This is a genomic window from Planomonospora algeriensis (assembly GCF_977012225.1).
Genome location: NZ_CDRNDK010000003.1, coordinates 1 through 54437 on the forward strand (window position 1 = coordinate 1; position 54437 = coordinate 54437).

50 protein-coding genes, 2 tRNA genes and 3 pseudogenes are annotated in these 54437 nt (G+C 70.7%); 32 read left to right on the plus strand and 23 right to left on the minus strand.

Annotated elements, in window-relative coordinates:
- The 3 genes from ACWJ6R_RS00610 to ACWJ6R_RS00620 form a co-directional block, all read left to right on the plus strand.
- A partial coding sequence (locus ACWJ6R_RS00610) for an aminotransferase class V-fold PLP-dependent enzyme (RefSeq protein WP_449060315.1) occupies positions 1 to 407 on the plus strand: 407 nt, incomplete at its 5' end.
- 34 nt (positions 408 to 441) lie between these two features.
- Positions 442 to 711 carry a sulfurtransferase TusA family protein gene (locus ACWJ6R_RS00615; protein ID WP_449060316.1) on the plus strand — a complete coding sequence of 90 codons (270 nt, stop codon included), beginning with the start codon at positions 442 to 444 and terminating at the stop codon, positions 709 to 711.
- A gap of 65 nt (positions 712 to 776) precedes the next feature.
- Complete coding sequence (locus ACWJ6R_RS00620; protein WP_068894268.1) at positions 777 to 1199, plus strand: CBS domain-containing protein; 423 nt, start codon at positions 777 to 779, stop codon at positions 1197 to 1199.
- A 55-nt stretch (positions 1200 to 1254) separates the two neighbouring features.
- Here ACWJ6R_RS00620 and ACWJ6R_RS00625 read toward each other — a convergent pair whose 3' ends face one another.
- Both ACWJ6R_RS00625 and erpA read right to left on the minus strand, forming a co-directional pair.
- A complete protein-coding gene (locus tag ACWJ6R_RS00625) occupies positions 1255 to 2241 on the minus strand; it encodes a carbohydrate kinase family protein (protein WP_449060317.1) in 987 nt (328 codons plus the stop codon).
- A gap of 140 nt (positions 2242 to 2381) precedes the next feature.
- Complete coding sequence (gene erpA, locus ACWJ6R_RS00630; protein ID WP_196452653.1) at positions 2382 to 2735, minus strand: iron-sulfur cluster insertion protein ErpA; 354 nt, start codon at positions 2733 to 2735, stop codon at positions 2382 to 2384.
- A 180-nt stretch (positions 2736 to 2915) separates the two neighbouring features.
- On the opposite strand from erpA, the gene nadA reads away from it, so the two are divergent.
- Positions 2916 to 4070 (plus strand): quinolinate synthase NadA, encoded by a 1155-nt coding sequence (gene nadA / locus ACWJ6R_RS00635; protein WP_449060318.1) that lies wholly within the window; start codon positions 2916 to 2918, stop codon positions 4068 to 4070.
- 60 nt (positions 4071 to 4130) lie between these two features.
- Here the strand turns inward: nadA and ACWJ6R_RS00640 are convergent, their stop codons facing one another.
- Complete coding sequence (locus ACWJ6R_RS00640; RefSeq protein WP_449060319.1) at positions 4131 to 5045, minus strand: hypothetical protein; 915 nt, start codon at positions 5043 to 5045, stop codon at positions 4131 to 4133.
- Between ACWJ6R_RS00640 and ACWJ6R_RS00645 the strand changes: the two genes are divergently transcribed.
- The 5 genes from ACWJ6R_RS00645 (at position 5020) to trxA (ending at position 8923) form a co-directional block, all read left to right on the plus strand.
- Entirely contained in the window at positions 5020 to 5805 is a 786-nt protein-coding gene (locus tag ACWJ6R_RS00645; RefSeq protein WP_449060320.1) for a hypothetical protein, read from the plus strand. The two genes, ACWJ6R_RS00640 and ACWJ6R_RS00645, sit on opposite strands and share 26 nt — an antisense overlap.
- Before the next feature lie 134 nt (positions 5806 to 5939).
- Positions 5940 to 6587, plus strand: a complete 648-nt coding sequence (gene sigM / locus ACWJ6R_RS00650) for an RNA polymerase sigma factor SigM (RefSeq protein ID WP_449060321.1) — start codon at positions 5940 to 5942, stop codon at positions 6585 to 6587.
- Entirely contained in the window at positions 6577 to 7488 is a 912-nt protein-coding gene (locus ACWJ6R_RS00655; protein ID WP_449060322.1) for a zf-HC2 domain-containing protein, read from the plus strand. Before sigM ends, ACWJ6R_RS00655 begins: the two co-directional genes overlap by 11 nt.
- 125 nt (positions 7489 to 7613) lie before the next feature.
- Entirely contained in the window at positions 7614 to 8549 is a 936-nt protein-coding gene (gene trxB, locus ACWJ6R_RS00660; protein WP_449060323.1) for a thioredoxin-disulfide reductase, read from the plus strand.
- A 50-nt stretch (positions 8550 to 8599) separates the two neighbouring features.
- A complete protein-coding gene (trxA, locus tag ACWJ6R_RS00665) occupies positions 8600 to 8923 on the plus strand; it encodes a thioredoxin (protein WP_068900295.1) in 324 nt (107 codons plus the stop codon).
- A 187-nt stretch (positions 8924 to 9110) separates the two neighbouring features.
- Here the strand turns inward: trxA and ACWJ6R_RS00670 are convergent, their stop codons facing one another.
- Complete coding sequence (locus ACWJ6R_RS00670) at positions 9111 to 9716, minus strand: GNAT family N-acetyltransferase (protein WP_449060324.1); 606 nt, start codon at positions 9714 to 9716, stop codon at positions 9111 to 9113.
- A gap of 322 nt (positions 9717 to 10038) precedes the next feature.
- Between ACWJ6R_RS00670 and ACWJ6R_RS00675 the strand changes: the two genes are divergently transcribed.
- The 3 genes and pseudogenes from ACWJ6R_RS00675 to ACWJ6R_RS00685 all read left to right on the plus strand — a co-directional run bounded on the left by ACWJ6R_RS00675 (position 10039) and on the right by ACWJ6R_RS00685 (position 13589).
- Positions 10039 to 11271 (plus strand): aminotransferase-like domain-containing protein, encoded by a 1233-nt coding sequence (locus tag ACWJ6R_RS00675; RefSeq protein WP_449060358.1) that lies wholly within the window; start codon positions 10039 to 10041, stop codon positions 11269 to 11271.
- A 207-nt stretch (positions 11272 to 11478) separates the two neighbouring features.
- Positions 11479 to 12434: pseudogene (locus tag ACWJ6R_RS00680) on the plus strand (D-alanine--D-alanine ligase family protein).
- A gap of 99 nt (positions 12435 to 12533) precedes the next feature.
- On the plus strand, positions 12534 to 13589 hold the full coding sequence (locus ACWJ6R_RS00685) for a threonine aldolase family protein (protein ID WP_449060325.1): 1056 nt from the start codon (positions 12534 to 12536) through the stop codon (positions 13587 to 13589).
- 737 nt (positions 13590 to 14326) lie between these two features.
- Here ACWJ6R_RS00685 and ACWJ6R_RS00690 read toward each other — a convergent pair.
- Positions 14327 to 14743, minus strand: coding sequence for a MarR family transcriptional regulator (locus tag ACWJ6R_RS00690; protein WP_449060326.1), 417 nt, complete (start codon positions 14741 to 14743; stop codon positions 14327 to 14329).
- A gap of 68 nt (positions 14744 to 14811) precedes the next feature.
- On the opposite strand from ACWJ6R_RS00690, the gene ACWJ6R_RS00695 reads away from it, so the two are divergent.
- On the plus strand, positions 14812 to 15075 hold the full coding sequence (locus ACWJ6R_RS00695; RefSeq protein ID WP_449060327.1) for a hypothetical protein: 264 nt from the start codon (positions 14812 to 14814) through the stop codon (positions 15073 to 15075).
- Positions 15076 to 15155: 80 nt separating this feature from the next.
- Here the strand turns inward: ACWJ6R_RS00695 and ACWJ6R_RS00700 are convergent, their stop codons facing one another.
- Complete coding sequence (locus ACWJ6R_RS00700) at positions 15156 to 15926, minus strand: TetR/AcrR family transcriptional regulator (RefSeq protein ID WP_449060328.1); 771 nt, start codon at positions 15924 to 15926, stop codon at positions 15156 to 15158.
- Positions 15927 to 16041: 115 nt separating this feature from the next.
- Here ACWJ6R_RS00700 and ACWJ6R_RS00705 point away from each other — a divergent pair, with 115 nt between their 5' ends.
- The gene (locus ACWJ6R_RS00705) at positions 16042 to 16596 is read left to right on the plus strand and encodes a dihydrofolate reductase family protein (RefSeq protein ID WP_449060329.1); all 555 of its coding nucleotides are present in this window, start codon (positions 16042 to 16044) and stop codon (positions 16594 to 16596) included.
- Positions 16597 to 17609: 1013 nt separating this feature from the next.
- Here ACWJ6R_RS00705 and ACWJ6R_RS00710 read toward each other — a convergent pair.
- From ACWJ6R_RS00710 to rpmH, 8 genes are all read right to left on the minus strand, one after another.
- Entirely contained in the window at positions 17610 to 18602 is a 993-nt protein-coding gene (locus tag ACWJ6R_RS00710) for a ParB/RepB/Spo0J family partition protein (protein ID WP_449060330.1), read from the minus strand.
- Between the two features lie 73 nt (positions 18603 to 18675).
- On the minus strand, positions 18676 to 19443 hold the full coding sequence (locus ACWJ6R_RS00715) for a ParA family protein (RefSeq protein WP_068900548.1): 768 nt from the start codon (positions 19441 to 19443) through the stop codon (positions 18676 to 18678).
- A 391-nt stretch (positions 19444 to 19834) separates the two neighbouring features.
- The gene (gene rsmG, locus ACWJ6R_RS00720) at positions 19835 to 20545 is read right to left on the minus strand and encodes a 16S rRNA (guanine(527)-N(7))-methyltransferase RsmG (RefSeq protein ID WP_449060331.1); all 711 of its coding nucleotides are present in this window, start codon (positions 20543 to 20545) and stop codon (positions 19835 to 19837) included.
- A 187-nt stretch (positions 20546 to 20732) separates the two neighbouring features.
- Positions 20733 to 21233 carry a Jag family protein gene (locus ACWJ6R_RS00725; RefSeq protein ID WP_449060332.1) on the minus strand — a complete coding sequence of 167 codons (501 nt, stop codon included), beginning with the start codon at positions 21231 to 21233 and terminating at the stop codon, positions 20733 to 20735.
- An 82-nt stretch (positions 21234 to 21315) separates the two neighbouring features.
- Positions 21316 to 22263, minus strand: coding sequence for a membrane protein insertase YidC (gene yidC / locus ACWJ6R_RS00730; protein WP_449060333.1), 948 nt, complete (start codon positions 22261 to 22263; stop codon positions 21316 to 21318).
- A 4-nt stretch (positions 22264 to 22267) separates the two neighbouring features.
- A complete protein-coding gene (gene yidD, locus ACWJ6R_RS00735) occupies positions 22268 to 22552 on the minus strand; it encodes a membrane protein insertion efficiency factor YidD (protein WP_444980670.1) in 285 nt (94 codons plus the stop codon).
- Entirely contained in the window at positions 22549 to 22929 is a 381-nt protein-coding gene (gene rnpA, locus ACWJ6R_RS00740; RefSeq protein ID WP_449060334.1) for a ribonuclease P protein component, read from the minus strand. The genes yidD and rnpA overlap by 4 nt, the downstream gene beginning before the upstream one ends.
- 114 nt (positions 22930 to 23043) lie before the next feature.
- Complete coding sequence (gene rpmH / locus ACWJ6R_RS00745; RefSeq protein ID WP_010849920.1) at positions 23044 to 23181, minus strand: 50S ribosomal protein L34; 138 nt, start codon at positions 23179 to 23181, stop codon at positions 23044 to 23046.
- Between the two features lie 544 nt (positions 23182 to 23725).
- Between rpmH and dnaA the strand changes: the two genes are divergently transcribed.
- The 10 genes from dnaA (at position 23726) to ACWJ6R_RS00795 (ending at position 37342) form a co-directional block, all read left to right on the plus strand.
- On the plus strand, positions 23726 to 25540 hold the full coding sequence (gene dnaA / locus ACWJ6R_RS00750) for a chromosomal replication initiator protein DnaA (protein WP_449060335.1): 1815 nt from the start codon (positions 23726 to 23728) through the stop codon (positions 25538 to 25540).
- A 585-nt stretch (positions 25541 to 26125) separates the two neighbouring features.
- A complete protein-coding gene (dnaN, locus tag ACWJ6R_RS00755; RefSeq protein WP_449060336.1) occupies positions 26126 to 27265 on the plus strand; it encodes a DNA polymerase III subunit beta in 1140 nt (379 codons plus the stop codon).
- 331 nt (positions 27266 to 27596) lie between these two features.
- Positions 27597 to 28541, plus strand: coding sequence for a phosphogluconate dehydrogenase (NAD(+)-dependent, decarboxylating) (gene gnd / locus ACWJ6R_RS00760; RefSeq protein ID WP_449060337.1), 945 nt, complete (start codon positions 27597 to 27599; stop codon positions 28539 to 28541).
- Positions 28542 to 28741: 200 nt separating this feature from the next.
- On the plus strand, positions 28742 to 30088 hold the full coding sequence (locus tag ACWJ6R_RS00765; protein ID WP_449060338.1) for a DNA replication/repair protein RecF: 1347 nt from the start codon (positions 28742 to 28744) through the stop codon (positions 30086 to 30088).
- Complete coding sequence (locus ACWJ6R_RS00770) at positions 30078 to 30680, plus strand: DciA family protein (RefSeq protein ID WP_449060339.1); 603 nt, start codon at positions 30078 to 30080, stop codon at positions 30678 to 30680. Before ACWJ6R_RS00765 ends, ACWJ6R_RS00770 begins: the two co-directional genes overlap by 11 nt.
- A 544-nt stretch (positions 30681 to 31224) precedes the next feature.
- Complete coding sequence (gyrB, locus tag ACWJ6R_RS00775) at positions 31225 to 33171, plus strand: DNA topoisomerase (ATP-hydrolyzing) subunit B (RefSeq protein ID WP_449060340.1); 1947 nt, start codon at positions 31225 to 31227, stop codon at positions 33169 to 33171.
- Positions 33172 to 33219: 48 nt separating this feature from the next.
- On the plus strand, positions 33220 to 35730 hold the full coding sequence (gyrA, locus tag ACWJ6R_RS00780) for a DNA gyrase subunit A (protein WP_449060341.1): 2511 nt from the start codon (positions 33220 to 33222) through the stop codon (positions 35728 to 35730).
- Between the two features lie 78 nt (positions 35731 to 35808).
- The gene (locus tag ACWJ6R_RS00785; protein ID WP_449060342.1) at positions 35809 to 36645 is read left to right on the plus strand and encodes a DUF3566 domain-containing protein; all 837 of its coding nucleotides are present in this window, start codon (positions 35809 to 35811) and stop codon (positions 36643 to 36645) included.
- A 134-nt stretch (positions 36646 to 36779) separates the two neighbouring features.
- A tRNA-Ile gene (locus ACWJ6R_RS00790) sits at positions 36780 to 36853 on the plus strand.
- A 159-nt stretch (positions 36854 to 37012) separates the two neighbouring features.
- Positions 37013 to 37342, plus strand: coding sequence for a hypothetical protein (locus ACWJ6R_RS00795; RefSeq protein ID WP_449060343.1), 330 nt, complete (start codon positions 37013 to 37015; stop codon positions 37340 to 37342).
- Positions 37343 to 37365: 23 nt separating this feature from the next.
- On the opposite strand, the gene ACWJ6R_RS00800 is transcribed toward ACWJ6R_RS00795, so the two are convergent.
- A tRNA-Leu gene (locus tag ACWJ6R_RS00800) sits at positions 37366 to 37439 on the minus strand.
- Positions 37440 to 37791: 352 nt separating this feature from the next.
- Between ACWJ6R_RS00800 and ACWJ6R_RS00805 the strand changes: the two genes are divergently transcribed.
- The 6 genes and pseudogenes from ACWJ6R_RS00805 to ACWJ6R_RS00830 all read left to right on the plus strand — a co-directional run bounded on the left by ACWJ6R_RS00805 (position 37792) and on the right by ACWJ6R_RS00830 (position 42170).
- Positions 37792 to 39015 (plus strand): IS110 family transposase, encoded by a 1224-nt coding sequence (locus ACWJ6R_RS00805; protein WP_449060344.1) that lies wholly within the window; start codon positions 37792 to 37794, stop codon positions 39013 to 39015.
- A 242-nt stretch (positions 39016 to 39257) separates the two neighbouring features.
- A complete protein-coding gene (locus ACWJ6R_RS00810) occupies positions 39258 to 40019 on the plus strand; it encodes a hypothetical protein (RefSeq protein ID WP_449060345.1) in 762 nt (253 codons plus the stop codon).
- Positions 40020 to 40132: 113 nt separating this feature from the next.
- Positions 40133 to 40381 (plus strand): annotated as a pseudogene (locus ACWJ6R_RS00815) (DUF4158 domain-containing protein); the annotation flags it as partial.
- A 96-nt stretch (positions 40382 to 40477) separates the two neighbouring features.
- The gene (locus ACWJ6R_RS00820; RefSeq protein ID WP_449060346.1) at positions 40478 to 41311 is read left to right on the plus strand and encodes an IS5 family transposase; all 834 of its coding nucleotides are present in this window, start codon (positions 40478 to 40480) and stop codon (positions 41309 to 41311) included.
- Positions 41296 to 41754 carry a hypothetical protein gene (locus ACWJ6R_RS00825; RefSeq protein ID WP_449060347.1) on the plus strand — a complete coding sequence of 153 codons (459 nt, stop codon included), beginning with the start codon at positions 41296 to 41298 and terminating at the stop codon, positions 41752 to 41754. The genes ACWJ6R_RS00820 and ACWJ6R_RS00825 overlap by 16 nt, the downstream gene beginning before the upstream one ends.
- Before the next feature lie 200 nt (positions 41755 to 41954).
- Positions 41955 to 42170 (plus strand): hypothetical protein, encoded by a 216-nt coding sequence (locus ACWJ6R_RS00830; RefSeq protein ID WP_449060348.1) that lies wholly within the window; start codon positions 41955 to 41957, stop codon positions 42168 to 42170.
- Between the two features lie 151 nt (positions 42171 to 42321).
- On the opposite strand, the gene narI is transcribed toward ACWJ6R_RS00830, so the two are convergent.
- From narI to ACWJ6R_RS00870, 8 genes and pseudogenes are all read right to left on the minus strand, one after another.
- Entirely contained in the window at positions 42322 to 43053 is a 732-nt protein-coding gene (gene narI, locus ACWJ6R_RS00835; RefSeq protein ID WP_449060349.1) for a respiratory nitrate reductase subunit gamma, read from the minus strand.
- A complete protein-coding gene (narJ, locus tag ACWJ6R_RS00840; RefSeq protein WP_449060350.1) occupies positions 43050 to 43676 on the minus strand; it encodes a nitrate reductase molybdenum cofactor assembly chaperone in 627 nt (208 codons plus the stop codon). The genes narI and narJ overlap by 4 nt, the downstream gene beginning before the upstream one ends.
- Entirely contained in the window at positions 43673 to 45337 is a 1665-nt protein-coding gene (narH, locus tag ACWJ6R_RS00845) for a nitrate reductase subunit beta (protein WP_449060351.1), read from the minus strand. Before narH ends, narJ begins: the two co-directional genes overlap by 4 nt.
- A pseudogene (locus tag ACWJ6R_RS00850) lies at positions 45337 to 49054 on the minus strand (nitrate reductase subunit alpha). The gene narH and the pseudogene ACWJ6R_RS00850 overlap by 1 nt, the downstream one beginning before the upstream one ends.
- A 366-nt stretch (positions 49055 to 49420) precedes the next feature.
- Positions 49421 to 49858, minus strand: coding sequence for a hypothetical protein (locus ACWJ6R_RS00855; protein ID WP_449060352.1), 438 nt, complete (start codon positions 49856 to 49858; stop codon positions 49421 to 49423).
- Positions 49855 to 51132, minus strand: a complete 1278-nt coding sequence (locus ACWJ6R_RS00860) for a multicopper oxidase domain-containing protein (protein WP_449060353.1) — start codon at positions 51130 to 51132, stop codon at positions 49855 to 49857. The genes ACWJ6R_RS00855 and ACWJ6R_RS00860 overlap by 4 nt, the downstream gene beginning before the upstream one ends.
- Complete coding sequence (locus tag ACWJ6R_RS00865) at positions 51081 to 52142, minus strand: hypothetical protein (protein WP_449060354.1); 1062 nt, start codon at positions 52140 to 52142, stop codon at positions 51081 to 51083. The genes ACWJ6R_RS00860 and ACWJ6R_RS00865 overlap by 52 nt, the downstream gene beginning before the upstream one ends.
- A gap of 389 nt (positions 52143 to 52531) precedes the next feature.
- Positions 52532 to 53674, minus strand: coding sequence for a hypothetical protein (locus tag ACWJ6R_RS00870; RefSeq protein ID WP_449060355.1), 1143 nt, complete (start codon positions 53672 to 53674; stop codon positions 52532 to 52534).
- Between the two features lie 236 nt (positions 53675 to 53910).
- Here ACWJ6R_RS00870 and ACWJ6R_RS00875 point away from each other — a divergent pair, with 236 nt between their 5' ends.
- Both ACWJ6R_RS00875 and ACWJ6R_RS00880 read left to right on the plus strand, forming a co-directional pair.
- On the plus strand, positions 53911 to 54285 hold the full coding sequence (locus tag ACWJ6R_RS00875) for a hypothetical protein (RefSeq protein WP_449060356.1): 375 nt from the start codon (positions 53911 to 53913) through the stop codon (positions 54283 to 54285).
- Positions 54258 to 54428, plus strand: coding sequence for a hypothetical protein (locus ACWJ6R_RS00880; RefSeq protein WP_449060357.1), 171 nt, complete (start codon positions 54258 to 54260; stop codon positions 54426 to 54428). Before ACWJ6R_RS00875 ends, ACWJ6R_RS00880 begins: the two co-directional genes overlap by 28 nt.
- Positions 54429 to 54437: the final 9 nt, after the last annotated feature.

The window sequence follows — 54437 nt, forward strand, 5'->3', positions numbered from 1 at the left end:
GCCGCGCTGCGGCCGTGGCGGCCGAGTCGGCCCGCGAGGGCGAGCGCCTGTCGGCGCTGGTCGACCGGATCAGGTCCGAGGTGCCCCGGCTCGTCCCCGACGTCGAGGTGATCGGCGACCCCGTCGCGCGGGTGCCGCACCTCGTCACCTTCTCCTGCCTCTACGTGGAGGGCGAGGCGCTGCTGACCGAACTGGACCGGTCCGGTTTCGCCGTATCCTCCGGAAGCTCCTGCACGGCGAGTACGCTTCGTCCATCGCACGTCCTGGAAGCCATGGGCGTGCTTACGCATGGGAATGTCCGGGTATCGCTGCCCCGGGGCGCGTCCGCCGCGGACGTCGACCGCTTCCTCGCCCTGCTGCCGGAGACGGTGCGCAGGATCCGCGAGGAGGCCGGGGTCAGGTCGTGAGGCAGCTGAGAAGAAGTCGGGGAGTGAGAGCGTGATGTCGTCCAGGCAGGCCGCCGCGGAGGAGGCCGTCCAGCAACCGGCGCTGACCATCGACGCGCTGGGCAAGAAGTGCCCCATCCCGATCATCATGCTCGCCGAGCGGATCAACGAGGTGCCGCTGAACGCGATCGTCTCCGTCCTCGCCGACGATCCCGCGGCCTTCACCGACGTGCCCGCCTGGTGCCGGCTGAAGTCCCACCGCCACGTGGCCAGCCACGAGCTCCCCGAGGGCGGCTGGGCGATCCACGTGCGACGCAATTACTGATTCGCCGGGAAAGTGGGTACAGCTCCCCCTGAAGTGCCATTCACACGTTTTCGGGGGGAGACACCATGAGCGGGGAGACCGCCAAGGATCTGATGAGCGCCGGCTGCCAGTGCATCCAGGCCGAGGAGACGCTCGACCGCGCCGCGCAGCTCATGCGGGAGATGAACGTCGGGGCGCTGCCCATCTGCGGCAGCGACGACCGGCTCAAGGGGATCATCACCGACCGCGACATCATCGTGAAGTGCATCGCCGAGGGCAAGGACCCGGCGCGGACCACCGCCGGAGAGCTCGCCACCGGACTGGTCTGGGTACCGGCCGAGGCCAGCGTCGAGGAGGCCCTCACCAAGATGGAGCAGAACCAGATCAAGCGGCTCCCGGTGATCGAGAACGGCCGGATCGTCGGCATGATCAGCGAGGCCGACCTGGCCAAGAACCTGCCGGACGACAAGCTCGCGGACTTCGTCCACCGTGTCTACGCCAGGGCCTGACGCCCTGGCGAGGTCCGGGGCCGGTCCGCGCGGACCGGTCCCGGACCCGGCGGGGTCAGGCGTGGTGGCAGCGCACGAACCCGGCCACCTCGGCGGCGGCCTCGGCGCCGTAGGCGTCGGTGAAGCGCTCCAGGAAGACCTTCTGGCCGAGCTCGTACTCCTGGCAGCCGACGCGCTCCAGGACGTGCGTGGCGGTGAGGTTGCCGATCTGGCCGCAGCGCTCCAGGGACAGGCCCCAGGCCAGGCCCGCCAGGAAGCCCGCGCGGAAGGCGTCGCCGACGCCGGTGGGGTCGGCCTTGCCGAGTTCGGGGGCCGGGGAGATGTGCAGCGACGGCTCGCCCTTGCGGTCGATCACGGCGCCCTTGGGGCCGAGCGTGGTGACGCGGACGCCGACCCGGTCGAGGATCTCCTCGTCGGACCAGCCCGTCTTCTGCTCGATCAGGCCCTTCTCGTAGTCGTTGCTGAACAGGTAGGCGGCGCCGTCGATCAGCAGGCGGATGTCCTCGCCGGACATCCGGGCGAGCTGCTGGGAGGGGTCGGCGGCGAACGGGATCGCGCGCTGGCGGGCCTCGTCGGTGTGCCGGAGCATCGCGTCGGGGTCGTTGGGGCTGATCAGCACCAGGTCGAGCCCGCCCACCCGGTCGGCGATCGGCTGCAGCTCGATCAGCCGGGCGTCGGCCATCGCGCCGGTGTAGAACGACGCGATCTGGTTGTGCTCCTCATCGGTGGTGCACAGGAAGCGGGCCGTGTGGTACGTCTCGGAGATGTGCACCGAGCCGCAGTCGACGCCGTGGCGCTCCAGCCAGGAGCGGTAGTCGGCGAAGTCGGCGCCGACCGCGCCGACCAGGATCGGCGACAGGCCCAGGCAGCCCATGCCGAAGGCGATGTTGGCCGCGCAGCCGCCACGGCGGACTTGCAGGTCGTCCACGAGGAACGACAGGGAGACCCGGTCGAGCTGGTCGGCGATCAGCTGATCACCGAACCTGCCCGGGAAGGTCATCAGATGGTCGGTCGCGATTGAGCCGGTGACGGCGATGCGCACGGGATCCTTCTCCTCGTTGTCAGCATCTTCGGGCGGTGAGCCACGCAAGAATACGCCAAGTCATGGCACGTGAAAGCCCTGCCGGGTGAGGGACGCCTCACCTGGCAGGGCTTTTCAGGCGTGCCGGTCGTACGACCGGCTCAGTTGAACGAGTCGCCGCAGGCGCAGGAGCCCGTGGCGTTCGGGTTGTCGATCGTGAAGCCCTGCTTCTCGATCGTGTCGACGAAGTCGACCGTGGCGCCGATGAGGTACGGCGCGCTCATCCGGTCGGTGACCACGCTGACACCGTTGAAGTCCGTGACGACGTCGCCGTCCATCGAACGGTCGTCGAAGAAGAGCTGGTAGCGCAGGCCGGAGCAGCCGCCGGGCTGCACGGCCACACGCAGCTGGAGGCCCTCCTCGCCCTGCTGCTCCAGCAGGCTCTTGACCTTGGCCGCGGCCGCGTCGCTCAGGATCAGGCCCTGCGCCGTGGTCTCGCTGCTCTCAACCGACATGTGGTGACTCCCGCGTCTACGTCAACCGCCCGTCTGAACGGCTGTGTGTTCCTGACGTCCTTCTCAGACGCTACCAACACCCGCGGGATGCCATGCATTCCGATCCCCCGCCCCCCGGAATAAATCCCCCGGACCGTGTGTCATCATTAGTCGTCACTTAGACGATAAGGGGGTGTGGTCGTGACGACCACCGAGACCGGGCTTCCGCTCTTCGTCCTCGGCCGCCAGGCCGATCCGCACAGTGAGCGCGGGGTGGACTGCCCGGGTGAGCTGCCGCCGGCCTCCGATCCGGCGCTCGTGGAGCGCGCGGAGCGGGCCAAGGCGGCGCTCGGCGACCGGGTCTTCGTGCTCGGCCACCACTACCAGCGCGACGAGGTCATCCGGTTCGCCGACGTGACCGGCGACTCGTTCAAGCTCGCCCAGCAGGCCGCGGCCCGTCCCGAGGCCGAGTACATCGTCTTCTGCGGCGTGCACTTCATGGCCGAGTCGGCCGACATCCTGACCGGCGACTCCCAGAAGGTCGTGCTCCCGGACCTGGCCGCCGGGTGCTCCATGGCGGACATGGCCACCTTCGACCAGGTCGAGGAGTGCTGGGACGCGCTCGCCGACGCCGGGATCGCCGACGTCACGGTGCCGGTCACCTACATGAACTCCAGCGCCGACATCAAGGCGTTCTGCGGGCGCAACGGCGGCACCGTGTGCACCTCCTCCAACGCGCGCCGGGCCCTGGACTGGGCCTTCTCCCGCGGCGAGAAGGTGCTGTTCCTGCCCGACCAGCACCTGGGCCGCAACACCGCCGTGCTGGAGATGGGCCTGTCCCTGGACGACTGCGTCGTCTACAACCCGCACCGGCCGAACGGCGGCCTGACCGAGCAGCAGCTCCGCGACGCCAAGATGATCCTGTGGCGGGGGCACTGCTCGGTGCACGGCCGGTTCACCGCCGAGAGCGTGGACGACGTCCGGGAGCGCGTCCCCGGCGTCAACGTGCTGGTGCACCCCGAGTGCCGGCACGAGGTGGTGGTCAAGGCCGACCACGTCGGCTCGACCGAGTACATCATCAAGAAGCTCACCGAGGCCCCGGCCGGCTCCTCCTGGGCCATCGGCACCGAGCTCAACCTGGTCAAGCGGCTCGGGGCCATGTTCCCCGACAAGAACGTGTCGTTCCTGGACCGGACCGTCTGCTACTGCTCGACGATGAACCGGATCGACCTGCCGCACCTGGTGTGGGCGCTGGAGTCCCTGGCCGCCGGCCAGGTCGTCAACCGGATCACCGTGGACCCCGACACCACCCACTGGGCCAAGGTCGCCCTGGACCGGATGCTCGCCCTGCCGTGACCCCCGCGGTCCCGCCGTGGAGGACCACGGCGGGACCGGAGGCGCGGCGGGCCGGCGGGGTCAGCGCACCCGGGTGTAGCGCATGAACTGCTTCTCGTACTCCTTGGCGTCCGCGGTCTCCGCGAGCACCCGCTTGACCTCGCCCTCCAGGTCGATCACGACCGCCTCGAAGCCGGAGCCCTTGGCCCGCCAGGCCGCGATGTGCCGGTCGTCGTACCAGCCGACGACCCGCTCCGTCACGAACGGGACCCGGGCCTGCGGCTCCCCGTCGGCGGCGGTGGACCAGACGCAGATCTCCTGCGTGGTCCCCTTGCAGTACGTCATGATCAGCGATCCGGACGGGTTGACGTCCTCCCCCTCGACGGTGAGCGGCTTGCCCACGTCGAGCAGGGTCTGCAGGATCGTGCCCTGCAGGTCGTAGAAGCGGATGCGGTGGGTGTCGCCGTCGATCGCCCAGGTGCCGACCGCGCGGCCGTCACCCCGCCAGAAGTAGCTCCACGTCCCGGCGTCCTTCTCCTTCACCTTGACGATCTTCGCCTTCCGGGTGGCGATGTCGATGATCGCGTAGCCGTACGGGTGGCTGGGCTTGGTCGCGTCGGCGTCCGCCTCGTACAGCGTGACCAGGCCCTTCTTCCCGTCCGGCGACCACTGCGGCAGCGACGGGTAGACCGGGGCCTTGGTGAGCCTGACCTTGTTCACCGCGCCGCCGGCCCGGTCGATGATCGAGACCAGGGCGTAGTGCTCCTTGTCGTACTGCAGGTCGGTGGCCAGTGCCCCGGTCCCCTCGGGGTTCACCGTGTAGTCGATGTACTGGTCGGCGGCGGCGAAGTCGTTCGCGCCGTGCTCGCGGGCGTAGACGTGGAACTTCCCGGCCGTCTCCAGGCTGTAGGAGGTCAGCCGGACCGGGTCCTCGTCGCTCTCGTGGATCGTGGTCGAGGTGCCCGGGAGCTTGATCTCCCGGGTGGCCTCCGGCACCCGGGCGGCGACCGGGCTGGGCGTGGCGTGCTGCGTCGCGGGCGCGCTGGCGGCCGGCGAGGAGGACGGGGTCACCTCGGACCCGCCGCTCCGCAGCGCCACCGCCCCGCCCCGCCGTACCGGCCGGTCCAGCAGCCCGCACCCTTCGGGCGGCGGCGGAGCGCTCGGCAAGGTGGCCGTGGGGCTGGTCGTCCTGCTGGTCATGGCCGCGGTCGGCCTGGGCGCCTGGACGCTCGGCCGCAGCATCGGCAACGCCGGCGACGCCCCGGAGGCCGGTGGCAGCCCGTCGCCCACGCCCACGGCGGGGAGCACGGCGACCCGCGAGGTGAAGCCCGGCTCCGCCCAGGGCTTCGACCCGCTGGGCGACGGCGACGAGCGGAGCGAGCTCGCGTCCCTGGCCCTGGACGGCAAGCCCTCCACGGACTGGCACTCGGAGTCGTACCCCTCCGCCGACTTCGGCCGGTTGAAGGACGGCGTCGGCCTGCTGATCGACCTCAAGGACAGCGTGGCCGTCAAGGAGGTGACGGCCGACTTCGGGCCGGTCTCCGGCGGCGCCGTGGAGCTCCGGGTGGGCGACTCCAAGAGCCTCGGCGACCTGGACGCGGTGGCGAAGGCCTCCGGGCTGGGCGGCAAGGAGACCCTCACCGTCAAGTCCCCGAAGAAGGGGCGCTACGTCCTGATCTGGTTCACCGAGGGCCCCTCCTACCAGGGCAAGTACCGTGCCCAGGTGAACGAGGTGAAGATCCGCGCGGTCAAGTGACCGGTGGGTGCGGCGAGGCGAAAGCGGTGCGATTTGATCTGGTTTACCGCTCTTCTTGCCGATCATGAGAGATTTCGTGGCACCATCTATTCCGTAGAGGTGTTCTCCCGGATCGGCATAGCAGGACTTTCCTTGTGAATTCCCCACCCGATACCCCGCCGACGGCGGATCAGCAGGAGGCGCGGACGGCCATGTCCGACGCCGATCTGCTGACCCGGCACATCGCCGGGGATCCGCACGCTTTCAGTGAGCTGGTCAAGCGCCACCGAGACCGCATGTGGGCGGTCGCCCTGCGCACGCTGGGCGATCCCGACGAGGCGGCCGACGCCGTGCAGGACGCGTTCGTCTCGGCCTACCGCAAGGCGGGCAGCTTCCGCGGTGAGGCGGCAGTCACCACGTGGCTGCACCGCATCGTGGTGAACGCCTGCCTGGACCGCATGCGCCGCAAGTCCGTACGGCCCGTCGCCGACGACGAGCTGATCGAGGCCGCCGAGCGCGAGACCCCGGTGCCCGACCAGACGGCCGAGCGCGAGGTCTCCATGGAGGTCTCGTCCGCGCTCAAGCTGCTCCCCGCCGACCAGCGGGCGGCCCTGGTGCTCGTCGACATGATGGGCTACTCGGTCGAGGACGCGGCCCAGGTCCTGCAGGTGCCCAGCGGCACCGTGAAGAGCCGATGCGCACGTGGCCGCGCGAAACTTGTCCCCATTCTTTCGCATCTGCGGAACCGATCCGACCTGTCTCGCGTCTCATCGGCGAAGGGAGCAGAACTTCGTGACGGGTGATACGCACTACGACCTGGAGGTCCTGGCCGAACTGGCCGAGGGCCTCCTCGACGCCGCCACGGCCATGCGGGTTCGCGAGCATCTCGCGATCTGCGATCCCTGTGGTGAGAGCCTCGCCGACCTCGCAGCGGTCCGTGAGCTTCTGGCGGCGACGCCCACCCCGGCGATGCCGATGGGGGTCGCGCTCCGCATCGACCGGGCGCTGGCCGCCGAGGCCGAGAACTTCCGTGGAGGTGGAATCGGGCTGGTGGAAGCACCGGCCTGGGACGACATAATGCGCGACGCGCCCTGGGAGGCCACGCCTCTCCCGGTGCCGGAGCCCGAGCTCACCGCACCTGAGCCGGAGCCCGAGCGCGAGATCCGGCCCGAGCCGGTGCCGGTGCTGGGGGTCGTCGGCGACGACGGCACCGTCGTCCCGGTGACGCCGTCGAGGCGGCGCAGGGCCGCGGGACGGCGCCGCTGGGCACCGGTCGCCGCGGCGGCGGGAGTGGCGGCGGCGATCGTCGGCGCGACCGTGATGGCGACCGGCATGCTCTCGGCGGCCGGTCCGGAGCAGAAGCCGCTGATCGCACAGCCCCTGCCGAGTGCGGCGACGAAGTACCAGTTGACCGACAGCAACTGGAACTACACCGACAAGGAGCTCCGCGGCTCGCTGATGGAGTACATCAGCCCGGCGCCCGTACTGGGCACGGCGGACACCTCCGAGCTGACCCGCTGCGTGCAGCAGGTCTCGGCGAAGGTCGGCAAGCAGCCGTTCGCCGTCGACCGGGGCTTCTACAACGGGCAGGAGGCCAACATCGTGCTCTTCTGGCACGACCAGCCCAAGAACCGCGTGCGCGTGCACGTGGTCGGCCCGTCCTGCGAGAACGTGCGCAAGCCCGCGCTCGCCAGCTGGCGCTGACCCCGCCCGGACCGCTCAGGAGCCCGGCACGGAACCGTCCGTGCCGGGCTTCGGCGTCACCGGGAATCACCGACGCCTAGGATCTGTTGACGCGACTGGCAACGGCAGAGGGAAAGGCGCAACGCGTGATGGACGTCCGCAATGTGATCATCATCGGATCGGGTCCCGCCGGTTACACATCGGCTGTGTACTCCGCACGCGCCGACCTGAACCCCCTGGTGTTCGAGGGATCGGTCACCGCCGGCGGTGCGCTGATGAACACCACCGAGGTGGAGAACTTCCCCGGTTTCCCCGACGGCATCATGGGCCCCGACCTGATGGACGGCCTGCGCAAGCAGGCCGAGCGGTTCGGCGCCGAGCTCGTCGCGGACGACGTGGTCGAGGTCGACCTGACCGTCACCCCCAAGGTCGTCAAGACCGCCACCGGAACCTTCCACGCCAAGGCCGTCATCCTGGCCACCGGCTCGGGCTACCGCGAGCTGGGCGTGCCCAACGAGAAGCGGCTGTCCGGCCGCGGCGTCTCCTGGTGCGCCACCTGTGACGGCTTCTTCTTCCGCGGACAGGACATCGTGGTCGTCGGCGGCGGCGACACCGCCATGGAGGAGGCCACCTTCCTCACCCGGTTCGCCGCCTCGGTGACCGTCGTGCACCGCCGGGGCGAGCTGCGCGCCAGCAAGATCATGCAGGACCGCGCGTTCGCCAACGACAAGATCCGTTTCATCTGGGACAGCGAGGTCGTCGACGTCCTGGGCGAGGAGAAGGTCTCCGGCGTACGGCTGCGCAACCTCAAGACCGGCGAGGAGAGCGAGCTCGCCGTCACCGGCCTGTTCATCGCGATCGGCCACGACCCGCGCACCGAGCTGGTCAAGGGCCAGGTGGAGCTCGACGACGAGGGCTACGTCAAGGTCGCCTCCCCCTCGACCCGCACCAACCTGGACGGCGTCTTCGCCGCGGGCGACGTGGTCGACCACACCTACCGCCAGGCGATCACCGCCGCGGGCACCGGCTGCGCCGCGTCGCTGGACGCCGAGCGCTGGCTGGCCGAGCACGGCGAGCAGTGACCCCCAGAACCGACAGCAGTCGCAGGAACCCGGATACAAGGGAGCAAGCAGTGGGCGCCATCAAGAACGTGACCGAGGCCAGCTTCGAGGCCGACGTGCTCAAGAGCGACAAGCCCGTCCTCGTCGACTTCTGGGCCGAGTGGTGCGGCCCGTGCCGCCAGGTCGCGCCGATCCTGGAGGAGATCGCCGGGGAGCAGGCCGAGAAGCTGACCATCGTCAAGCTCAACGTCGACGAGAATCAGGCCATCGCCCAGCAGTACGGCGTACTCCAGATCCCCACGATGAACGTCTATAAGAACGGAGAGGTCGTGAAGCAGATCATCGGCGCCAAGCCGAAGGCCATGCTGCTCCGCGAGCTCGAGGGCATCATCTAGGCGGTCCCCGCGCGGGACCCCTGGAGGGCCCCCTGCGGCCGGTCGCTCCCCACGGCGACGCCGGGCCGTACCACCCGCTTCCGAGCGGCACACCCACCCAGTGAGAGCCCCCTCCCCCCGAGGGGGCTCTCGCGCGTCCGCGGGCCTCCGCCGGCCCTCAGGGCGTCCAGCGGGGGCTCAGATCATCTCAGACGGGCCGCAGCGCCCTCTCCGGGCTCATCGATCCCAGGAGCCTCTCCAGCGCCACCTCGACGTCCTCGCGCCACGAGACCGCGGTCTTGAGCTCCAGGCGGAGCCGGGGGAAGCGCAGGTGCGGCCGGACCGTCTTGAAGCCGACCGCCAGCAGGTAGTCGGCGGGCATCACGCACGCCCCCGGCTGCTCCCACTTCAGGTCCCCGAACGCCTCGATCGCCCGCACCCCGCGCCGGGTCAGATCCTTGGCCACGCCCTGGACGAGCATCCGGCCCAGACCGCCGCCGGAGAACTCCGGGACGATGTGCGCGGTCATCAGCAGCACGGCGTCGGCGCTGACCGGTGAGGTCGGGAAGGCCGCCGAACGGGGCACGTAGAGCGGGGGCGCGTAGAGCACGAAGCCGACCGCGGCGCCGTCCACATAGGCGATCTTGCCGCAGCTGCCCCACTCCAGCAGGGTGGAGGAGATCCACGCCTCCTTCTCCAGCCCCGGGTCGCCGGCCTCCAGGGCCCGGTCCCCGCTGACCGGATCGAGCTCCCAGAAGACGCACCGGCGGCAGCGGCGCGGCAGGTCGTCGAGGTTGTCGAGAGTGACGTTCACCAGCCGACGCGACACCTGTTGGCCCCAATCGCGTGCGAGACGAGTGCCCAGGCCTTCCTGGCCACGGTGGGAAAACCCGCGAAAACCGCTTCCCCAGCTGGCATCGTAGCCCAGCGGAGGTCATCGTTTCAGGGCTCCGATCCCCCACGGGGAGTAGAGGTACCACTGACGTACCCTGGTTTATCTAGCTTGAGCACGTTGTGCTCCTACGACGAGGAGGTGGACCGTGGCATCCCAGAACTCGGATCACGGTCGGACCGTCGCGGCCCAGGGGTCGCGCATCGACGCCTACGTCGATCGGTACGCCGCACGGGCTACCGGGATGGTCGCCTCCGAGGTTCGAGCTCTCTTCGCCGTCGCGTCCAGGCCCGAGGTGGTCTCGCTGGCCGGCGGCATGCCGTACGTCACGGCCCTGCCCCTGGACGTCGTGGGAGAGCTCGTCGCCGACCTCGTGGCCCGCCGCGGCCCGGTCGCGCTCCAGTACGGCTCCGGCCAGGGCGACCCGCACCTGCGCGAGCAGATCTGCGACGTGATGCGCCTGGAGGGGATCGAGGGGCACGCCGACGACGTCGTGGTGACCGTCGGCTCGCAGCAGGCCCTCGACCTCATCACCCGCATCTTCATCGACCCCGGCGACGTCATCCTGGCCGAGGGCCCCTCCTACGTGGGCGCCCTGGGCACCTTCGCCGCCTACCAGGCGAAGGTCGTGCACATCGCGATGGACGACGAGGGCATCATCCCCGAGTCGCTGGCGCAGACCGTCTACGCGCTGCAGACCGCGGGCAGCCGCATCAAGTTCCTCTACACGATCCCCACCTTCCAGAACCCGGCGGGGGTGACGCTCAACGCCGCGCGCAGGGAGCAGGTGCTGGACATCTGCCAGCGCGCGGGCGTGCTCATCGTCGAGGACAATCCGTACGGCCTGCTCGGCTTCGACGGCGAGCCCATGCGGGCGCTGCGCGCCGACAACCCCGACGGCGTGGTCTACCTGGGCTCGTTCTCCAAGACGCTCGCCCCCGGCTTCCGGGTGGGCTGGGCGCTCGCCCCGCACGCCATCCGCGACAAGCTGGTGCTGGCGATGGAGTCGGCCGTGCTGTCGCACTCCGCCTTCACCCAGCTCGCCGTGGGAGAGTACCTCGCCACGCAGCCCTGGCGCGAGCAGATCAAGACCTTCCGGGAGCTCTACCGCGAGCGCCGGGACACCATGCTCTCCTCGCTGGAGTCCCTGATGCCCGCCGAGTGCTCCTGGACCCGGCCGAGCGGCGGGTTCTTCGTCTGGGCCACCCTCCCCGAGGGGCTGGACTCCAAGGCGCTCCTGCCCCGGGCGGTCGCCGAGCGGGTGGCGTTCGTCCCGGGCACCGGTTTCTTCGCCGACGGGAGCGGCGCCCGGCACATGCGGCTGTCCTACTGTTACCCGGAGCCCGAGCGCATCCGCGAGGGCGTGCGCCGGCTGGCCGGGGTGATCGAGCAGGAGCTGCAGCTGCGCGACACGTTCGGCGCCGGCACCTTCCCCGACCACGTCGGGGTGGACACCCCGGGACCCGACCTCGCGTAGCGGTTCCCCGCGCTCCTCCGCCCGGCTCGTGCGGAGGAGCGCCTCCGGCCCTTTCCGGCGCCGGTTTCCCCCGTGGCGGACCGCCGCGTGGGTCATCTCCGGGGCGGTGCCGTACGGTGACTTCCGACGCTGTCGTCCGGCCTCCGGCCCGACGGCGGGAAGCGCGGTTCGACGGGCTCGATGCGGCTTGAAGGAGAAGGTGTTCGGATGAGTGATCTCGGCCACGTGCTCGTCCTGGCAGGCGGACTGTCCTACGAACGGGAGGTCTCGCTGCGCTCGGGGCGCCGGGTGAGCGAGGTGCTGCGTGCGGCGGGCGTCTCCGTCGAGACGCGCGACATCGACGCCTCCCTCGTCCCCCGGGTGCTGGCCGACCCGCCCAGCGCCGTCTTCGTGACGCTGCACGGCGGGGCCGGTGAGGACGGCGCCATCCGCTCGGTGCTGGAGCTCCTGTCCGTCCCCTACGTGGGCGCCAGGTCCGAGGCGTGCCGGGTCGCCTTCGACAAGCCCACCGCGAAGACGGTCGTCCGTTCCGCCGGCGTGCGCACCCCCGAGTCGGTGACGCTTCCCAAGGAGACGTTCCACGACCTCGGCGCCTCCGCCGTGCTGGCCCGGATCGTCGAGCGGCTGGGACTCCCGCTGTTCGTCAAGCCGTCCCGGGGCGGATCCGCCCTCGGCGCTCGGTCGTGCGCACGGCCGAGGAACTGCCCTCCGCCATGGTGGGCTGCTTCGCCTACGGGGACACCGCTCTGATCGAGCGGTGCGTCGAGGGCGTCGAGGTGGCCGTCTCCGTGGTGGACCTCGGCGAGGGCCCTGTCGCCCTGCCTCCGGTGGAGATCGTCCCCGATGACGGCGTCTACGACTACGCGGCCCGTTACACCGCGGGCCGTACGGAGTTCTTCGCCCCGGCCCGCCTGTCCCCCGAGGCGGCGGCCGCCTGCGCCGAGATGGCCGTGACCGCGCACGCCGCCCTGGGCCTGCGCGACGTCTCCCGGACCGACCTGATCGTCGACGGGAACGGCCTGCCGCACTTCCTCGAGGTCAACGTCGCTCCCGGCATGACCGAGACCTCCCTCTTCCCCATGGCCGTCGAGGCCGCCGACCACGATCTCGGCTCCCTCTGCCGCTCGCTGCTGGAGCAGGCCGCCGCCCGCGGCGCGGCCTGAAGCCCGCGCCTCCCCGCCCACAGGTGAAGCCTCCCCGTCTCCGGACGGACCGGAGCACCGCCTGATCGGCGGGGAGGCGGGCTCCCATACGCTGGCACTGTGCTGACCTCGACCACTCTCTTTCCCAAGAGCTTCGCCAGCGACAACCACTCGGGCGTGCATCCCAAGGTGCTCGCGGCCATCGCGGACGCCAACACCGGAGACGCTCCCGCCTACGGCGCCGATCCCTGGACCCAGGCGATGGAAGCCGCCTTCCGGAGCCAGTTCGGCGCGCACACGAGGGCGTACGCGATGTTCAACGGCACCGGAGCCAACGTCACCGGGCTCGGTCTGGCGCTGCGCCCCTACGAGTCCGTGCTCTGCCCGGCCACTGCGCACATCAACACCCACGAGTGCGGCGCCGCCGAGCGGGTCCTCGGCGCCAAGCTCATCCCCCTCCCGACGGACGACGGCAAGATCACTGTCGACGACGTCCGCGAGCACCTCTCCGTCGTGGGGAACACCCAGTACGCCCAGCCGCGCGTCATCTCCATCTCCCAGGTCACCGAGTGCGGCACGGTCTACACGGCCGACGAGATCGCGGAGCTCGCGGAGTTCGCCCATTCCAACGGGCTCTTCCTGCACATGGACGGCGCCCGCCTGGCCAACGCCGCGGCCGAGCTCGGTTGCCCGATGCGCGCTCTCACCACCGACGCGGGCGTGGACCTGCTCAGCTTCGGCGGCACCAAGAACGGCGCCATGGGCGCCGAGGCCCTCGTCGTCCTCCGCCCCGAGCTGGACCCACCGGCGCTGTTCCTCCGCAAGCAGGGGATGCAGCTCGCCTCGAAGATGCGCTTCGTCTCGGCTCAGCTGACCGCGCTCCTCACCGACGACCTCTGGCGGGAGAACGCCGCCCACGCCAACGCGATGGCCCACCGGCTCGCCGACGGCGTCACCGACCTTCCCGGCGTCTCCCTCCGCTACCCCGTGCAGTCCAACGCCGTCTTCCCCGTCCTTCCGGAGAAGGCGATCGCCGAGCTCCAGCAGCGCTACCTCTTCCATACCTGGGACGCCTCGGAGAACGTGGTCCGCTGGATGGCCGCCTTCGACACCACCCCCGAGCACATCGACACCTTCGTCGCGGACATCCGCACCGTCATCCAGCCCGGCCCTTGAGGCATCGGTCCGGCTGTTTCACGTGAAACCGTAGGGCCGAGGGTGCACGTTTCACGTGAAACATCGGCCGTCTCCGAAAACTGTTTCACGTGAAACATCGCGGACATCGCTGGGGCGGGTCCGTTCGCACGGTGGCTCAGTGCTGCACACTGCGGTGGGGCGTCGCTGGGGAGGGCCGGTTCGTGGTGGCTGGTCTTGGTGCGCACGGAGGCGGGCCGGTGGTCCTGCCGGCCGTCTCAGTTGGGCTCTGGTGGTTTCCGGCCTTCGGCCTGGGCTCGGGCGCGCGGGGTTCGGTGCTTTATACGCCGGCAGGACCACCGGCCCACCTCCGTGCACCGCTGCTCCGCCGTACCGATGCGGACCGTAGTTTCTCGCTCTCCGGCTGCCCGGTGGTCCCGCCGACGCTGAAGCGACCCGTGCGGTTCCGGCGTGGTGCTCGCCGTAGCTGAAGCCATCCCGTCGGAAAGGAGCTCAGGGCCGGGCGCCATAGAAAGAAAGCCCTGGCGGTGGCCACCACGTGGAGTCGCCTCATGGTGGGACTCTCCCTGTCCTCCAGGAGTCGACGGTGGCACATCGCATGGTGCGCCTCCGTCGGCCGGCTCATCCAGCACGTCCACCCGGTCGAGACCAGCGGCGGATCCGACCGATCGGCCGAGTCGCGGGGCGGTCGCGACTGCCCGGGAAAGCCACACCGCAGGTCACACCTCGGCCGATGATGAGGCCGACCCTGCGGAGAGCTAACTGCGCAGGCGGGCAAGTGCCTCCGGGGTCAGGTCCTGAGCGAGGTCCTCCAGGAGGGCGATGATCTCGGCGACCCGCGGCGGATTGCCCGCGGTGCCCAGAGCTTTCGCCAGCGCGGTTTCAATGGAGGTCGACTTGACCGCCTCCACTCGGCCGGAGGGTTCGGACGCGGGCTGTATGAGGAGCCTACGGCGGTCGCGGGGATCGGGATCGGTGACGATGGCACCCGCCTCGCGAAGCCGCGCCACCGCGCCCGAGACCGCACTCTGCGGCAGGCCGGCGCGGGTGGCGATCTCTCCGATTGCGCTTCCCGGATGCGCGCGCACATCACCGACCACGATCAGGATCGTCCGGACGCCGGTCGTCTGCCCGTCGACCCCAGCCGCGGGGAGCGCCTCCTCGCCGATCTTCATCAAGGTTCGGCCCAGCAGGAAAAGCTCTCGAGCGCGACTTCACCGCCGTCATCGGCGACACCCTGCCAGTGGCCGCGCTGAAGGACACGACCACCCGCATCCTGCCCGCCGCCGGTCGCATGACCCCGCGTGACGTCTTCGACTACCGCTGCGCCCAGGAACTGGCCGACCTCATGGGTACTCGGATTGTCGAGTTCCCCGGCGGCCACAACGGCAACACCACCCACCCCCGAGCCTATGCATCCCGCCTACGCGAGGTCCTCCGGCTTCGACAAGCAGAGGTGGAGCCGACCGACTCGTTCACCTCGTGTTCTTGTGGACGGACAGGATGATCCACTGACGGACGGTCACCGAGGATCCCGAGCGGCAGCCTGAAACCGACGAAGGCGGCCGCTGCGGGTAGGTGCCGCGCTCACCGCCGTGGTGCTGCGCTCGCTTCGAGACCGTCGAGCAGCAGACGTAGGCCGGTCCGCCAGCCGCTGCTCACGGATGTGGTCGCGGGTTGCGCGCCTGCCGTCGAGGTGGCGTGCGGGTGGTCGTTCTCGTCATCGGCGAACGTGGCGCTGGCGTGCAGGAGGGCCGGGTACCACGCCGGGTGTTCCCGCAGTCGGGCGAGCAGGCGTTGCCCGGTGTCGCCGGGAAGCGTCCAGGGCTGGGTGCCCGTGCCGGTGACGGCGGCGGAGCGCACGAGGGCGAACATGGCCAGCACGACGTCCAGGCGTTGGGTGACCGACAGCCCACTCTGGCCGATGGCGGCCAGCGCGGTCTCGATCCAGCCGACCTCGCGTGGACCCATGGGCCGATCGCCGATCGTGGCCGCCGACAGCCACGGGTGGCGTTGCCAGACGGCGTGCAGGTCATCGGCCCACCGTTCGACGCGGAGGCGCCAGTCAGGGATGGAGGACAGGTCCGGCGGGTCTTCGACGGCATGTTCGATGGTCAGCGCGATCAGCTCGGCTTTGCTGCGCACGTAGCGGTAGAGCGCGTTCTTCGTGACTCCGAGAGCGGTGGCGACCCGCTGCATCGACACGGCGTGCAGACCTTCGGCGTCCGCGATGTGCACCGCGGCCGCGGCCAGGGCGGCACGGGTCAGTGAAGGCTGTGGTCCGAAGCGTGGTGGTGCCGGCGGGGACCACAACAGCGTCAGAATGCTCTCTTCGTCGTCGGCAGGTGTGGTGGTCATCGTCGATCCCTTCTTGCAGCCCGATCTTGCAACCCGAACGGAACTATGCCTATCGTACACAGTGTGCGAGGGGCACAGTTATTCCACAGGCATCCAAGACCTCAGGAGTTCCACGATGCGACGCGTGATCGTCTCGGCCTTCGTCACCCTCGACGGCGTGATGGAGGCCCCGGAGACCTGGTCGTTCGACTTCCACGACGAGGAGAACATGAAGGACGCGCTCGAGCTGGTGCTCGGCGCGGAGGCCCTGCTGCTGGGCCGGACGACCTATGACGGCTTCGCCGAGGCCTGGCCGTCCCGCAAAGACCCGATGGGCTTCGCCGACAAGATGAACACGATGCCCAAGTACGTCGCCTCGACCACATTGCGCGAGCCGACCTGGCACGGCACCGAGATCCTCGATGGCGCCCACGGCGATGTCGCCGACCAGGTCGCCGCCCTCAAGCAGGCCGGTGACGGCGACCTGCTCATGTACGGCAGCGCCGCCCTCATGCGCCACCTGCTCGCCGCCGGCCAGATCGACGAGATCCGGCTGCTGCTCAACCCTGTCGTCGTCGGTTCCGGCCGTAAGCTGTTCCCCGACGGCCAGCCGCGCACCGCACTGGACCTGGTCGAGACGCACCAGTACCCGGGCGGGATGGCCCGACTGATCCTACGCCCGCGCGCATAGTCTCCCCGCCGGTGCGGTATGCCGGCGTTGAGTTCTGGTGGGCAGCATGTCGGCGCGAGTTTCGTGGCGGGGTGGGGTGGGCGGGGAGTCGACTTGTCCGCAACCAGCATCTACCGGCAGATGCCCGCGCCGCGACCCGGGTCACCCGATCCCAGGAGAACAACGATCATCTGAAACGGGCTCGATCGAGAGGTTCACCAGGCCGTCGACCAGCATTGCCGATGTCCGTCGGTCAGCACTCCTATGTCCGCCCAGCTACACAGAGGCGTCCGCCGACCAGCGCTTCCTCATGTCCGTTCACATGCCACGCTATCCGGGGGACGGCGTTGTGGTCACCGCTGAGTGGAAGAAGCGCTCGCGTGAGCTTCTCGACCAGGACGCGGTCCTGATCCGGAGCGCCCTCGCCTGATCGCGGAGGCGAACGATGGGGAGAGACCTCCTTGAAGGGCGGGGATCGGAACGGTCCGGCTCCTCCGAGCCGGTGTATCACCGTCTCCTGAGTTTCGCGGAGCCCCACCACCGAGGAGCATCCCAGATGGCGGGAAGCACCGATGAGTTCGTATGGATGAGACTGCGGTCTCAGCCCTGAGCTCCTTTCCGCCAGGATGGCTTCAGCTACGGCGAGCACCGTGGGCCGGACCGCATGGATCGCTTCAGCGACGGCGGGACCACTGGGCGGCCGGAGAGCGAGACGCTACGGCCCGCATCAGTACGGCGCAGCAGCCGGGCACGGGGGCGGGCCGGTGGTCCTGGCGGCGTATAAAGGCCCGAACCCCGCGCGCCCGAGTCCAGGCCGGAGGCCGGAACCCACCGGACATCAACTGCGACGGCCGCCAGGACTACCGGCCCGCCCCCGTGCGCCCCCACACCGACCACCGCACGGGCAAGGGACCCGGCCAGAACCGGGCCCCAGCGACACGCGTTGAGAAACCACCACACGAAACGGAGCCGGACCAAAGGAAAGGCCCCGCTGTGTTTCACGTGAACACAGCGGGGCCCGGTGAGGAAGAGGTCTACTCCTCCGGCAGTTCCACCGATCCCGGAGCCATCGTCGCGATGATGCGCTCCAGATCGTCGATGGTCGCGAACTCCACCACGATGCGTCCCTTGCGGCGGCCGAAGTCCACCTTTACCCGGGTTTCGAAGTGGTCCGAGAGTCTGTCCGCCAGGCGGCGGAGCGAGGGGTCCTCCTCCGGCTTGGCCCGCGGAGCGCGAGGCGCGGGGGTGGAAGCCGCCGAGGCGTCTCCCATTGCCACGATCTCCTCGACGGCGCGGACCGAGAGGAGCTCGGCCACGATTCGATCTGCGAGGCGTTCCTGTGCGGCTGGATCATCCAAGCTCAGCAGGGCCCGGGCGTGACCGGCGCTGATCGTGCCCGCCGCCACCCGGTTCTGGACCCGAGGCGGGAGGTTGAGGAGCCGGATGGTGTTCGTCACGTGCGAGCGTGAACGGCCAATGCGGGCGGCGAGCTGTTCGTGGGTGGCGCCGAAGTCATCCAGGAGCTGGCGGTAGGCGGCCGCCTCCTCCAGCGCGTTGAGCTGCTCGCGCTGGAGGTTCTCGATCAGGGCGTCCAGGAGGAGCTTGTCCTCCTGGGTGTCCCGTACGATCGCCGGGATCAGCTCCAGCCCGGCCATCGTGGAGGCCCGCCAGCGGCGCTCCCCCATGATGAGCTCGTACCGGTCGCCCCCCGCCCTCCGGACCACGATGGGCTGGAGAAGACCGACCTCCTTGATCGAGGCGGCCAGTTCCTTGAGCGCCTCGTCATCGAATATCTCCCGGGGCTGCCGGGGGTTCGGCACGATGGCCTCGACCGGGACCTCCAGGAAATAGGCGCCGGCGACCGGCTTGAGGAGGCTCTGCTCTTGAAGGGCCGGCTCCGGAGCCACCATGGTCGCGGTCGCACCGGACCCGGCGGGCACGGCGGACGCGGCGGGCTCCGCAGGCGGGGGAGCCGTGGGGATCAGCGCCCTCAGCCCTTTGCCCAGCCCTCTCGGCTGCTTACTCACTGCCCCTCCCCAAGGCTCAAGGTCTCGCCCTCAGTAGTATCCGCGCCGGCACCGCCGAGGCCCTCTCGGCCGCTCACACGGCCGCGCCGCGATAGGCGATCTCACGGGCGGCGTCCATGTAGGCCATCGCGCCGCTGGAGCCCGGGTCATAGGTCATCACCGACTGCCCGTAGCTGGGCGCCTCGGAGACACGCACGCTCCGCGGGATCAGCGTGCTCAGCACCGTGTCGCCGAAGTGAGACCGTACCTCCTCCGCGACCTGAGAGGCGAGCCGGGTACGGCCGTCGTACATCGTCATGAGGATGGTGGACAGATCGAGCGTGGGGTTCAGGTGGGCGCGGACCAGCTCCACGTTCCGGAGCAGCTGGCCCAGTCCCTCCAACGCGTAGTACTCGCACTGGATCGGGATCAGCAGCTCGTTCGCGGCCATCAGCGCGTTGACGGTCAGCAGGCCGAGCGAGGGCGGGCAGTCGATGAGGATGTAGTCGAACTCGATGGCGTCGTAGGCGGCCAGCGCCCGCTGCAACCGGGCCTCGCGGGCCACCATGGAGACCAGCTCGATCTCCGCGCCCGCGAGGTCGATGGTGGCGGGGGCGCAGTAGAGGCCGGGCATGTCCGGGACCTCCTTCACCACCTCGATGAGCGGCATGTCCTCCACCAGGACCTTGTACATGTCCGGCACGTCGCCGCGGTGCTCGATGGCCAGGGCCGTCGAGGCGTTGCCCTGCGGGTCGAGGTCCACCACCAGGACGCGCTGGCCGTGCATGGAGAGCGCCGCCGCCAGGTTGACCGACGTGGTGGTCTTTCCCACACCGCCCTTCTGGTTCGCGACGGTGAAGATCCGGGTCTTGGGCGGTCGCGGCCAGTCACCGTCCCGGGCTGCCGAGGAGCTCCCGGAAGCGACCGCGGTGTTCTGGGGCGATGTTTCACGTGAAACCACTGAGCTGAGTGCCTCTCGTACCAGCGGCGAGTCGCCGGGGTTAAGGGAGTTGGGGGTCACGGTCGTCTTTCTCTCCACCGGCCGAACCGCGGCGAGGGGAGCCGAGGCCGGCCATCCCAGACCGGAAGGACTTCCGAGCGGAGAAGAGAGCGGGGTCTCCGGCCAGCCGAGACCACCCGCCGCGCCGGTGATCACACGTCCGTGATCGTCCAGCGGGGAGGACCCGGCGCTCGCGCCGGGGAGCGTTCGACTCACCGGATCTCCTTGGCCTTGCACTCGCTTTTCGGTCCGTCTACTGGCCTCGCACCCGTTTCGGGCGCGGAGCACGATCCTTTCGGCGAGAGGCCTGCCGGGCTCTCTCGGGGGCCCGACCGGCGACCACCCGGATGAGAGTTGCATGCGGCTCGACCTTACCGCGCCCGACGGATACAAGCTCGGCGGTCAGCACTCCGCTGGATCGCAATTGCGCCTCGGCCTCCGCCAGTTCCTCCGCCGCACGCTCTCCCTTCATCGCCAGCAGCTCTCCCCCCTCGCGGAGCAGAGGCAGCGCCCAGGACAGCAACCGGTCGAGTGGCGCCACCGCGCGTGCGGAGGCCACGTCGAACTCTCGCTTGCCGGCGAACTCCTCGGCCCGGCCGCGCAGCACCTCGACGTTCTCCAGCTTCAGTGAATCGACGCACTCCTGGAGGAAGACCGTCCGGCGCAGGAGCGGTTCGAGGAGCGTGACCGAGATGTCGGGCCGGACGATGGCGAGCACGAGACCGGGCAGACCGGCGCCGGAGCCGATGTCCACCAGCCGCACGCCCTCGGGGACGGCCTCGGCGACCACTGCGCAGTTGAGCAGGTGACGGTCCCAGATCCGCGGCACCTCGCGGGGGCCGAGCAACCCGCGCACCACCCCCGGACCGGCCAGCAACTCCGCGAACGCCTCCGCTCGGGACCAGGCCTCACCGGTGAACACCTCACGTGCCACCTCGGGCGGTTCGGGCAACTGGTCGCTCACTGGATGATCACTCTCTCCTCAGAATCAGCGGACCACCCCCGGGGGTGTGAGCCGTTGCCGACATGCGCTACGCGAACCAACGTTAGCCGACGTCCGGAGGGATCCGCCGTGTCGGCAAGAGGGACGAAAAAGGCCGCCGTCCCTGGCGTGCCAGGGACGGCGGCCGGTCCTCCGCCCGCCGGGGAGGTTACGCGGGGAGCACCACCACGAAGCGGCGGGGCTCCTCGCCCTCGGACTCGCTGCGCAGGCCCGCGGCGGCCACGGCGTCGTGCACGATCTTGCGCTCGAACGGCGTCATCGGCTGCAGGGACCTCGGCTCGCCGGAGCGCTTGACGTCTCCGGCGACCTTGGTGCCGAGCTCGCGGAGCTCGGCCCGGCGGCGGTCGCGGTAGCCGCCGATGTCGAGCATCAGGCGCGAGCGCTCCCCCGTCTGCCGGTGGACCGCCAGCCGGGTGAGCTCCTGGAGCGCCTCCAGGATCTCGCCGTTGGGACCCACCAGGTCGCCGCCCTTGACGTCCACCACGGAGACGACGGCGCGGTCGCCCTCGACGTCCATGTCGATGTCACCGTCGATGTCGGCGATGTCGAGCAGCCCTTCGAGATAGTCGGCCGCGATCTCGCCCTCCTGCTCCAGGGCTGCGAGATCGGGAGCCGCCTTGGCCGCGGTCTCCTGCTGGGCCTCAGTCACGTCCAGCCACTCCTTCGTGCTGTCGGGATGGGTCGGGGAGCGCCGTGGATCCTGCCTGCGGGATCCACGCTGTCTGCCGGAACTACTTCTTACCGCCCGTCCGCTTGCTGCGGGGCTGGCGGGTCGGCTGCTGGCGGGTGACCTTGGGGGCCGGCGGCGCGGGCGGGGCCTCGGGCTCGGGCGCATTCTTGCGCACCTTGCTCAGCAGGCCCGGCTTGGGGGCGGGCGTCACCATGTTCCCCTTGGCGTCGACCACCGGCATGGGGTGCCGGCTGTAGAACCAGTGCTGCTGGCCGAGCGTCCACAGGTTGGTGGTCACCCAGTAGAGGATCAGGCCGAGGGGGAAGCTGAGCGAGAAGATCGCGAACAGCGGCGAGATGTACATCAGGATCTTCTGCTGCTGCGCCATGGGGTTGTCCGGCATCTGCGCGATCGAACGGGTCACGCTCTGCCGGACGGTGAGGAAGGTGGTCAGCGAGCTGATCGCCACGAAGATCGCGAGCACCACCTTGGTGACCACCGGCTCGGCGCCCAGGGCGACGACGTCCGAAGAGTCCCACCAGAAGGTGGCCGGGAGCGGGGCGCCGAAGATGTGCGCCGCCCGGGCGTCGTTCACCAGTTCCTGCGTCATGCCGAACTTCGGCTGACCCGCCGCCATCGCCTGCAACACGGTGAACATCGAGATGAAGATCGGGAACTGCGCCAGGATCGGCAGGCAGCCGCCGAGCGGGTTGGCCCCCGCCCCCTGGTACAGCGCCATGACCTCCTGGTTCATGCGCTGCTTGTCGTTCTTGTAGCGCTTGCGCAGTTCCTGGACCTTGGGCGCGAGCTCCTGCATCTTCTTCGACGAGCGCATCTGCTTGAGGAAGAGCGGGAAGATCAGCAGCCGCATCAGCACGGTCAGCGTGATGATGGTCAGCGCCCAGTTGAGCCCGCTGTCCTTCGGGATGAAGGTGCTGTAGCCATGGTGAATCCAGGTGATGACTTGGGCGACGGCTGTGTACAGCCAGTTGAGCCAGGACAGCTCCACCGAGCTAGCTCCCTTGCGTTTCGTGGGACCGGACCGGGCGTGGGGGCACCGGGTCTAAACCTCCGGGATGGAATGGGTGGCAACGCCCGATTCTCCGGATCGTCAACCATGTGCCGCGCAACGCGCCGTGAACGGCTATCGCCTCGAGGCCGTAAGCGCTGCACGAGGGGTGGAAACGGCAGCGGGGACCCAGCAGCGGGCTCACGAAGGCCCGGTAGAACCGGATCGGAGCCATCAGGGTCCGGGCGGCCGGGGAGGCCCCGGCGGTCTGCTGCGCCGTCATCGTCATCCCTCCATGCGAGTCGTGGAGGACTCTCGCCGCCTGAGTAAACGATCGAGCGCGACGTCGAGTTCGGCGGCTAGGCGCTCGCCCCGCGCGGACGCGGCCGGTGGGTTGGCGCGTACAACCAGCAGGCTACCTCGCGGGAGGCGGTCGAGCCGGTCGCGCATGAGGTGTCTCAGCCTGCGCTTGACCCGGTTGCGGACGACCGCGCCGCCGACGGCGCGGCTCACCACGAACCCGACCAGGGGCGGCTCACCGGCCCTCAAGTCCGGGGCACGCATGCCGAGATGCGCGACCAGCGTGGGGCGGCCCGAGCGGCTGCCCTTCCTGACCGCGCTGTTGAACTCCTCGCCCCGGCGCATGCGGGACCTGGACGGCAACACGAGAGGACCTTCTCAACCCTGGGCAGGTACGGCTATCGCCCGCCGGACCTCACGGTCGGCGGGCGACAGGACGCTCACTGCCCGGCCCGGCGGACCGGGCACGGCGGACGCGCGTCAGGCGGAGAGCTCGGCGCGGCCCTTGCGGCGACGGGCGGCCAGGATCGCGCGACCGGCGCGGGTGCGCATGCGCAGCCGGAAGCCGTGGGTCTTCGCGCGACGGCGGTTGTTCGGCTGGAAAGTACGCTTGCTCACGAGTGGGCTCCAGGCTTGAGGCGCATCCCCAGCACATGGGGATGTTCGACATGGCTGGCTTGCCGGATGCGGGGCATGCGAAATAGCCGCCGCGTGGCAAGCCGACCGTCGTACGTTACGGGGCGGATGCGTCCCAGGTCAAACCGGGCGCTTCGCCGAGCTGGTTGTCCACAGCTCCACAGGCTTCTTTTCCACGGGCGTTTCTTTATCCACAGGATGTGCACCCAGCCTCTCCCACACAGCCACTAGGCTGTGGACAACGTTTTGAACACCCTGTGGACACGGACTACTGTCGGCCCCTCCGGACCTTCTTCCCGCTGTAGAGCACGGCCTTGCCGTCTGTGCGGAGTTGTGCACGGCTTGTGGATCCGCTGTGGATTCCATGTGGATTTCGAGACGGGACCGCGACGGGCCGCACGGCCGCCGGCGTGTGGACAGCTTGTGGACAACGGGAGATTCCGAGGCGCTCGGCGGCCATCGGTGTGGACGAAGAGCGGATCGCGGTGAGCTCACGGGGGCCGCGTCGAAGGAGGGGAGCCGGGCCATGGACGAAATGGAACTCGGCGCGGTGTGGGCGCGGGTGCTGGCGAGTTCCCTTCATGAGGACGTCCCGCCCATCCACCGCGCGTGGCTCGGCCAGACCGTGCCCTTCGGGCTCATGAACGACACCGTGGTGCTCGCCGCGCCCACCGACTTCGCCCGGGACGTGCTGGAGAACAAGCTCCGCCCCCTGGTCACCCAGGCGCTCTCCCAGGAGATGGGCCGTCCGATGCGCTTCGCGGTCATGGTGGACCCCGCCGCGAGCGCGAACGCGAATCCGGGCCCCGGCGCGGGGAGCACCGGGAGCACCGGCCGCGCCGGGAGCGGCCCATCCCGTCCCCGGGAGACATATCCCCAGGCCTCCGGAGCGGGTTATCCCCAGGACACCGGGCCGCAGCAGGGTTATGCACAGGGCGGGAACCCCCAGCACCACGGGGGTTCCGGCCAGCAGCACCCTTATCCCGCGCCGCGCCCGGCCGCGCCGCCGTCCACCGACTATCCACAGTCCCGGCCACAGGGTCAGGGGTTCTCCTTCCCCTATCCCCAGGGCGAGGGCGACTATCCCCAGCGGGAGGAGAACGCGCAGCCGTACCGTCCGGCTCCGCCCGCGCCCGTGCCTCCTCCGGTGGAGCAGGACCAGGGCCAGGGGTACGGCGGGCGGGGCTATCCCCCGCAGCCGGCGTCGGCCCGCGCCGAGTCCGGCGCCTTCGACCGTCCGGCGCCCGTGCCCGCTCCCGCCCAGAACAGGTGGGACTCCCGCGGCGGCCGCACCCCGGGGGAGCCCGCGCGGCTGAACCCGAAGTACACCTTCGAGACCTTCGTCATCGGCTCCAGCAACCGCTTCGCGCACGCCGCCGCGGTCGCGGTGGCCGAGGCGCCGGCCAAGGCGTACAACCCGCTGTTCATCTACGGCGACTCCGGGCTGGGCAAGACCCACCTGCTGCACGCGATCGGCCACTACGCGCAGAGCCTCTACGACGGCGCGCGGGTGAGGTACGTCAGCTCGGAGGAGTTCACCAACGACTTCATCAACTCCATCCGCGACCACAAGGCCGACAACTTCCGCGGCCGCTACCGGGCCGTGGACATCCTGCTGGTGGACGACATCCAGTTCCTGGAGGGCAAGGAGCAGACGCAGGAGGAGTTCTTCCACACCTTCAACACCCTGCACAACGCCAACAAGCAGATCGTCATCTCCAGCGACCGGGCGCCCAAGCAGCTGATCACCCTGGAGGACCGGCTCCGCAACCGGTTCGAGTGGGGTCTGATCACCGACGTGCAGCCGCCGGAGCTGGAGACCCGCATCGCGATCCTGCGCAAGAAGGCGATCCAGGAGGGGCTGGCCGCCCCGCCCGAGGTGCTGGAGTACATCGCCAGCCGCATCTCCACCAACATCCGCGAGCTGGAGGGGGCGCTGATCCGGGTGACGGCGTTCGCCAGCCTCAACCGGCAGTCGGTGGACCTGCAGCTCACCGAGGTCGTGCTCAAGGATCTGATCACCGAGGACGCGGACTCCGAGATCACGATCGCCACGATCATGGCCTCGACCGCCACCTATTTCGGCCTGTCGATCGACGACCTGTGCGGCGGCTCGCGCTCGCGCGTCCTGGTGACCGCCCGGCAGATCGCGATGTACCTGTGCCGGGAGCTCACCGACATGTCGCTGCCGAAGATCGGCCAGCAGTTCGGCGGCCGGGACCACACCACGGTCATGCACGCCGACCGGAAGATCCGCTCGCTCATGGCGGAGCGGCGCTCGATCTACAACCAGGTCAACGAGCTCACCACGAGGATCAAGCAGCAGTCCCGCAATGGGTGAGCGGTTCCGCACAGATGATGCACAGCCTGTGGAAAACCTTGTGGATCAGTGCCCCGGCCAGGGACGACCTGGGCGATCGGGAAAATTCGGACGGGCGAACCGATGATGAGCCGTTCTCGCCTTCTTCCCTGCCTGGGGATAACTCTGGGGAGAACCTGGGGACAACTTGTTGACAACCCGTGGACAACGTGTGGACGCCCTGTGGGCAGAGTTTTCCCCAGGGACAAATCGGTCTCGTACCCGGTGGATAACCTGGGGAAACCTCGTGGATAACCATCGTTTACCGGTGGATGAAGACCCCCTCGCCTGGGGACGGCCTGTGGGTAAAGTTCGGTCGTCCACAGGCGGGCTGGTTTCCCACAGGCTTCGCCCACACCCCCGGTGGATGAAAAAACAGGGTGTGAGCTGCGAAAACGAGGTCCGTCCACAGTTTCCACACCCCCTACTGTGATGACCCCACTTATCTCTCAACAAGAAACTCAAGACCCATAGAGGGGTTCCGGGGCAGCGCAGGCGCGCGACAGTGAACACTTGAACCCCAAGGCACCGAGCGGACAGCGCTCGATACACAGGAGGCAGATCCACGTGATGTTCCGGGTCGACCGAGACGTGCTCGCAGAGGCGGTCGCATGGACGGCACGCAGCCTTCCGGCGCGTCCCTCCGTGCCGGTGCTGGCCGGCATGCGCCTCGAGGTCACGGAGGACGGTCAGCTGAAACTCTCCGGCTTCGACTACGAGGTCTCCGCCGAGGTGACCCTCGAGCTGCAGACGGGCGAGGCCGGAGTGGTCCTCGTCTCCGGCAGGCTCCTCGCCGAGATCACCCGCGCGCTCCCCGCACAGCCTGTGGATTTCGTGGTGGAGGGGGCCAAGGCCGTCGTCACCTGCGGCAGCGCCCGCTTCACCCTCCTCACCATGCCTGTGGAGGACTACCCCTCCCTGCCGGCCATGCCCCCGGCGGCCGGACGCGTCGGCAGCGACGTGTTCGCCTCCGCGGTCGGCCAGGTCGCGGTGGCGGCGGGCAAGGACGACACCCTGCCGATGCTGACCGGCGTGCGGGTGGAGATCGAGGGCGACACCGTCACCCTCGCCGCCACCGACCGCTACCGCCTGGCCGTGCGCGAGCTGAAGTGGCAGCCGGAGCAGGCCGACATCTCGGCGATCGCGATGATCCCCGGCAAGACCCTCGCCGACACCGCCAAGGCCCTGGGGTCCACCGGTGCGCAGGTCGAGATCGCGATGAGCTCCGTCGGCGGCACGGGGGAAGGCATGATCGGCTTCTCCAGCGCCGGGCGGCGCACCACCACCCGGCTGCTCGACCCGGAGTTCCCCAAGTACCGCTCGCTGCTGCCGACCGAGTTCTCCGCCCGCGCGGACCTGTCCACGGCCTCGTTCGTCGAGGCCGTCAAGCGCGTGGCGCTGGTCGCCGAGCGCAACACCCCCGTCCGGATGGCCTTCCGCGGCGGAGAGGTCGTGCTGGAGGCGGGCAGCGGCGACGAGGCGCAGGCGGTGGAGGTCCTGCCGGTGGACTTCGAGGGCGACGACATCAACATCGCCTTCAACCACCAGTTCCTGCTGGAGGGCCTGCACGCGATCGACTCCGACGTGGCCCGGCTGCAGATGACCACCTCCACCAAGCCCGCCATCCTCACCCCGGGCAAGCCTGTGGACGACGACGCGGCCACCGCCTACCGCTACCTGATCATGCCGATCCGCCTGTCCAGCTGACCCGGCGCCGCCCGCCGTACCCGCGCGGTCCGGCGCCGCCCGCGCGGTCGCGGTCCTTCCCGGGAAGAGCGCTCCGGTGCCCCCGGGAAGCCGTTCAGGGCTCCGCTGGAGCCCGTGGGGCGGGTGGGGCGGTGGAGGAGGGCGGCGGGGCCGTGGGGCGGTCAGGGAGCCGCTCAGCGTCGCGCGCCGTACGGGCCGCGGTGGCGGCCGCGGTTCCGGGACGACCCGGGCGAGCCGGTCCGGACCCGGGTGGATGATGAGATCCCGGGAAGAGGATGCTCGTAGGGCACAGCGGTACGGATGGTTTGGGCAAGCCTGAAGGGGACGGCACATGCAGATCGGCATGATCGGACTGGGCAAGATGGGCGGCAACATGGCCGAGCGGCTGCGCCGCGGCGGTCACGACGTCGTCGGTTACGACCGGGACCCCGGCGTCAGCGACGTCGGGAGCCTGCAGGAACTGGTGGACCGGCTGCAGGCGCCGCGCGCGGTGTGGGTCATGGTCCCGGCGGGTGCGCCGACCCAGGCGACGATCGAGGAGCTCGGCAAGCTGCTGTCGGCCGGGGACGTCGTCGTCGACGGCGGCAACTCGCACTACGTGGACGACCAGAAGCACGGCGCCGAGCTGGCGGCCCGCGGGATCGGCTTCGTCGACTGCGGCGTGAGCGGCGGCGTCTGGGGCCTGGAGAACGGCTACGCGCTGATGGTCGGCGGTTCCGAGGAGGACATCCAGCGGCTCCGGCCGGTCTTCGAGACCCTCAAGCCCGAGGGCGAGGACGGCTTCGTCCACGCGGGCCGGATCGGCGCCGGCCACTTCGCCAAGATGGTCCACAACGGCATCGAGTACGGCATGATGCAGGCCTTCGCCGAGGGCTGGGAGCTGCTGGAGGCCGCCGACATCGTGACGGACGTGCCGGGTGCCTTCAAGAGCTGGCGGCAGGGCACGGTCATCCGCTCCTGGCTGCTCGACCTGCTGGTCCGGGCGCTGGACGAGGACTCCGACCTGTCGGGCCTGCGCGGTTACGCCCAGGACTCCGGCGAGGGCCGGTGGACGGTCCAGGCGGCGGTGGACCACGCGGTCCCGCTGCCCGTCATCACCGCCGCGCTGTACGCGCGGTTCGCCTCCCGCCAGGACGACTCCCCCGCCATGAAGATGGTCGCGGCGCTGCGCAACCAGTTCGGCGGGCACGCCGTCACCGCCAAGGAGGGCGAGGTCGCCAAGGGCGCCGACGCCCCCGGCGCCGACGTCGTCCCCCCGGTCGAAGCCCAGGGCTGAGCCCTCCCCGGATCCACAGGCCGTGGACGGGCATGTGGACGGGTACGGCGCGGCGGTGGCGCCGCTCCGCATCCGTCCACAGCCTGTGGATCCGCGACCGCCGCGCCTCCCCCGGCCCGCCGCCTGCGCCGCCCATGCCCCTTCGGTACGGCCCGGCTCCCGCAGCCACCGCAGGAACGGGAAGGCACTAACGTAACGGCGTGCACGTAGCCCACCTCTCGCTGACCGACTTCCGGTCCTACGACGCCGTGGAACTCGCCCTGGAGCCGGGCGCCACGGCCTTCGTGGGGCCGAACGGGCAGGGCAAGACCAACCTGGTCGAGGCGCTGGGTTATGTGGCCACGCAGTCGAGCCACCGGGTCGCCACCGACGGGCCGCTGGTCCGGCAGGGGGCGGCGCGGGCCGTCGTGCGGTCGGTGGTCGTGCGCGACGACCGGCGGGCGCTGGTCGAGCTGGAGATCAACCCCGGCAGGGCCAACCGGGCCAGGCTGAACCGCTCCCCCGTCTCCCGCCCGCGCGACGTCATCGGGCTGCTGCGCACGGTGCTGTTCGCCCCGGAGGACCTGGCCCTGGTCAAGGGCGACCCCGCCGAACGCCGCCGGTTCCTGGACGACCTGCTGGTGGCCAGGGCCCCCAGGTTCGCCGGGGTCCGCGCCGACTACGACCGGGTGCTCAAGCAGCGCGGAGCCCTGCTGCGCACCGCCGCTCAGGCCAGGCGCGGCGGGCGGAGCTCCGCGCGGAGCGGCCGGCGGGCCGAGAGCGAGGCCGCGTTCGCGGCGGCCGGGGCCGGTGACGTGCTGAGCACGCTGGAGGTCTGGAACGCCCACCTGGCCAGGCACGGCGCCGAGCTGCTGGCGGCGCGGCTGGAGCTGGTCGAGGCGCTGCGCCCGCTGGCGGCCGCCGCCTACGCCTCGCTGGCACCCGGTTCCGCGCCGGTGGATCTGGCGTACCGCAGCAGCGTGTCCACAGGATCCGCAGGATCCGCCGCGGGGGCTGTGGACGATGGGGGCACTGCGCCCACAGGAACCGCAGGGGCTGTGGATTCTGTGGACGCCGGGGGCGCTGCGCCCACAGGGGCTGCAGGGTCTGCGACGTCTGCAGGGTCTGCAGGGTCTGCGACGTCTGCGGGCGCGGACACGCCCGACCGGGCCGTGCTGGAGGAGGCGCTCCGGGCCGGGTTGCTGGAGGTCCGCAGCGCCGAGCTGGAGCGCGGGGTCACCCTCGTCGGCCCGCACCGCGACGACGTCTTCCTCGGCCTGGGGGAGCTGCCCGCGCGCGGCTACGCCAGCCACGGCGAGTCCTGGTCGTTCGCCCTGGCCCTCCGGCTGGCCGCCTACGAGCTGCTCCGGGCCGACGGCGGCGACCCGGTGCTGATCCTCGACGACGTCTTCGCCGAGCTGGACGCGCAGCGCCGCCGCCGGCTGGCCGAGCTCGTCGCCCCCGCCGAGCAGGTGCTGATCACCGCCGCGGTCCCCGACGACGTGCCCGCGGAGCTGGCCGGGGCCCGGTTCGACGTGGCGGAGGGGATGGTGACCCGTGTCCGCTGAGCAGGCACCGGAGCCCGGGACGGGACCGGCCGGAGACGGAGGAGCCTCCCCGCCGGGTTCCGGTTCCGCGCCGGGGACCGTACCCGGTCCCGCCGGGGGCGCCGCCAAGAGCGCGACCGCCAGGGGCGCGGCGCTGGCCAGGGAGAAACTGGCCCAGGCGAAGGCCGACGCGGCCAAGCGCGGGCAGCTGCCGCGCGAGCCCCGGCGAAAGGCCGCGGGGCCGCGCCGGGCGTCGGGGGACCCGCAGCTCTTCGGGCAGGCCATCAGCGACCTGCTCGCCGACCGGGGCTGGAAGGAGCCGGTGGCGGTCGGCGGGGTCTTCGGGCGCTGGCACGAGATCGTCGGCCCGGAGGTGGCCGCGCACACCACTCCGACGAGCTTCGCCGACGGCGAGGTCGTGGTCGTCGCGGAGTCCACCGTCTGGGCCTCGGCGGTACGGCTGCTGGCAGGGCAGGTGGTCAGGCGGCTGAACGAGGAGCTCGGCGACGGGACCGTACGGCGCATCAACGTGCAGGGGCCGCAGAACGGCCCGCCGCGCAGCGGGAGACTGCGGGTGACCGGGAGCCGGGGACCGGGCGACACCTACGGGTGACCACCGGCGGAGACCTGGCGGCGGAGACCTGGCGGCGCCTGCGGGTGACCTTCGACGAAGACCTGACGGCAGCTGCGGGGGACCGGGAGCCGGGGCCGCGCGACATCTGCGGGCGGATGCCGACGGTCCCCGCGGCCGGGTTTCGGCCGGGATCCGCCGGGGTTCCCACGCCGACCGGTTCTTCCGGCCCCGTCGCCGCCGGCGCCGCGCGGGGACCGACCGGAGCCCCGAAACAGGCGCCCATCCCCTGTTCGGCCGGGCTCAAACGGATCAGCGGCCCTCTGGCGCGACGACTCCCGCCCCGGTAGGGGGATGCTTGAAACGATGATCGACTCGTCTGGGAGGCTTTCAGGGCCCGTCAATGCCGCATGATGTGTTCCGAGCCGCTAGAATGAAGCAGGATTCCGGACACGTCCGTTTGCGTGTCACCCCGGCCTGAAAGCCGACTCCCTCGGGTGAGCGCATCGGGGCATTCACGACGGTGACGGGCACGGTGGGGCTGAGTGTGCCCGCGCCGCGTGTCCTCGGCAGGAGGATTTCACACTTGTCCTACGACGCTAGCTCAATCACCGTTCTCGAAGGGCTCGAGGCCGTCCGCAAACGCCCGGGCATGTACATCGGATCGACCGGGGAGCGCGGCCTCCACCACCTCGTCTACGAGGTGGTGGACAACTCCGTCGACGAGGCCCTGGCCGGGCACGCCGACCGGATCGAGGTCACGCTCCTGGCCGACAACGGCGTCAGGGTCGTCGACAACGGCCGCGGCATCCCCGTCGGCCTGCACCCCGTCGAGAAGCGCCCCGCGGTCGAGGTCGTGCTGACCGTGCTGCACGCGGGCGGCAAGTTCGACAGCAAGTCCTACGCGGTCTCCGGCGGCTTGCACGGCGTCGGCGTCTCCGTGGTGAACGCCCTGTCCCACCGGCTGGAGGTGGAGATCCGCCGAGACGGCCACTACTGGCGGCAGAGCTACGCCGACACCCGGCCCACCGGCCCGCTGGTCAAGGGCGAGGAGACGGCCGAGACCGGCACCTCGATCACCTTCTGGGCCGACGACACCATCTTCGAGACCACCACGTGGAACTTCGAGACGCTCTCGCGCCGCTTCCAGGAGATGGCCTTCCTCAACAAGGGCCTGACGATCTCCCTGCGGGACGAGCGGCCCGACCACATCATCGAGGAAGAGCCGACCGAGGTCGTCTACCACTACGAGGGCGGCCTGTCCGACTTCGTCAGGCACCTCAACGCCAAGAAGGAGCCCGCCCACGTCTCGGTGATCGACTTCGAGGAGCAGGGCGACGGCATCTCGGTCGAGATCGCCATGCAGTGGAACAACTCCTACAGCGAGTCGGTCTACACCTTCGCCAACACGATCAACACGGCCGAGGGCGGCACCCACGAGGAGGGCTTCCGCGCCGCGCTGACGTCGATCGTCAACCGCTACGCGCGCGAGCAGAAGTTCCTCAAGGAGGGCAAGGACGACAACCTGTCCGGTGAGGACATCCGCGAGGGGCTCACCGCGATCATCTCGGTGAAGCTGGCCGACCCGCAGTTCGAGGGCCAGACCAAGACCAAGCTGGGCAACACCGAGGCCAAGTCGTTCGTCCAGAAGGCCTGCAACGACCACCTGCGCGACTGGTTCGAGCGCAACCCCGGCGAGGCCAAGGACGTCATCAACAAGTCCCTGCAGGCCGCTCGCGCCCGCATCGCGGCCCGCCAGGCCCGCGACCTGACCCGGCGCAAGTCGCTGCTGGAGTCCGGTTCCGGCCTGCCCGGGAAGCTGGCCGACTGCCAGTGGAGCGACCCGGAGAAGTGCGAGCTGTTCATCGTCGAGGGCGACTCGGCGGGCGGCTCCGCCAAGGGCGGCCGCGACTCCAAGTTCCAGGCCATCCTGCCCATCCGCGGCAAGATCCTGAACGTGGAGAAGGCCCGCATCGACAAGGTGCTCAAGAACACCGAGGTCCAGGCGCTGATCACCGCGATGGGCACCGGGGTGCACGACGAGTTCGACATCGCCAAGCTCCGCTACCACAAGCTCATCCTGATGGCCGACGCCGACGTCGACGGTCAGCACATCAACACGCTCCTGCTCACGCTGCTGTTCCGCTTCATGCGGCCGCTGATCGAGGCCGGCCACGTCTACCTCTCCCAGCCGCCGCTCTACAAGATCAAGTGGGACCGCCGGGGCGAGGACGCCTCCTACGCCTACTCCGACCAGGAGCGGGACGCGATCATCAGCGACGGCATCGCCCGCGGCAAGCGCGACCCGCGCGCGCACGACGGCATCCAGCGCTTCAAGGGCCTGGGCGAGATGAACGCCTCCCAGCTCTGGGAGACCACGATGAACCCCGAGACGCGGCTCCTGCGCCAGGTCACCCTGGACGACGCGGCCCAGGCCGACGAGCTGTTCAGCGTCCTCATGGGAGAGGACGTCGAGGCCCGCCGCTCCTTCATCATCAGGAACGCGCGGGACGTGCGCTTCCTCGATGTGTAGCGGCAGCCGTACCGACCCTCTCCGACTCCCGAAAAGGATCCATCACCCGTGACGGATGTGAACATCCCGCCCGCGCCCGCCGAACGCATCGAGCCGGTCGACATCCAGTCGGAGATGCAGCGCAGCTACATGGACTACGCGATGTCCGTCATCGTGTCCCGCGCGCTGCCCGACGTCCGCGACGGCCTCAAGCCGGTCCACCGCCGCGTGCTCTACGCGATGTACGACGGCGGCTACCGGCCCGACCGCGGCTACTTCAAGTGCTCCCGCGTCGTCGGCGACGTGATGGGCTCCTACCACCCGCACGGCGACTCCTCGATCTACGGGACCGTCGTACGGCTGGCGCAGCCCTGGGCGCTGCGCTACACCCTGGTCGACGGCCAGGGCAACTTCGGATCGCCGGGCAACGACATGCCGGCCGCCATGCGGTACACCGAGTGCAAGCTCGCGCCGATCGCCATGGAGATGATCCGTGACATCGACAAGGACACCGTTGACTTCCAGCCCAACTACGACGGGCGCTCGCAGGAGCCGCTGGTCCTGCCGTCGCGGTTCCCGAACCTGCTGGTCAACGGGTCGGCCGGCATCGCGGTCGGCATGGCGACCAACATCCCGCCGCACAACCTGCGCGAGGTGGCCGAGGGCGTCAAGTGGGCCCTGCAGCACCCCGAGGCGGACGACGAGGAGCTGCTCGAGGCGCTGATCGAGCGGGTCAAGGGGCCCGACTTCCCGACCGGCGCGCTCATCGTCGGCCGCCGCGGCATCGACGACGCCTACCGGACCGGCCGCGGTTCGATCACCATGCGGGCGATCGTGGAGGTCGAGGAGGACGCCAAGGGCCGCCAGTGCCTGGTCATCACCGAGCTGCCCTACATGGTCAACCCGGACAACCTGGCGCTGTCGATCGCCGAGTCGGTGAAGGACGGCCGGATCAGCGGCATCGCCGACGTCCGCGACGAGAGCTCCTCCCGGGTCGGCCAGCGCCTGGTGATCGTGCTCAAGCGCGACGCGGTCGCCAAGGTCGTGCTGAACAACCTCTACAAGCACACCCAGCTGCAGACCACCTTCGGCGCCAACATGCTGGCCCTGGTGGACGGGGTGCCGCGTACGCTCCGGCTCGACCAGTTCGTCCGCCACTACATCGACCACCAGATCGAGGTCGTCGTCCGCCGGACGCGCTACCTGCTGCGCAAGGCCGAGGAGCGGGCCCACATCCTGAGCGCGCTGCTCAAGGCGCTCGACCGGATGGACGAGGTCATCGCGCTGATCCGCCGGTCGCCCTCGGCGGCCGAGGCGCAGGGCGGCCTGATGGCGCTGCTGGAGATCGACCAGATCCAGGCGCAGGCCATCCTGGACATGCAGCTGCGCAAGCTGGCCGCCCTGGAGCGGCAGCAGATCATCGACGAGTACGACTCGCTGATGGCGCAGATCACCGACTACCAGGCCATCCTCGCCTCGCCCGAGCGGCAGCGCACGATCGTCTTCGACGAGATCTCCGAGATCACCGCGAAGTACGGCGACGAGCGCAAGACGGAGATCATCGCCTACGAGGCGGACATGTCGATCGAGGACCTCCTCGCCGAGGAGGACATGGTCGTCACGATCACCCGGGGCGGCTACGCCAAGCGCACCAACACCGACCTCTACCGGGCGCAGAAGCGCGGCGGCAAGGGCGTGCGCGGCGCGCAGCTCCGCCAGGACGACATCGTCGACCACTTCTTCGTCACCACGACGCACCACTGGCTGCTGTTCTTCACGAACAAGGGCCGCGTCTACCGGGTCAAGGCGTACGAACTGCCCGACGCCGGCCGGGACGCCCGCGGCCAGCACCTGGCGAACCTGCTGGCCATGCAGCCGGACGAGATCGTCATGGAGGTCCTGGCGATGCGCGACTACAACGTCGCGCCGTACCTCGTGCTGGCCACCCGGAGCGGTCTGGTGAAGAAGACACGCCTGGCCGAATACGACTCGCCGCGCACCGGTGGCCTCATCGCCATCAATCTGCGCGAAGATGACGAGGTGATCGCAGCGCGGCTGGTGTCGGAGGAGGACGACCTCCTGCTGGTCTCCCGCAACGCCCAGTCCATCCGCTTCACCGCCTCCGACGAGGCGCTGAGGCCGATGGGGCGGGCGACCAGCGGCGTGATCGGCATGCGCTTCCTCGAGGGCGACGAACTGCTCGCGATGAACCGGATCGCCGACGGCGACGACGTGCTGGTCGCCACCGAGGGCGGCTACGCCAAGCGCACTCCGGCGGATCAGTACCCTGTGCAGGGACGAGGCGGCAAGGGCGTGCTGACCGCGAAGATCGTCAGCGCCCGTGGCAGGCTTGTCGGCGCGGTGATGGTGCGGGCCGAGGACGAGGTCTTCGCGATCACGTCGGCCGGCGGGGTCATCCGTACCAGCGCCGGGGAGATCAAGCAGTCGGGCCGCCAGACCATGGGGGTGCGGCTGATGAACCTCAGCGAGGGGGACAGCGTCGTGGCTCTCGCCCGCAACGCCGAGGCGCTGGAGAGCGCCGAGGCGTTGGAGACCGAGGAAAACGGGGAAGGGGAGTAGCCGGTGAGCGCTCAGGCCAGTTCGGGTCCGCGGCCGTCCTCGCCCTCCCGACCGAAACGCGAGCAGGTGACGGAGAAGATGGACAAGGCCACTGAAGCGGATGTCGTGGAGGTGGTCGAGTCACCGGCCGACGGCGGTGCCTCCGCGCCGGAGACCGATGGTTCGGCGACCGACGAGACCACCAAGGGCGGGTCCGGCATGAAGAAGGCGAACGACGACGAGAAGCCGGCCGACTCCACGGTGCGAATCCGCCCGGCCTCCGCCGAGGCCGGTCCGTCCTGGTCGCCCGGGGCCCCGGCGTCTCCGTCGCCCCAGACGGCCCCGCCGCGGAACCCGGCTGCCCCGGCGCCCAACGGCCCGGCCGCCGGTCCGGGGTCTCCGGCCGGTACGGTCCCCGGCCCGAGCGCGGCTCCCCGGGCGGGCAACGCCGCCCCCTCGCTGAGCACGGCGAGCGCGGTCGACGGCAAGGCTCCGGGCTCCTCCTCGCCGCTGCGGATGGACAACAGGAAGTCCTCGGACTCCTCCGCGCCCAGGACGCCCCGCAAGGCGCACCTGGTCCTGCGCAGGATCGAGCCGTGGTCGGCCATGAAGTTCAGCTTCGTGGTCTCCCTGGTCTGCTTCGTGGTGCTGTTCGTCGCGGTCGCGGTGCTGTACATGGTGCTGAACGCGCTCGGCGTCTTCGACTCGATCATCCAGATCGTGAACCAGTTCACCGTCCCGGACGGCAAGGCCTCCGAGACCAGCTTCGACATCGCCCCCTGGTTCGAGCCGGTCCGGATCCTCGGCTACACCGCCCTGATCGGCGCGGTGAACGTGGTGCTCATCACCGCCCTGTCCACCCTGGGCGCGGTCATCTACAACGTCGCCTCCGACCTGGTGGGCGGCGTCGAGGTGACCTTCAGCGAGGCCGAGTGACCGCTCGCGCCACGTCCCCGGACCGGATCCGGGGACGTGGCGCGAGCAGGTCCCGGAACACGGTAAGCTTTTCCCTGTTCGAGCGGCCGGATTCGCCTTCCCCCCGGGGATGCGATACGGTTTCCGCACGACGAGGGGCTATAGCTCAGACGGTTAGAGCGCTTCCCTGATAAGGAAGAGGTCCCAGGTTCAAGTCCTGGTAGCCCCACCCATTTCATCGGCCATTCCCCGCAGCGGGGAGTGGCCTTTTCGATTTGTGTCGTGTCCGCGGAAATCGCGGGCGACGCGCTCGGTCTGTCATGGCCGTCTGGGACGCTGAGCCGTGACGACCTCGATCACTGCGACACCACTGCGACGGGAAACGGACATGGGATTCGTGGGCGGGATCTGGCGTGTGCTGCGCGGGCGGGAACTCGTCGGGGAGATCCTCATCGAGGACGCCGACTTCCCGTGGCTGTCCGGGCACTTCACGCCCGGGCCGGCGTTCGCCGAGGTGAAGCCGCTGTTCGATCGCGATCTCGAACTGATGGAGGAGCAGAGGTGGGACGAGTGGGAGGAGGTCTACGAAGAGATCCGGAAGGCCGTCTCCATGGTGGCGCCGTCGGGTCCCGTCGCGGAGTTCCTCCTGCACGTCGAGGAGGACCGGGCATGGTTCCGCTGGAGTGACGAGCCGTTCGACGAGAACCGCGGACGCTGACCGCCACCACAGGCGGACCGTCGTGCCGCCCCCGGGATTCGAACCCGGAACCTCCGCGACCTGAGCGCGGCGCCTCTGCCATTTGGGCCAGGGCGGCGAGCTGCGCGTCCGATCCGGCTGGCGTAGGCCGGGCCGGACGCGGGTGGGCCGTGGACCGGGCGGGGGTCGCCAATCCCGCCGCCGAGTACCCGGCCCGGCGCCCTCTCCTAATCAGTTCTGGGAGTAAGCCATCCGGCAGACTCCTGGTGGTAGCCGCCGGCAGGTGAGCACTTTCTTCTCCTGGACCTTGAGTCCTGATGAAAGACCGTGCCCCTGCCGGTCGGCCGGGAGAGTTGATCGCTGATGGGATGTCGTGCCCGCCCGCCTGGATGTGAGCACTGCTTGATTAGGTCGCTGATGGTTCTCCCGCGGGCTGCTGAAGGTGATCGGCATCGAGAGCGGGAGGACCGTTGCGACTGTTCGTGGGAGACGACTGGGCCGAAGATCATCACGATGTGGAGGTGATGGACGCCTCCGGCCGACGCCTGGCCAAGGCCCGCCTGCCCGAGGGCGTGGCCGGGATGGCCCGGCTGCACGCGATCGTCGGTGAGCTGGCCGGAGACGACGCCGACGAGACCGAGGTGCTGGTCGGGATCGAGACCGACCGCGGCCCGTGGGTGCGGGCGCTGGTCGCCGCCGGATACACCGTGCTGGCGGTCAACCCGCTGCAGGCCGCCCGCTTCCGCGACCGGCTCGGCGTCTCCGGAGCCAAGAGCGACGCCGGCGACGCGCACGTGCTGGCCGACATGGCCCGTACCCACTCCCACGAGCTGCGTCCCGTGGCCGGGGACAGCCCGCAGGCCGAGGCCGTCAAGGTCGTGACCCGCACCCACAAGACGCTGATCTGGGAACGCACCCGGCACACCCAGCGGCTGCGGCACGCGTTGCGCGACTACTTCCCCGCCGCGCTGACCGCGTTCGAGGACCTGGACGCCGCCGATGCGCTGGAGCTGCTGGCCAAGGCACCCACCCCGGCCCAGGCCGCCCGGCTGACGATCGGGCAGATCAGCGCCGCGCTCAAGCGGGCCCGCCGCAAGAACGTCGCCGACAAGGCCGCCGCGCTCCAGGCCGCGCCGCGCGCCGAGCACCTGGGCCAGCCCGAGGTCGTGACCGCCGCCTACGCCGCCTCCGTCCAGGCGTTGATCGCCGTCCTGGGCGTGCTCAACGCCCAGATCAAGACGCTGCAAGGGCAGGTGGAGGAGCATTTTGGCCAGCACCCGGCCGCTGAGATCGTCCTGTCCCAGCCCGGGCTGGGGCCGGTCCTGGGCGCCCGGGTGCTCGCAGAGTTCGGCGACGATCCCACCCGCTATGCCAACGCCAAGGCCCGTAAGAACTACGCCGGGACCTCCCCGATCACCCGCGCGTCCGGCAAGAAGAAGGTCGCCCTGGCCCGGTTCGTGTACAACGACCGGCTCATCGACGCCCTGCTCACCCAGGCGTTCAGCACCCTGAGATTCTCGCCCGGCGCACGCGCCTACTACGACCGGCAGCGGGCCCGCGGCTGCGGCCGCAACGCCGCCCTGCGCCAGCTCGCCAACCGCCTCGTCGGTATCCTGCACGGCTGCCTCAAGACCGGCACGCTCTACGACGAAGCGACCGCTTGGTCGCATCACGCCGAATCGCTTGCAGCTTGACATCTACGCTCCTGGGATGTCTTTCACGGTTCGCACCGTTAATCCCATTTGTCCTTTATGTCACTTTCTTCCCTCTGGTGGCACCGGTCGAAACCGCCCCGGACCGGCACACCCCGGACGCCTTGCTCCTGCGACCACCTCACCGCCGCAGCCGTCCCGCGGGCAGCCGGGCCCGCCCGGTGAAGGGCGGCGGCATCCGCCTCGGGTGGCCGCGGATCCGGCCCGGATGCGAGGCTCCCGTTATGACCGACGGGCGACGGCGCTCTTTGAGCACCCACATGCGGCTGGACGACCTGCTGTCGGAGCTGCAGGTGCGGCTGGAGGCGGTCCTGGCCACCCGCGACCGGGTGCACGCCCTGCTGGAGGCCGTCGTCTCGGTCGGCAGCGACCTGGACCTGGAGACCGTGCTGCACCGCATCGTCGCCACCGCCGCCACCCTGGTCGACGCCGGTTACGGCGCGCTCGGCGTGATCGGCGAGGAGCGCACCCTGGTGCAGTTCGTCCCCGTGGGCCTCGCCGCGGGCGTGGCCATCGAGAACGCCCGCCTGTACGAGGACACGCGGCGGCGCGAGACCTGGCTGCAGGCGTCGGCGGAGATCACCACCAGCCTGCTGTCGGGCGCCGAGCCCTCCGACGTCCTGGCCCGCCTGGCCCGGCGCGCGGGCGATGGCCGACGCCGACGTCGCGGCCGTCCTGCTGCCGACGACGCCCGCCAGGACCTGCAGGTGGTGCTCGCCGACGGCGAGGCCGCCGACTCCCTGACCGGCCGCCGCGTGCCCGTCGCCGGCTCCCTGGCCGGCGCCGCCCTGCTCGGTGGCGAACCAGTCAGGCTCAACGAGCCCGCCGAGACCGACCTGCTGACCCTGACCGCCGAGCACCTGGCGGTGGGGCCGGTGGCCGCCGTGCCGCTGGGCGCGGCCGGCGGCGCGCGCGGCGTGCTGGGGGGCAGACAAGATAAGCGTCAAAGGGGCACGCCGCAGGTCAGAGGCCATTTCAGTACCTGAGGTGTGACTGTCTGAACTGGTTTGGTTGCGGTTCGGTGAACTGGCGGGTATGCCCTGATCATCTACCGCTACGGTGTGCGCGTCCTGCATGCGTTCAGCTGGAAAGGGCTCGCGTGACCTCGATCGAGCGGACCGCCTACCCGCAGTTCAAGCGCCTGACCCCGGCGCGGGTGCTGCATGTGTTCTTCACTCCGACGGCCGAGGAGATCGCCTGGGCCCGCGAGCGGACCGGCGGTCCGGAGCCGTTGTTCGCCGTGGTGCTGGCGTTGAAGTGCTTCCAGAAGATGGCGCGTTTCCCCTCTCGGCAGGAGATCCCGGAGGTGGTCGTCGACCATGTGCGCCGTTGCCTGGGCTTGAGAGGGCGGTTCGCGAGTTGATGCCCGTGATGTCACAGTGTGGTTAGGTGGATATTTAGCGTTACCACTGGGTGGTGGGCTCGGACATGCTGAAATGACCGGGTGAGCGAGCGCAAGCCGTACCCCAGCGACCTCTCCGACGAGCAGTGGGCGCTGATCGAGCCGGTGCTCACCGCGTGGAAGGCCGCGCACCCGTCGGTCAGCGGCCACCAGGGCACCTACACGATGCGCGAGATCATCAACGCGATCCTGTACCAGGGCCGGACCGGCGTCCAATGGGAGTACCTGCCCCACGACCTGCCGCCCAAGAGCGCGACGTACTACCACTTCGCCAAGTGGCGCGACGACGGCACCGCCCAAGTGATCCACGACCTGCTGCGCTGGTATCTGCGGGAGAGCAAAGGACGAAAGGCCGATCCGAGCCTGGTCGTGCTGGACACCCAGAGCGTGCACGCCTCGGCCGGCGTCCCCGCCGCCACGACCGGAAAAGACGCGGCCAAGAAGGTCCCGGGACGCAAACGCGGCCTGGCCACCGACACGCTCGGGCTGGTCATCGCGGCGGTGGTGCTCGCCGCCTCCGCACACGACAACACCGCGGGAACGGCGCTGCTGGACCGCATCACCGCGCAGACCGGCGGCACCGTGACCACGGCCCTGGCCGACCAGGGCTTCAAGAACACGGTCGTCGCCCACGGCGCCGCCTTGGGGATCGACGTTCAGATCGTCGAGCGCAACCGGGCCGACACGGGATTCGTCCCCCAGCACAAACGCTGGATCGTCGAGCAGACCTACGGCACCTTGATGCTGCACCGGCGCCTGGTGCGCGACTACGAGCACCTGCCGGCCACCTCCGAGTCGCGGGTGTACTGGGCGATGACGGATGTGATGTCCCGTCGCCTGACCCGGGCGCCCGCGCCGTCGTGGCGGTCGACGTGAGCGGGCTCCATGCGCTCCCACCCGATCCCGGCACGTGGCTGCTGGACAGGATCGACGCTCGTGAGCAGGCGTTGACGCATCGGATCGAGCAGCTCCAGGCGCAGATCGACGCGCTGAACGCCCATCTGGGCGAGCTCGGTGAGGCGGTCGAGCATCTGCGGATCACCCGAAAGACCTTGCTCTCGCTCACCGGCGATGATGATCACGATGCGGAACCGCCGGCACCGGTTCCCGTGCTGCCGGACCACCCTGCCTACCAGCAGATCATGACCGTCTTCGCCGATGTCGACCGGCCTCTGCGCGCCCGCGACCTGTGCCAGGCCCTGGACCTGCCCATCGTGGCCAAGAACACCGAGAACATCCGTTCCAAGCTCAAGCGCCTGGTCAGCCGCGGCATTCTCATCGAGATCGAGCCGGGCTTGTTCACTCGGCCACGCTCGTAGCCCGGCGACGAGCCTCCGACCAGCTCGCCTTGCCCAACCCCAGCGGCGAAGGGGACATCAGCTCGCGAACCGCCCTCTGAAGCTGTATACCAACCCACCCGACGACATCGCCGCCGCCTACGTCGAGGATCTCTGAGCAGCCACGGCCGGACCTTCCGTCATGCCTATCGGAGCCCCGTCGTGCCCCTTTGACGCTTATCTTGTCTGCCCCCCTGCTGAAGCTGGGCAAGCGCGTGGGCCGCCTGCCGTTCAGCCACGCCGACGTGCGCACCCTGCACGCCTTCGCCGGGCAGGCGGCCCTGGCCCTGGAACTGGCCGAGGCGCGCAGGGACGCCGAGCGGCTGGGCGGCTCCTTCCACGCGGCGGCCCGGCCGCAGGGCGGGACCCACCTGGAGTGGAGCGTGCCGCTCACCTGACCGGCGACCCCGTCCTGCCGTCCTGCCCGCCGCCGGTCGCGCGCCCTCGAGACCCGCCGGACCACCGGGGAAACGGCCGACCGGCACGGCGTTCCTCGACGCCGTACCGGTCGGAGCCCGAGCCGCCGGCCCCGCACGGCCGGCGGGTGCGTCAGCGCGACGGCTCCCAGCCGCGCCGGGGGGCACGGGAACCCGTCGGCTGCTCGTCGCGGCTGCGGTAGACCACATACGGCCGGGTCAGGTAGCCCACCGGCGCGGTCAGCATGTGCACCAGCCGGGTGAACGGCCAGACGGCGAACAGCAGCAGCGCGCTGAGCGCATGCAACTGGAACAGCGGCGGCGCACCGGCCATCAGCGCCGGATCCGGCTGGAAGTAGAAGATCGACCGGAACCACGGCGAGATGGTCGTGCGGTAGTCGTAGCCGCCGCCGACGATGTTGGCCATCACCGTGGCGGCCAGGCCCAGCACGATCGTGACGGCCAGCACCGCGTACATCAGCTTGTCGTTGCGGGTCGTGGCGGTGAACACCGGGCCGACGGTGCGGCGCCGGTAGATCAGGATCGCCAGGCCGCCGAGGGTGGCCACCCCCGCGATCGTGCCCAGCACGACCGCGACGACGTGGTAGGCGTGCTCGCTGACGCCCGCCGCCTCGGTCCAGCTCTTGGGGATCACCAGCCCGCCGATGTGGCCGAGCAGCACCACCAGGATGCCGAAGTGGAACAGCGGACTGCCGATGCGCAGCAGCCTGGATTCGTACATCTGCGACGAGCGGGTGGTCCAGCCGAACTTGTCGTAGCGGTAGCGCCACACGTGCCCCAGCACGAACACCGTCAGCGCCACGTACGGCGCCACCACCCACAGCACCACGTCCAGTGCGTTCACCTGCTCGCCTCCATCACCGCATACGGTTCCAGTCCCACTTCCTCGGCCGGCGGGCCCTGGGAGGCCAGCCGCAGCGCGGCCTCCTTCTCCCGCGGGCTCGCCGGGCCGAGCGTGGCCAGCACCGCCGCCACCACCTCGGCGTACGGCGAGCGCTCGGCCTCCAGCGCCGTGCGCAGCAGCTCCACCCCCGCCCGGTTCTCCTGCAGCAGCCGCCTGGCCTCCCGCACGGCGCCGCGCGCCGACAACTCGCACACCACTGCCAGGTGGTCGGGCAGCTCGCCGTCGGCGAGCTCGAAGCCCGCGCTGCGGAAGGCGTGCTTGAAACGCAGCAGCGCCGCGCCGCGCTTGCGGGTGTCACCGTAGGCGTAGTAGGTCAGGTACGGGCAGCAGCGCCGTTTCAGGTCGAACGTCGCCACGTAGTGGGCGGCCAGCTCGACCCGGCCGGCCGCCTCGGCGTGCGCCAGGAAACCGGCCAGCCTGCTGCGGACCTCCCCGGCCGGCAGCCCCTCCACCGCCTCGGCCAGTACCCCGCGCGCCTCGTACAGCCGCTCGTCGGGGTAGCCGAGCAGCACCGAGGCCACCATGTGGGCGGTGCGCAGCGCACCCTCCTGCAGCACCGTCACGACTCCTCCTTCTTGCCGTTCTTGGGGAACAGCCCGTCCGGGGTGCCCTTGCCGTCCCAGTTGAGGAGGTTGACCCGGCCGCGCAGCTCGTTCGCCTCGTCCAGGTCGTCGCCGCGCTGGCGCTCCTTGAGCGCGTGGAAGTTCTCCACCGCGATCGGGGCGGGCATGCCGGAGGCCTCCCCGAACGGGCCGTTCATGCCGGGGCCGCCCTCGTAGTCGAGGCTGCAGCCGCTGCCCAGCGCCAGCTCCTCCAGCTGCGCGCCCTGCTCGGCGTGGGCCTTGGGGATGACGTAGCGCTCGTTGTAGGCGGCGATGGCCAGCAGCCGGTGCATGTCCCGGATGCCCTGGCCGGTCATGCCGACCGCGGCCGCGATCGACTCGTCGGGCTCCTGGCCGAGGTTGAGGCGGCGCATGTAGGAGCGCATCGCGGCCAGGCGGCGCAGCACCGCCCGGACCGGCTCCGGATCCCCGGCGGTGAACAGCTCCGCCAGGTAGCCGATGGGGATGCGCAGCGCGTCGATCGCCCCGAACAGGTTCCCGGCGTCCTCCCCGTCGTGACCGGTGCCGGACAAGACGTCCACCACCGGCGACAGCGGCGGGATGTACCAGACCATCGGCATCGTCCGGTACTCCGGGTGCAGCGGCAGCGCCACCCCGAACTCGAAGATCAGCTTGTGGATGGGCGAGTTGCGCGCCGCCTCCAGCCAGTCCTCCGGGATGCCCTCGGCGCGGGCCGCGGCGATCACCTGCGGGTCGTGCGGGTCGAGCATGACGCCCTTCTGCGCCTCGTACAGCTCCTTCTCGTCGGCGACCGAGGCCGCCTCGGTCACCCGGTCGGCGTCGTACAGGATGATCCCGATGTAGCGCAGCCGGCCCACGCACGTCTCCGAGCAGACCGTGGGCAGGCCCACCTCCACCCGCGGGAAGCAGAACGTGCACTTCTCCGCCTTGCCGGTGCGGTGGTTGAAGTACACCTTCTTGTACGGGCAGCCCGTCACGCACATCCGCCAGCCGCGGCAGCGGTCCTGGTCGACCAGGACGATGCCGTCCTCGGAGCGCTTGTAGATCGCCCCCGACGGGCACGAGGAGGCGCACGAGGGGTTGAGGCAGTGCTCGCAGATACGCGGCAGGTAGAACATGAACGCGTTCTCGAAGTCGAGCTTGACCTGGTCGGAGACCTTGCGCAGCACCGGGTCGGCCGGCGCCAGCTCCGGCCCGCCGGCCAGGTTGTCGTCCCAGTTCGCACTCCAGCTGATCTTCGTGGGCTCGCCGGTGATCAGCGAGCGCGGCCGCGCCACCGGCGTGTCGGCCTGCATCGGCGCGGAGAACAGCCGGTCGTAGTCGTAGGTCCAGGGCTCGTAGTAGTCCTGGATCGACGGCATCAGCGGATTGGCGAAGATCGAGAACAGCTTCTTCAGCCGCCCGCCGGCCTTCAGCTTGAGCCGGCCGCGGGAGTTGAGCTCCCAGCCGCCCTTCCACTTGTCCTGGTCCTGGTAGGTGCGCGGGTAGCCCTGCCCGGGACGGGTCTCGACGTTGTTGAACCACACGTACTCGGTGCCGGCCCGGTTGGTCCACGCCTGCTTGCAGGTGACCGAACAGGTATGGCAGCCGATGCACTTGTCCAGGTTCATCACCATGGACAGCTGCGCCATGACGCGCATCAGTAATCGACCTCCTGGTTGCGGCGGCGGATCACGGTGACCTCGTCACGCTGGTTACCGGTCGGCCCGAGGTAGTTGAACGCGAACGACAGCTGCGCGTAGCCGCCGATCAGATGCGTAGGCTTGATCATCAGACGGGTCAGGGAGTTGTGGATGCCGCCGCGCTTGCCCGAGGTCTCGCTCTTGGGCACGTCCACCACCCGCTCCTGGGCGTGGTACATGTACACCGTCCCGGCCGGCATGCGGTGCGAGACGATCGCCCGCGCCACCACCACGCCGTTGCGGTTGACCGCCTCCACCCAGTCGTTGTCGCGGATCTTCGCCCGCGCCGCGTCGGCCGGGCTCATCCAGATCGTCGGCCCGCCCCGCGACAGCGTCAGCATCAGCAGGTTGTCCTGGTATTCGGAGTGGATCGACCACTTGGAGTGCGGCGTCAGGTAGCGCACCGTGATCCCGTCGACGCCCGGATCCCCGCCAGAACCGATGCCCGGCTCACCGAACAGCGCCGTCATGTTCAGCGGCGGCCGGTAGACCGGCAGCGCCTCGCCCACCTCGTGCATCCAGTCGTGGTCGAGGAAGAAGTGCTGGCGGCCGGTCAGGGTGTGCCAGGGCTTGCGGTGCTCGACGTTGATGGTGAACGCCGAGTAGCGCCGCCCCCCGGTCTCGCTGCCCGACCACTCCGGCGAGGTCGTCACCGGCACCGGCCGGGCCTGCGTGTCGGCGAACGTGATCTGCTTGTGCTCGTCGGCGAGCCCGTCGAAGCTCGTGCCGGTGCGCCGACCCAGCGTGGCGAACCCCTGAGCGGCCAGATGCCCGTTGGTGGTGCCCGACAGCGCCAGGATCGTCTCGCACATGTCGGTGTCGCGGGCCAGCGACGGCCGCCCGTCGGCCACCCCGCCGCGCACGGTGCCGTTCATCCGGCCCAGCCGCTCGATCTCCCCCGACACGTCGTAGGTCAGGCCCTTGGTGGTGGCGCCGAGCTTCTCCATCAGCGGCCCCAGCGCGGCCATCTTCTGCGCGATCGCGCCGTAGTCCCGCTCCACCGTGACGATCTTCGGGAAGTCCCGGCCCGGCACCGGCGTGCGGCCCTCGGCCCGCCAATCGCGCACCACCCCGCCCGGCGTGGCGAACTCGTCCGGCGTGTCGTGCAGCAGCGGCACCGCCACCAGGTCCTTGCGCACCCCCAGATGGGTGGCGGCCAGCGCGCTGAACGCCTTGGCGATGGACGCGAACGCCGCGAAGTCGGTCCGGGTCTGCCAGGGCGGGTCGATCGCCGGGCTGAAGGCGTGCACGAACGGGTGCATGTCGGTCGAGGACAGATCGTGCTTCTCGTACCAGGTGGCGGCCGGCAGCACGATGTCGGAGAACAGCGTCGTCGACGTCATCCGGAAGTCCAGCGACAGCAGCAGGTCCAGCTTGCCCTGCGGCGCCTCGGGATGCCAGCGCACGTCACCGGGACGGTGCTCCGGCGCCGCCTCGGTGGCGCGCAGCGAGGAGTCGGCGCCCAGCAGGTGCCGCAGGAAGTACTCGTTGCCCTTGGCCGACGACCCCAGCAGGTTGGCCCGCCACACCGTCAGCACCCGCGGCCAGTTGCCGGGGGAGTCAGGGTCCTCGCAGGCGAAGCCCAGCTCCCCGGCGGCCACCTTGCCGGCGATGTACGGCCCGGCCTCCTGCCCGGAGGCGGCCGCCTCCTCGGCCAGCTCCAGCGGATTGCGGTCGAACGTCGGATACGACGGCATCCAGCCCATCCGCGCCGACGCCGACAGCAGGTCCGCGGTCGACCTGCCGGTGAACGCGCCGCCGCCCAGCGGCGAGGAGACCGTGTCGGCACTGTAGGTGTCGTAGCGCCACTGATCGGTGTGCAGGTACCAGTAGGCGGTGCCGATCATCTGCCGCGGCGGCCGCGCCCAGTCGGTGCCGAACGCCATGTGCGCCCAGCCGGTGACCGGCCGGCACTTCTCCTGGCCCACGTAGTGCGCCCAGCCGCCGCCGTTGACGCCCTGGCAGCCGGTCAGCGTGGTCAGCGCCAGGAACGACCGGTAGATCGTGTCGGAGTGGAACCAGTGGTTCGTCCCCGCCCCCATGATGATCATCGATCGGCCGCGGGACTCCTCGGCGTTGCGCGCGAACTCCCGGGCGATCTTCACGGCCTTGGCCGCCGGCACCCCGGTGATCGCCTCCTGCCAGGCCGGCGTGTACGGCGCCGAGGCGTCGTCGTAGGAGGCCGGCCAGTGCCGCTCACCGCCGGCCTCCGGCTCGGCACCGGCGCGGCTGGCGCCGCCCGGCGCGCCACGCCGTACGGGCGAGCATCAGGTCGAAGACCGTCGTCACCACGCCGCCGGCGACCTCGCGCACCGGCACGCCCCGCCGCAGCACCCCGCCCGCCCCGCCGTCACCGTCGCCGGCCTGGTCGAAGCGGGGCAGCAGCACCGTCGCGTTGCGCCCGCCGTGCAGGCTCAGCAGCGGGTCCACGCCCTGCAGGTCCAGGTTCCAGCGCCCCTGGCCCTGCTCGGAGTAGCGGAAGCCGAGCGAGCCGTTGGGCACCACCGGCTCACCGGTCGCCGCATCCAGCAGCACCGTCTTGAACGCCGCCTCATCACCCGCCTCCCCGAGGTCGGCGGCGGTCAGGAACTTGCCCGGCACGTACCCGCCGCCCTCCCGCTCGGCCAGCGTCACCAGGAACGGCAGGTCGCTGTGGCGCTTGACGTAGTCGGTGAAGTACGGCACCTGCCGGTCGACGAAGAACTCCTTGAGGATCACGTGCCCCATCGCCATCGCCAGCGCCCCGTCGGTGCCCGGATGCGGCGCCAGCCACTCGTCGGCGAACTTCGTCGCGTCGCTGTAGTCGGGGGTCACCACCACGACCTTCTGCCCCCGGTAGCGCGCCTCGGTCATGTAGTGCGCGTCCGGGGTGCGCGTCACCGGCACGTTGGAGCCCCACAGCATCAGGTAGGCCGCGTCCCACCAGTCGGCCGACTCCGGCACGTCGGTCTGGTCGCCGAACACCTGCGGCGAGGCCACCGGCAGGTCGGCGTACCAGTCGTAGAACGACAGCATCGTGCCGCCGATCAGCGAGACGAACCGCGCCCCGGAGGCGTGCGAGACCATCGACATCGCCGGGATCGGCGAGAACCCGGCGACCCGGTCGGGGCCGTAGGCCTTGATGGTGTGCACGTGCGCGGCCGCGATGATCTCGGTCGCCTCGTCCCAGGTGACGCGCACCAGGCCGCCCTTGCCGCGCGCCGACTGGTAGCGGCGCCGCTTGTCCGGATCGGAGGTGATCTCCGCCCAGGCCGCCACCGGGTCGCCCAGCCGCGCCCTGGCCTCCCGGTACATCTCCACCAGCACCCCGCGGGCGTAGGGGAACCGCACCCGGGTGGGGGAGTAGGTGTACCAGGAGAACGCCGCCCCGCGCGGGCAGCCGCGCGGCTCGTACTCCGGCCGGTCGCCCCCGACGCTGGGGTAGTCGGTCTGCTGCGACTCCCAGGTGATGATGCCGTCCTTGACGTAGACCTTCCACGAGCACGACCCGGTGCAGTTCACCCCGTGCGTGGAGCGCACCACCTTGTCGTGGCTCCACCGGTCGCGGTAGAACGCGTCCGCCTGGCGGCCGCCGATCTGGTGCAGCGTCCGCAGGTCGTCGGAGACCGCCCCGGCGCGCAGATGCCGGCCCAGCCGCAGCAGCGCGTCGTTGACCGGCCCGTCCATGCCCGCCATATGTGATCCTCTTTCTCTCGTCACAGACCGCACATCCCCGGAACGCCCGCTTTCATGACCATTCCTCTTGATCATTTTTCGGCTGCGCGCCCCCGAAAAAGGGAAGCGGCCGGCTCCGGCCGCGGGATCCGTGCCGGGTCCCTGCCGCCCCGGGCATGTCCCGGAGCGCTGCCCCTCATCCTCCCGACAGGGCATATCCCGGCCTCAGGGTCTTTAGTCCCGCAGGTCAGGCCCAAAGACCCAAAGATCTACACAAACGCCCCTCGGGGCGACGCGACGCGGCACCGAACGGCACGCGGGCAGTCTGCGGCAGGTCGCCCGCGGGCTGCCGCGGCGGGCCGGAGCGGCCGCACTCAGGTGGCGCGCTCAGGTGGCCGGCAGCGCCGTGGCCAGCAGCACCACCCCGACCGACCCCACCAGCGCCGTCACCGCCATGGCACGCGCCAGCGCGGGCCGCCCGCCACCGGTGGCCCACCCGTGCAGACCCGCCGCGGCCATGACCGCGCAGAACAGCACCAGCTTGGCGGCCAGCACCCGCCCGTAACCGGGCTCGGCCAAAGACGCCCAGGTCACACCCTTGCGCCAGGCCAGCGCCACCCCCGTGCCGAGCTGCACCGGCAGGAACACCGCCCCGGTGAACAACCCGAAACGCCGCCCCACCGCGCGCATCACCAGCGCGCGCCGCTCACCGTCCAGCGACCGCCGCGCCAGCGGCAGCACCACCAGCGACACCGTCAGCTGCCCGCCCACCCACAGCGCCGCCGACAGCACGTGCGCGAACCGCACCACCGTCCACCAGGTCACCGCGCCCCCACCCTGAACAGGCCGTGCGCGCCGCCCTCGGCCTGGCGCATCGTGTGATCGACCACCGGATAGGTGCCCGCCTCGGGGAAGACCAGCTCGGCGAACCCGCCCTGCGCCGGCGCCAGATCCAGCACCTGCGCGCCACCCGGGTCACCGGCCCGCAACCGGTAGGCGCCCTCGGCGTAGACCGTGTCGAACGGCGCCCCCACCACGTGCAGCGCCGTACCCGAGCTGGGCCCCGCCGCCACCGCCCAGATCCGCACCCGCTCACCGGCCCTGGCCTCCAGCGGCGCGTGGTCGTAACCGGCCGCGGTGCCGTTGAACATCCACCCGTCGGGCCGGCCCTCGCGCAACCTGACGGCCTGGGCGTCACCACCCGGCTCACCCAGGTACAGCTCGCCCTGCACCAGCAGGTACTCGCGGTCCACCCGCGCCAGACCCGGCGGATCGATCACCACCGCCCCGTACATGCCCGACGCGATGTGCTGGCTCATCGGCATGGTCGAGCAGTGGTACAGCCACGCCCCGGCCCAATCCGCCCGGAACCGGTAGGTCAGCCGCTCACCCGGCTGAATCGTGCGCATCACCTCATCGGGGGCGTTCGCCCCGGCGTGGAAGTCGATGCCATGCCCCATGGCGCCGCCGTTGACGAACGTCACCGTGAACACGTCCCCGACCTTCCCGCGCAGCACCGGCCCGGGCACGGTCCCGTTGAACGTCCACATCCGCTGCCGCACCCCGGGCGCGACCTCCAGCACCGCCCGGTCGTCCACCCGGATCTCCACCTCGTGCTCGGTACCGCCGGGCGCCGGCTTCAGCGCCGCGTCGTACGGCCTCCACCCGGGCGACATCGCCGCCCCCAGATCCAGGCCGGCCTCCGCGCCGTCCGCACCGCCAGCTGTTCCGTGCGCGCCGTGCCCCGCCCCAGCGTCCGCTCCCGCGCTCCCGCCCGTACCGGATGCGGCCAGCGCACCCACCGGCACGATGCTCATCACCATGCCCGCCGCCCGATGCCCGGCCACGGTGCACCAGCCCTCCACCCGCTCACCGAGCGGCGCCAGCTTCAGCACGGCGCTCTGCCCGGCCGCCAGCAGCGGAGTGCGCTCCCCACTGTCCAGGCGCAGGTCGTGCCGCTGGGCGTCGGCGTTGGTGACGCGCAGCGTCAGCACCGTGCCGGGCGCGGCCTCGATCACCGCCGGCCGCACCCGCATCCCCGACAGCGTCACCTCGACCGTCTTCGCGCCGGTCGCCACCACCGGGCCGCCGGCCGCCACTCGGTGACCGCGACGACGACCGCGGCGGCCGTCAGCAGGCACCCGGCGACCACCCCGGCCAGCGCGGGGGAGACGACCGACCTCCCACCCGCACCACCCCGGGCACCCACCCCCTCCTGCCCGCCGCCGGGCCGCACCCTCCCAGCCGACGCGCTCCGCGCCAGCGCCAAGGCGGCCAGCACCACGAACACCGCCACCGGAGCCAGCACCAGCACCCAGCCCAGCAGCACCACCGGCCCCGGCACCGGCAGCGCCAGCACCACCACCCCGGCGTTGAACACCGCCAGCCGCACCACCCAGCCGCGCTCCAGCAGCGCCGCGTTCTCCTTGAACCGCACCGGACCGCCACCCAGCACCGCCGGCAGCAGATGCAGCAGCGAACCCAGCAGCACCTGGCCGACGAACCCGGCCACCACCAGCGGCAGCAACCCCTCCAGCCCGGCCGCGACCTCACCCGCCGGACGAGTGGCCACGACCACCACGTCCACCGCCAGCGCCACCTCGAACCACACCACCCCGGCGCCCAGCATCCAGCCCGCCCCGGTATGCGGCCGACGCGCCCGCACCGCCCCGGCCAGCGGCACCAGCGCCGCCAGCGCCCCGCCCGCATACACCACCAGCCCCGCCGCCGCCACCGGCCGCACATCCGCCGCCAGCCCACCCACCAGCAGCACCAGACCCGGCACCGCCAGCCGCAACCCCACCAGCGACGCCCGCCGGGTCCGCTCCGGCATACGGGTGCGCAGCACCGTCGGCCACAGCGTGAACAGCGTGCCCAGCACCGTCAGACCAACCCACCCCAGCAGATTCACCTGGGCGTGCGCGGCGTGCAGCCGCTCGTGCACCGCACCGTGACCGACGTGCCCGGCCAGCAGGCCGCCCAGCGTGCCGCCCACCGCCAGCGCCCCGGCCGCGCACACGTACCAGGCGATGAGGTGACCGAACCGGCCCGGCAGCGCCCGCCGCACCAGCCCCACCAACGCCGCGCCATGCCACACCACGACCGCCACGACCACACCCGCCCCGCCCACCCGCCACCACCGCCGGACCGGCCGCCACGCCGTACAGCACGGCCACCGCCCCGGCGTTCAGCAGCGCCAGCCGCGCCAGGCTCCACCGCGGATCCGGCGTGCGGGCGCGCAGCAGCGCGACCGCGAAATGCTCGCTCCAGATCAGGATCGCGCTGCTCACCGCCCCCAGCAGGAAGACATGGAGCAGCAGCCAGCGCGGCGCCGGCAGCCCGTCACCGGCCACCGCCGCCGCGACCGTCAGCCCCAGCCACCCCACCACCAGCGCATTGGCCCGCAGATGCCAGGACGCGCGGCCGCGCCCCGGCCCCGTAGGCGGCCCCACCGGCGGGCCCTTCTCGATACGCACCTCGACCGATGCCACCTTGCGGTCACCTTCCCATCGATGCCCGGCGCGCCCGCCGCACCAGCGCGACGGCACACCCGGCGAACACGAGCAACGCGATCTCCGCGAGCAGCCCACCCGCCACCCGCACCGCCCCGGCGGCGGCCAGATCCCCGGCCACCCGCACCGCCACCGCCGCGTGCAGCAGCACCACCGGCACGTACAGCACCGGCCGGTACGGCAGGCCCACCCGCAGCACGGCGGGCAGGATCACCGGCGCGTGCGCGAACACCATCGACATGACGAAACCCAGGAACAGGGCGTGCAGCGCCGCGTCGTACAGATGACCGCCGACCGCCAGGCCGGTGACCGCCCACAGGACCCCGGCGACCGCCAGCCAGCCGTACCCGGCCAGCAGGCACACCGCCGCATACCGCGGCAGACCGCTCCCGCGCACGGTGCGCCGCGCCACGTCGAACCAGACCAGCCAGACCGCCACGGCCACCAGGCCCACCCCGGCGATCCGCACCCCGGCCCCCGGATACCAGACCGAGCAGACCGCACCGGCGCCGATCAGCCCCGCCGCGCCCGTCAGCCCCGCCGCAGCCCCCCACCGCAGCACCACCACATGAGCCAGCTCCAGCCGCTCCCCGGCGATGGTCAGCACATGGAAGGCCGCCCACCAGCCCACCACCTCCGCCACCGGCCACCCGGCCAGCCACAGCAGCCCACCGGCGTACCAGGCCAGCGCACCGCCCAGCTGCAAAAGCACCTCCCGGCCGACCCGCCGCCCCAGCAACGCCACATAGATCCCGGCCAGCCAGCCCGCGGCGACGGCCAACGCCAACCGGCCCGCCTGCTCGGCCCCCGCCACCAGGCACACCGCACCCAGCGCCGAGACCGCCGGAGCGATGTACCCCCAGCCGCGCCGCAACGCGACCGCACGCTCCAGGCAGATCAGCGTCCCCAGGAAACCCAGCGCCATCAGCGGCCCGTGCTCACGCACCGGCGCCCCAGGGGCGGGGGCCTCGGGCAGCAGCAGCGCCAGACCCCCGTAGAGGCCGGCGAGCAGGGCGACAGCGGCGCCGGCCAGCATCACCAACCGCCCGGCGACCAGGCGGCGCCGCGGCCGCGAAGAGGCGGCCGGCGACCGGCCGGCCGACCGCACCGCCGTCGATTCTGTGGACACGGCCGCATCTCTTCTGGTCGTCGTACGGAACGCACCCCACGCTATGCGGGCCGGCGGCGCGGGTCCCGGGCTCAAAGACCACCACCGCAGGGACCAAAGTCCTCTCCGTCCCCTCACGGGACTTTCAGCCTCCCCATCAGGGGCCTGCGACCCTTCCCGCGCACCCGGCCGCGACCGAAGGCTCCTACGAAGGCGCCCGCCCGGGGGCCCGCCACCGCACCCGAGGGAGAAGACGCATGAACGACCTGCGCGGACCGGCCGCGACCCTGGTGGGCACCGTCGGTGTCGCCGCACTGACGGCCGGCGCCGTCATGACGGCCCGCGGCCTGCAGGGCAGGGGCGAGATCCGGGACGAACTCATCCGCCAGAAGATCACCTTCCCGGGCAAGGGACTGCCCGGACCGCTGGCCGCCCAGGCCGGCCGGCGAGTGGAGACCGGCCCGCAGGCACGCGCGTTCGCCGACGTGATCGGCGGCAACGTCCGCCAGGCCACCCACGGCCGCACCTACTCCGAGGTCAGCGCCGACCTGCACGCGCCGGCGGCCAGGACGAGACCCTCGGCGCGCTGCGCCAGACCGCGTTCATGGGCGAGACCCTGCGCGCCTCGCTGATGACCGCCTACCAGGCCTGGCAGCTCACCTCCCTGACCGTCGGCCTGGGCGTGGTCCTCATGGGCACCGGCGCCGCCTTCGTCACCGTGGGCGCGGCACTGCGCCCGGCGGGCCGGCCGACCTGCCGGCCGACCGGCGGCTGACCGCCCCGC

What these genes read in the sequence shown, in the direction of transcription:
- ACWJ6R_RS00875 (WP_449060356.1), top strand. Translation starts at nt 53,911, where the DNA reads ATGAACGACCTGCGCGGACCGGCCGCGACCCTGGTGGGCACCGTCGGT.
- ACWJ6R_RS00675 (WP_449060358.1), top strand. Translation starts at nt 10,039, where the DNA reads ATGGTCGCCTCCGAGGTTCGAGCTCTCTTCGCCGTCGCGTCCAGGCCC.
- ACWJ6R_RS00810 (WP_449060345.1), top strand. Translation starts at nt 39,258, where the DNA reads ATGACCGACGGGCGACGGCGCTCTTTGAGCACCCACATGCGGCTGGAC.
- ACWJ6R_RS00690 (WP_449060326.1), bottom strand. Translation starts at nt 14,743, where the DNA reads ATGAAGATCGGCGAGGAGGCGCTCCCCGCGGCTGGGGTCGACGGGCAG.
- ACWJ6R_RS00785 (WP_449060342.1), top strand. Translation starts at nt 35,809, where the DNA reads ATGGACAAGGCCACTGAAGCGGATGTCGTGGAGGTGGTCGAGTCACCG.
- erpA (WP_196452653.1), bottom strand. Translation starts at nt 2,735, where the DNA reads ATGTCGGTTGAGAGCAGCGAGACCACGGCGCAGGGCCTGATCCTGAGC.
- narH (WP_449060351.1), bottom strand. Translation starts at nt 45,337, where the DNA reads ATGCGCGTCATGGCGCAGCTGTCCATGGTGATGAACCTGGACAAGTGC.
- gnd (WP_449060337.1), top strand. Translation starts at nt 27,597, where the DNA reads ATGCAGATCGGCATGATCGGACTGGGCAAGATGGGCGGCAACATGGCC.
- dnaA (WP_449060335.1), top strand. Translation starts at nt 23,726, where the DNA reads ATGGACGAAATGGAACTCGGCGCGGTGTGGGCGCGGGTGCTGGCGAGT.
- ACWJ6R_RS00795 (WP_449060343.1), top strand. Translation starts at nt 37,013, where the DNA reads ATGGGATTCGTGGGCGGGATCTGGCGTGTGCTGCGCGGGCGGGAACTC.
- ACWJ6R_RS00705 (WP_449060329.1), top strand. Translation starts at nt 16,042, where the DNA reads ATGCGACGCGTGATCGTCTCGGCCTTCGTCACCCTCGACGGCGTGATG.
- ACWJ6R_RS00880 (WP_449060357.1), top strand. Translation starts at nt 54,258, where the DNA reads ATGGGCGAGACCCTGCGCGCCTCGCTGATGACCGCCTACCAGGCCTGG.
- yidD (WP_444980670.1), bottom strand. Translation starts at nt 22,552, where the DNA reads ATGACGATGACGGCGCAGCAGACCGCCGGGGCCTCCCCGGCCGCCCGG.
- ACWJ6R_RS00615 (WP_449060316.1), top strand. Translation starts at nt 442, where the DNA reads ATGTCGTCCAGGCAGGCCGCCGCGGAGGAGGCCGTCCAGCAACCGGCG.
- ACWJ6R_RS00700 (WP_449060328.1), bottom strand. Translation starts at nt 15,926, where the DNA reads ATGACCACCACACCTGCCGACGACGAAGAGAGCATTCTGACGCTGTTG.
- ACWJ6R_RS00620 (WP_068894268.1), top strand. Translation starts at nt 777, where the DNA reads ATGAGCGGGGAGACCGCCAAGGATCTGATGAGCGCCGGCTGCCAGTGC.